53 protein-coding genes and 1 pseudogene are annotated in these 56,988 nt (G+C 55.9%); 16 read left to right on the top strand and 38 right to left on the bottom strand.

Translation table 11 applies throughout. The features are described from left to right. Window positions 1-369: hypothetical protein (locus VNX88_21410; protein ID HWY71238.1), on the bottom strand; the 369-nt coding region annotated here is incomplete at its 3' end. A gap of 197 nt (window positions 370-566) precedes the next feature. Here VNX88_21410 and VNX88_21405 point away from each other — a divergent pair. After that, window positions 567-2,105 carry a glycosyltransferase family 39 protein gene (locus VNX88_21405; protein ID HWY71237.1) on the top strand — a complete coding sequence of 513 codons (1,539 nt, stop codon included), beginning with the start codon at window positions 567-569 and terminating at the stop codon, window positions 2,103-2,105. A gap of 50 nt (window positions 2,106-2,155) precedes the next feature. On the opposite strand, the gene VNX88_21400 is transcribed toward VNX88_21405, so the two are convergent. The 4 genes from VNX88_21400 to VNX88_21385 all read right to left on the bottom strand — a co-directional run bounded on the left by VNX88_21400 (window position 2,156) and on the right by VNX88_21385 (window position 5,702). Continuing rightward, the gene (locus VNX88_21400; GenBank protein ID HWY71236.1) at window positions 2,156-2,788 is read right to left on the bottom strand and encodes a response regulator transcription factor; all 633 of its coding nucleotides are present in this window, start codon (window positions 2,786-2,788) and stop codon (window positions 2,156-2,158) included. A 268-nt stretch (window positions 2,789-3,056) separates the two neighbouring features. Next, window positions 3,057-4,412 carry a sensor histidine kinase gene (locus VNX88_21395; GenBank protein ID HWY71235.1) on the bottom strand — a complete coding sequence of 452 codons (1,356 nt, stop codon included), beginning with the start codon at window positions 4,410-4,412 and terminating at the stop codon, window positions 3,057-3,059. After that, complete coding sequence (locus VNX88_21390; GenBank protein ID HWY71234.1) at window positions 4,412-4,933, bottom strand: hypothetical protein; 522 nt, start codon at window positions 4,931-4,933, stop codon at window positions 4,412-4,414. Before VNX88_21390 ends, VNX88_21395 begins: the two co-directional genes overlap by 1 nt. Window positions 4,934-5,165: 232 nt before the next feature. Beyond that, window positions 5,166-5,702, bottom strand: a complete 537-nt coding sequence (locus VNX88_21385) for a TlpA disulfide reductase family protein (protein HWY71233.1) — start codon at window positions 5,700-5,702, stop codon at window positions 5,166-5,168. 122 nt (window positions 5,703-5,824) lie between these two features. Here VNX88_21385 and VNX88_21380 point away from each other — a divergent pair, with 122 nt between their 5' ends. Further along, window positions 5,825-6,922, top strand: coding sequence for a hypothetical protein (locus VNX88_21380; GenBank protein ID HWY71232.1), 1,098 nt, complete (start codon window positions 5,825-5,827; stop codon window positions 6,920-6,922). On the opposite strand, the gene VNX88_21375 is transcribed toward VNX88_21380, so the two are convergent. Further along, complete coding sequence (locus VNX88_21375) at window positions 6,894-7,481, bottom strand: helix-turn-helix domain-containing protein (GenBank protein HWY71231.1); 588 nt, start codon at window positions 7,479-7,481, stop codon at window positions 6,894-6,896. The genes VNX88_21380 and VNX88_21375 overlap by 29 nt on opposite strands. A 2,248-nt stretch (window positions 7,482-9,729) precedes the next feature. Here VNX88_21375 and VNX88_21370 point away from each other — a divergent pair. Beyond that, window positions 9,730-10,119, top strand: a complete 390-nt coding sequence (locus VNX88_21370; GenBank protein ID HWY71230.1) for a S4 domain-containing protein — start codon at window positions 9,730-9,732, stop codon at window positions 10,117-10,119. A gap of 322 nt (window positions 10,120-10,441) precedes the next feature. Next, window positions 10,442-10,999 carry an outer membrane beta-barrel protein gene (locus VNX88_21365; GenBank protein HWY71229.1) on the top strand — a complete coding sequence of 186 codons (558 nt, stop codon included), beginning with the start codon at window positions 10,442-10,444 and terminating at the stop codon, window positions 10,997-10,999. 157 nt (window positions 11,000-11,156) lie between these two features. Here VNX88_21365 and VNX88_21360 read toward each other — a convergent pair whose 3' ends face one another. From VNX88_21360 to ggt, 10 genes are all read right to left on the bottom strand, one after another. Further along, window positions 11,157-11,363: a hypothetical protein gene (locus VNX88_21360; protein ID HWY71228.1), complete on the bottom strand. Its 207-nt coding sequence runs from the start codon at window positions 11,361-11,363 to the stop codon at window positions 11,157-11,159. Between the two features lie 79 nt (window positions 11,364-11,442). Next, window positions 11,443-12,003 carry a polymer-forming cytoskeletal protein gene (locus tag VNX88_21355; GenBank protein ID HWY71227.1) on the bottom strand — a complete coding sequence of 187 codons (561 nt, stop codon included), beginning with the start codon at window positions 12,001-12,003 and terminating at the stop codon, window positions 11,443-11,445. Between the two features lie 418 nt (window positions 12,004-12,421). Then, on the bottom strand, window positions 12,422-13,174 hold the full coding sequence (locus tag VNX88_21350) for an SDR family oxidoreductase (GenBank protein ID HWY71226.1): 753 nt from the start codon (window positions 13,172-13,174) through the stop codon (window positions 12,422-12,424). 18 nt (window positions 13,175-13,192) lie between these two features. Further along, a complete protein-coding gene (locus tag VNX88_21345; GenBank protein ID HWY71225.1) occupies window positions 13,193-14,074 on the bottom strand; it encodes an NAD(P)-dependent oxidoreductase in 882 nt (293 codons plus the stop codon). 62 nt (window positions 14,075-14,136) lie between these two features. Further along, window positions 14,137-15,105 carry an amidohydrolase family protein gene (locus tag VNX88_21340; GenBank protein HWY71224.1) on the bottom strand — a complete coding sequence of 323 codons (969 nt, stop codon included), beginning with the start codon at window positions 15,103-15,105 and terminating at the stop codon, window positions 14,137-14,139. A 225-nt stretch (window positions 15,106-15,330) separates the two neighbouring features. Further along, on the bottom strand, window positions 15,331-16,302 hold the full coding sequence (gene rocF, locus VNX88_21335) for an arginase (protein ID HWY71223.1): 972 nt from the start codon (window positions 16,300-16,302) through the stop codon (window positions 15,331-15,333). A 49-nt stretch (window positions 16,303-16,351) separates the two neighbouring features. Beyond that, the gene (locus VNX88_21330) at window positions 16,352-16,735 is read right to left on the bottom strand and encodes a transposase (GenBank protein HWY71222.1); all 384 of its coding nucleotides are present in this window, start codon (window positions 16,733-16,735) and stop codon (window positions 16,352-16,354) included. Between the two features lie 38 nt (window positions 16,736-16,773). Continuing rightward, entirely contained in the window at window positions 16,774-18,129 is a 1,356-nt protein-coding gene (gene asnS / locus VNX88_21325; protein ID HWY71221.1) for an asparagine--tRNA ligase, read from the bottom strand. Between the two features lie 262 nt (window positions 18,130-18,391). Continuing rightward, window positions 18,392-19,225: a sugar phosphate isomerase/epimerase family protein gene (locus VNX88_21320; GenBank protein ID HWY71220.1), complete on the bottom strand. Its 834-nt coding sequence runs from the start codon at window positions 19,223-19,225 to the stop codon at window positions 18,392-18,394. An 11-nt stretch (window positions 19,226-19,236) separates the two neighbouring features. Continuing rightward, entirely contained in the window at window positions 19,237-21,006 is a 1,770-nt protein-coding gene (gene ggt / locus VNX88_21315) for a gamma-glutamyltransferase (GenBank protein ID HWY71219.1), read from the bottom strand. 304 nt (window positions 21,007-21,310) lie between these two features. On the opposite strand from ggt, the gene VNX88_21310 reads away from it, so the two are divergent. Further along, a complete protein-coding gene (locus tag VNX88_21310; protein ID HWY71218.1) occupies window positions 21,311-22,129 on the top strand; it encodes an MBL fold metallo-hydrolase in 819 nt (272 codons plus the stop codon). On the opposite strand, the gene VNX88_21305 is transcribed toward VNX88_21310, so the two are convergent. The 6 genes from VNX88_21305 to VNX88_21280 all read right to left on the bottom strand — a co-directional run bounded on the left by VNX88_21305 (window position 22,126) and on the right by VNX88_21280 (window position 28,235). Next, on the bottom strand, window positions 22,126-22,638 hold the full coding sequence (locus VNX88_21305; GenBank protein HWY71217.1) for a ribonuclease HI family protein: 513 nt from the start codon (window positions 22,636-22,638) through the stop codon (window positions 22,126-22,128). The genes VNX88_21310 and VNX88_21305 overlap by 4 nt on opposite strands. A 14-nt stretch (window positions 22,639-22,652) precedes the next feature. Continuing rightward, on the bottom strand, window positions 22,653-23,405 hold the full coding sequence (locus VNX88_21300) for a metallophosphoesterase family protein (protein ID HWY71216.1): 753 nt from the start codon (window positions 23,403-23,405) through the stop codon (window positions 22,653-22,655). A 52-nt stretch (window positions 23,406-23,457) separates the two neighbouring features. Next, window positions 23,458-24,018 carry a hypothetical protein gene (locus tag VNX88_21295; GenBank protein HWY71215.1) on the bottom strand — a complete coding sequence of 187 codons (561 nt, stop codon included), beginning with the start codon at window positions 24,016-24,018 and terminating at the stop codon, window positions 23,458-23,460. Between the two features lie 467 nt (window positions 24,019-24,485). Then, window positions 24,486-25,538, bottom strand: a complete 1,053-nt coding sequence (locus VNX88_21290) for a TonB family protein (GenBank protein HWY71214.1) — start codon at window positions 25,536-25,538, stop codon at window positions 24,486-24,488. A 559-nt stretch (window positions 25,539-26,097) separates the two neighbouring features. Continuing rightward, window positions 26,098-27,975: a TonB family protein gene (locus tag VNX88_21285; GenBank protein HWY71213.1), complete on the bottom strand. Its 1,878-nt coding sequence runs from the start codon at window positions 27,973-27,975 to the stop codon at window positions 26,098-26,100. A 17-nt stretch (window positions 27,976-27,992) separates the two neighbouring features. After that, entirely contained in the window at window positions 27,993-28,235 is a 243-nt protein-coding gene (locus VNX88_21280) for a hypothetical protein (protein HWY71212.1), read from the bottom strand. Between the two features lie 113 nt (window positions 28,236-28,348). Between VNX88_21280 and VNX88_21275 the strand changes: the two genes are divergently transcribed. Next, window positions 28,349-29,650 carry an amidohydrolase family protein gene (locus VNX88_21275; GenBank protein HWY71211.1) on the top strand — a complete coding sequence of 434 codons (1,302 nt, stop codon included), beginning with the start codon at window positions 28,349-28,351 and terminating at the stop codon, window positions 29,648-29,650. A 14-nt stretch (window positions 29,651-29,664) separates the two neighbouring features. Here the strand turns inward: VNX88_21275 and VNX88_21270 are convergent, their stop codons facing one another. From VNX88_21270 to VNX88_21250, 5 genes are all read right to left on the bottom strand, one after another. Continuing rightward, complete coding sequence (locus VNX88_21270) at window positions 29,665-30,108, bottom strand: hypothetical protein (GenBank protein ID HWY71210.1); 444 nt, start codon at window positions 30,106-30,108, stop codon at window positions 29,665-29,667. Further along, on the bottom strand, window positions 30,098-30,802 hold the full coding sequence (locus VNX88_21265) for a DUF433 domain-containing protein (GenBank protein HWY71209.1): 705 nt from the start codon (window positions 30,800-30,802) through the stop codon (window positions 30,098-30,100). Before VNX88_21265 ends, VNX88_21270 begins: the two co-directional genes overlap by 11 nt. A gap of 167 nt (window positions 30,803-30,969) precedes the next feature. After that, window positions 30,970-32,181, bottom strand: coding sequence for a glycine C-acetyltransferase (locus VNX88_21260; GenBank protein ID HWY71208.1), 1,212 nt, complete (start codon window positions 32,179-32,181; stop codon window positions 30,970-30,972). A gap of 240 nt (window positions 32,182-32,421) precedes the next feature. Continuing rightward, window positions 32,422-33,408: a selenide, water dikinase SelD gene (gene selD / locus VNX88_21255; GenBank protein ID HWY71207.1), complete on the bottom strand. Its 987-nt coding sequence runs from the start codon at window positions 33,406-33,408 to the stop codon at window positions 32,422-32,424. A 257-nt stretch (window positions 33,409-33,665) separates the two neighbouring features. Continuing rightward, window positions 33,666-34,121 (bottom strand): hypothetical protein, encoded by a 456-nt coding sequence (locus VNX88_21250; GenBank protein ID HWY71206.1) that lies wholly within the window; start codon window positions 34,119-34,121, stop codon window positions 33,666-33,668. Between the two features lie 411 nt (window positions 34,122-34,532). Between VNX88_21250 and VNX88_21245 the strand changes: the two genes are divergently transcribed. Together VNX88_21245 and clpB are read left to right on the top strand one after the other, a co-directional pair. After that, entirely contained in the window at window positions 34,533-35,027 is a 495-nt protein-coding gene (locus VNX88_21245; protein HWY71205.1) for an Hsp20/alpha crystallin family protein, read from the top strand. 268 nt (window positions 35,028-35,295) lie between these two features. Continuing rightward, window positions 35,296-37,956, top strand: coding sequence for an ATP-dependent chaperone ClpB (gene clpB / locus VNX88_21240; GenBank protein ID HWY71204.1), 2,661 nt, complete (start codon window positions 35,296-35,298; stop codon window positions 37,954-37,956). Window positions 37,957-38,022: 66 nt separating this feature from the next. Here the strand turns inward: clpB and VNX88_21235 are convergent, their stop codons facing one another. Then, window positions 38,023-38,370 (bottom strand): hypothetical protein, encoded by a 348-nt coding sequence (locus tag VNX88_21235; GenBank protein HWY71203.1) that lies wholly within the window; start codon window positions 38,368-38,370, stop codon window positions 38,023-38,025. Between the two features lie 54 nt (window positions 38,371-38,424). Next, on the bottom strand, window positions 38,425-38,910 hold the full coding sequence (gene folK, locus VNX88_21230; GenBank protein ID HWY71202.1) for a 2-amino-4-hydroxy-6-hydroxymethyldihydropteridine diphosphokinase: 486 nt from the start codon (window positions 38,908-38,910) through the stop codon (window positions 38,425-38,427). A 220-nt stretch (window positions 38,911-39,130) separates the two neighbouring features. Between folK and VNX88_21225 the strand changes: the two genes are divergently transcribed. Beyond that, window positions 39,131-39,826 carry a DUF2306 domain-containing protein gene (locus tag VNX88_21225; GenBank protein HWY71201.1) on the top strand — a complete coding sequence of 232 codons (696 nt, stop codon included), beginning with the start codon at window positions 39,131-39,133 and terminating at the stop codon, window positions 39,824-39,826. 54 nt (window positions 39,827-39,880) lie between these two features. Here VNX88_21225 and VNX88_21220 read toward each other — a convergent pair. Together VNX88_21220 and frr are read right to left on the bottom strand one after the other, a co-directional pair. Then, window positions 39,881-40,363: pseudogene (locus VNX88_21220) on the bottom strand (redoxin domain-containing protein). A gap of 180 nt (window positions 40,364-40,543) precedes the next feature. Further along, a complete protein-coding gene (gene frr / locus VNX88_21215; GenBank protein HWY71200.1) occupies window positions 40,544-41,131 on the bottom strand; it encodes a ribosome recycling factor in 588 nt (195 codons plus the stop codon). 121 nt (window positions 41,132-41,252) lie between these two features. On the opposite strand from frr, the gene murJ reads away from it, so the two are divergent. Continuing rightward, entirely contained in the window at window positions 41,253-42,857 is a 1,605-nt protein-coding gene (gene murJ, locus VNX88_21210; protein ID HWY71199.1) for a murein biosynthesis integral membrane protein MurJ, read from the top strand. A 464-nt stretch (window positions 42,858-43,321) separates the two neighbouring features. On the opposite strand, the gene VNX88_21205 is transcribed toward murJ, so the two are convergent. The 3 genes from VNX88_21205 to VNX88_21195 all read right to left on the bottom strand — a co-directional run bounded on the left by VNX88_21205 (window position 43,322) and on the right by VNX88_21195 (window position 48,307). Continuing rightward, on the bottom strand, window positions 43,322-43,522 hold the full coding sequence (locus VNX88_21205) for a hypothetical protein (protein ID HWY71198.1): 201 nt from the start codon (window positions 43,520-43,522) through the stop codon (window positions 43,322-43,324). A gap of 242 nt (window positions 43,523-43,764) precedes the next feature. Further along, window positions 43,765-46,206, bottom strand: a complete 2,442-nt coding sequence (locus VNX88_21200) for an ADOP family duplicated permease (protein HWY71197.1) — start codon at window positions 46,204-46,206, stop codon at window positions 43,765-43,767. Between the two features lie 307 nt (window positions 46,207-46,513). Further along, a complete protein-coding gene (locus tag VNX88_21195; protein ID HWY71196.1) occupies window positions 46,514-48,307 on the bottom strand; it encodes a glycoside hydrolase family 2 TIM barrel-domain containing protein in 1,794 nt (597 codons plus the stop codon). 244 nt (window positions 48,308-48,551) lie between these two features. Here VNX88_21195 and VNX88_21190 point away from each other — a divergent pair, with 244 nt between their 5' ends. The 3 genes from VNX88_21190 to VNX88_21180 all read left to right on the top strand — a co-directional run bounded on the left by VNX88_21190 (window position 48,552) and on the right by VNX88_21180 (window position 50,286). After that, on the top strand, window positions 48,552-49,136 hold the full coding sequence (locus tag VNX88_21190; GenBank protein HWY71195.1) for a TetR/AcrR family transcriptional regulator: 585 nt from the start codon (window positions 48,552-48,554) through the stop codon (window positions 49,134-49,136). Window positions 49,137-49,267: 131 nt separating this feature from the next. Then, entirely contained in the window at window positions 49,268-49,681 is a 414-nt protein-coding gene (locus tag VNX88_21185; GenBank protein ID HWY71194.1) for a hypothetical protein, read from the top strand. A gap of 71 nt (window positions 49,682-49,752) precedes the next feature. Continuing rightward, a complete protein-coding gene (locus VNX88_21180; protein HWY71193.1) occupies window positions 49,753-50,286 on the top strand; it encodes a hypothetical protein in 534 nt (177 codons plus the stop codon). Window positions 50,287-50,434: 148 nt separating this feature from the next. Here VNX88_21180 and VNX88_21175 read toward each other — a convergent pair whose 3' ends face one another. The 3 genes from VNX88_21175 to VNX88_21165 form a co-directional block, all read right to left on the bottom strand. Continuing rightward, complete coding sequence (locus VNX88_21175; protein HWY71192.1) at window positions 50,435-50,815, bottom strand: VOC family protein; 381 nt, start codon at window positions 50,813-50,815, stop codon at window positions 50,435-50,437. 297 nt (window positions 50,816-51,112) lie between these two features. Next, window positions 51,113-51,634 (bottom strand): DUF6632 domain-containing protein, encoded by a 522-nt coding sequence (locus VNX88_21170; protein ID HWY71191.1) that lies wholly within the window; start codon window positions 51,632-51,634, stop codon window positions 51,113-51,115. Between the two features lie 84 nt (window positions 51,635-51,718). Next, the gene (locus VNX88_21165) at window positions 51,719-52,333 is read right to left on the bottom strand and encodes a hypothetical protein (protein ID HWY71190.1); all 615 of its coding nucleotides are present in this window, start codon (window positions 52,331-52,333) and stop codon (window positions 51,719-51,721) included. A 173-nt stretch (window positions 52,334-52,506) separates the two neighbouring features. Here VNX88_21165 and VNX88_21160 point away from each other — a divergent pair, with 173 nt between their 5' ends. The 3 genes from VNX88_21160 to VNX88_21150 all read left to right on the top strand — a co-directional run bounded on the left by VNX88_21160 (window position 52,507) and on the right by VNX88_21150 (window position 55,490). Continuing rightward, the gene (locus tag VNX88_21160) at window positions 52,507-53,148 is read left to right on the top strand and encodes a TetR/AcrR family transcriptional regulator (protein ID HWY71189.1); all 642 of its coding nucleotides are present in this window, start codon (window positions 52,507-52,509) and stop codon (window positions 53,146-53,148) included. A 285-nt stretch (window positions 53,149-53,433) separates the two neighbouring features. Then, a complete protein-coding gene (locus tag VNX88_21155) occupies window positions 53,434-54,138 on the top strand; it encodes a hypothetical protein (protein ID HWY71188.1) in 705 nt (234 codons plus the stop codon). 887 nt (window positions 54,139-55,025) lie between these two features. Further along, window positions 55,026-55,490 carry a response regulator transcription factor gene (locus VNX88_21150; protein HWY71187.1) on the top strand — a complete coding sequence of 155 codons (465 nt, stop codon included), beginning with the start codon at window positions 55,026-55,028 and terminating at the stop codon, window positions 55,488-55,490. Between the two features lie 246 nt (window positions 55,491-55,736). Here the strand turns inward: VNX88_21150 and VNX88_21145 are convergent, their stop codons facing one another. Continuing rightward, complete coding sequence (locus VNX88_21145) at window positions 55,737-56,873, bottom strand: hypothetical protein (protein ID HWY71186.1); 1,137 nt, start codon at window positions 56,871-56,873, stop codon at window positions 55,737-55,739. Window positions 56,874-56,988: the final 115 nt, after the last annotated feature.

Genomic DNA, 56,988 nt, shown 5'->3' with positions numbered 1-56,988 from the left:
GCGCATCTTCTCGCAGATCGCGTCGATCTCTCGATCGCGCTCCGGGCTCTTACCGGTCATCACGTTCCGAATCTCTGACTTCGCAACATAGCTGGGATGAATCAGCCGCAACGCATCGGCCTTTATCCCATAGGACTCGATGTACTCGCGCTTTCGCGTCAGCGCCTCAACCGACCAGTCGCCACCCTTCTCCAATTCGGGCGGAAGAGCACAGATGTGATTCACGCCAAAGCCCGCCATTACCTTCAGGATGTCATCGCTGTCACCATGTTGCGTGCCTAGCTTGAGATTTGCTTTTTGGGGACTTGAATTCTGAGAATTCCTGGTATCAGCGTCATTCGATTCGGCAGCGGCGAACGAGGGTGTCATCGCTGTTGACAGAGCGCACACGGCCGAGTTAACGACGAAGCTCCTGCGGTTCATGCGCGACTAGTGTACCCAAGAGACCCGACAGAATATGGAGGAAAGCCGTTATTTATGAGTACGAGATGTAGACGGGCGAATCCCCCGTGAAAATTCCGCGATTTTCCCGAGTACCGCCCGAAGAGATCGGGTTATGCTCGAATATGTCCTCAAACCTGGAACCGCTCGGCACAGGGAATGTCGGCGTCCGAGTTGAAGAGTTCCGCCCTTCTGCAGCTAACCATCGGCCGACCTGGTACTTCCATCCCGCAGTTTCGCTGGCAGCGCTCGCCGCCGTCTCGTTCATCTACATCGCACTGCGATTGCGGCACCTTGGTACTTATTCGCTCTGGTGCGACGAAGCGTTTAGCGTATTCGTCGCGAAGTCGCGGTGGAGTAATCTCTTGCGCCAGTTAATTGTTGACCGGGTTCATCCGCCTCTCTACTACATGTTGCTCAAGTTCTGGATCTCAGTAGTTGGGGCGTCTGTCGCCGGGTTGCGATTGTTCTCAGTGTTGTTTTCCGCGCTCACGTTGTTACCGCTCTGGAGTTGCATGAAGCGAACAAGGCTCTCACGCGGGCTGAAGCTTGCGCTGCTGTTCGCAATCGCATGCAATCCTTTCCTGATTTTGTATAGCCAGGAAGTACGCATGTACTCGCTTCTCTGTTTCCTGTCTGTGTGGTCCTTGGATTTGTATTTGAAGCAAGGCGCTGAGCGTTCGTCCTTGCGCTTCTTGTGGGCCTTCGTAAATGTGGCTTTGGTGATGGTGCACGTTGCCGGCCTGGCCGTCGTTGGATGCGAACTTGCACACGCTGCCCTGACACGACGAGGCTTCCGGAATCGATTCTTCGGTTGCCTGCCTGCGTTGCTATCACTCTTTGCCTGGGTTCTCGCGGTAAAGCTGCTTTCTCCCGCTCCCGCAAGAGTTCTTCACAACATTTCGTGGATTTCCAAACTGACACCGGCACTCGAATGGAAAACGCTCACACATCTTCTTGGAAGCAGTCTGGGAGCGGTGGTGCTAAACGTGCCGGTAGCAATCGCGATTTGGACTCGTCGCAAAGTTGAGCGGCGCTTCGCGAGTCTGTTCCTGCTGCTCTCAGTCGCCATCATAGCTTTTGTTTTTGGCTTCAGCATGCTCGTCAAGCCTATTTGGCAAGAGCGCTACTTGATCATCGCCGTAATTCCTTATTACCTGCTTGCCGGACACTCGATTCTTCGAATAAGCCCAAAATGGGCATTGCGATGTACGCTTGCGATTGCTGCAGTTGGAGTATTGTCTCTCGAATACGACCTCACACACCGCCCTGACCGACCAGTGTTCACTACATTTGCAATTCCCGCCGGAGAACCGGTTTTTGCCTCCGACGACCTGGCAGGCGCTCCTCTGGCGATCCGCCAGTCCTCTGGAGAGATTCCCATTCGCATCATAAAGGCGTCGTCATTATCGAACTCGGCAGGTCTGAGGCTCACGGTCCGGGACGTCTCTTATTCAATTGGCGAACGCGAGGACCTGATCGAGGGCGGACACGATATCTACGAACGCGAGTTCCTATACGCGTATGACACCACTCCCGATCCGCTAAGTCCCCCTGGACTGCTACCCTCCAGACTGCCCTCCTACGGTTGCTCCGAGAAAGAGTTGGCCGAGACGCACGGGCAAGGCCGTGAGTTCGTCTTGTTCGAAGTAAAGTGCACCTAGAGAGTGTGAGGGTTTGAGAAACTGTTTCTGGCATGCCCCAAGCTGTCGATTCACGGAAGGTTCACCAGACCATTGCGGATCGCGTACACCACGAGTTCCGCCGTCTTGTGTAGCCCGAGCGCATTCATGATGTTGGCTCGATGGACTGAGACCGTGTTCACGCTGAGATCGAGGTCGCTGGCAATTTCCTTGTTCGACTTCCCGATCGCGATGAGCTGAAGTATTTCGAGCTCGCGAGCAGTGAGTCCTGCCGTGCGTTCTCCTCTGAGCGTTTCCGCACGCTTCACCTGCGGATCGAGAACTACGTTTCCATCGAGAACGCGACGAATCGCTGCAGCCAGATCAAGGTCGGCTGCGCTCTTTAAGATATATCCGCGGGCGCCGGCTTCGAGCGATTGCCGGACCAGCGTCTCTTCTGAATGCATGCTTAACATGAGAACTGCGGTTTCGGGCAGCATCGCGACGATGTTTCGTGTAGCCGTAATGCCGCTCTCGCCCTGCAGGGCGCAGTCCATCAGGATCACCTGCGGCTTGAGCTTGCGCGCAAGTTCCACAGCTTCGCTGCCGCTGCTGGCTTCACCAACCACCTGCAGGTCGCTCTCGTCCTCAAGTATTCGGCGAAATCCCCGACGCACGAGGCTGTGATCGTCAACCAGCAGGACGGAGATTTTGTGTTTCGTCACTCAGCAGTTTCCTGATAGTTCCCTGTTATTTTTTTGCATCCCCCGCAAAAGAGCAGCAAGTGCTTTGCTAATGGTCGCTTGGAGAGAAATCCACAGAACTCCCTGTTAATTCCCTGGTCTTGAGCGAAATTTTGCATATTTTGGGCAGAATTCAATGGTTTCGAGATCGCATTCGCAAAATCCCCTGTTGTTTTTCCTTGTTATGCGCTTTGGCTGGATTTCCGGCTGAGCGCCGGTCACCCTTCCCAAGCACGTTCATAACCGGAATCTAGCCAACAGGCTCTGGCTCCTTAGGGGCCTCCGCGGTGCTTCGTGGTACTCGTAGCCTTACCACCGTACCCCCTTCCGCCGGTTGTGCAAAGCTGAGCTCCGCTCCAATTAGCTGCGCCCGCTCCCGCATTCCTACGAGTCCGATACCGCGCGAGCCATTGGATGTTGCGAGCCCGCGACCATGATCTTCAATCTCAACCTCCAACGCATCGGCGAGGAAGCGCAGACGCACCCAGGCGCGCTGCGCTCCCGAATGCCGTTTTACGTTGTTCAGCGCTTCCTGTACCACACGATAAATATGAACGCCGACGCTGCGTGGAACTTCAAAAGCGGTTCCGGACTTTTCATACGAGATGGCAATTCCCGTCTGACGTTCGACGGTTGGCAGGTACCAATCAAGGCTCTGTTCGAGTCCCGCCTCATCGAGCATCACCGGATGCAACGCCTGTGAAAGCGTACGCACCTTATCCAAAGCCGACTGCGCAACATCGCGAATTTCCCGTAGACTCTCATTTAGTTCCGTATCGGGATTGCGCTTGGCCGCCCGCGTGAGCATGGCTCCAAGCGCGGTGAGTATCTGTCCGAACTCATCATGCAACTCACGTGAAACGTAGCTCAGAGTCGACTCCTGCGTCGAGATCAGCTTCTGGGCCAGATCGCTGCGCTGCTCGGAAAGCGTGGCCAGCCGGCGAAAGAGTTCCCGGTTCGAGCGGATCAGCAGCACGCTGGTAAGCACGATTGCCGCAAGAGCTGCAATGAGAAAGGTGTATGCCCGGCTCTCCACGCGGCGATAAATATCGATCACCTGCTGTGCGGCTTGCTGCTCGCTCTCATTGTTCTCCACAAGCAGGCGGGCAACAGCTATGCTCAACGCTGCTTCCCGCGGTTGAAGCGAGAGACGGATCTGTGAGCGGGCTTCCTCTTCTTTACCATTGCGGGACAGATCGAAGACGCGATCCAGCGCATTCCAGAATTCTGCTACAGAACTCTCGAGGTATTGACGCTGCTCGGGAGTACGAGTGGCAACGGAAACGGCTTGCTCGCGACGCATCCCGTCTTCAAGATCGGTGCGTAACCGCTGGAATTGGCCCTGGAAGGCGGTCACAGGATAGGACTCAACGTTATCGAGAACATCGCGCATTCCCAGTGCAATACTGTTCAGCGTGTTCTGGATTCGTAACAACTGAAGCGAGTCCATCCGGCTGCGCTCCGTGATGGACGTTTGCAATTCGCGCAAGCCGGAGATCTGCCGCGTGACATACCAGGAATAAGCGACGACGGCCGCCAGAGTTACCGCGAGACCTAACAACAATCCGGCGGTGGCAGAACGCGCACTGGCGAGCCGCTGTGCCACTACCGACCTGCAAGAGAAAGGTAGTACGGCCCAAGGTACAGCCGCGCTGATCCGTCGGCAGCGGCGATCACCTGAAGAGGCTTCAACGGCCGCAGGTTTTCCTGCTTCTCTGTGGGAAGCTCAGCCAATTGTTCTCCGCCGAGGTTGTACACGTACATGGTGACCGATTCGCCGTTTTTCTTCTGACCGATGGCGTAAGCTCCGGCAGCGAAGTTCTTCGAACCGATGGCGAATCCAGTTTGGGACAGCAGAACACCAGCGTACTTCTGCTGGTAGGCAGAGCTATAGCCAGCCGTGTCGACCAGGCTGGCAAGCAAGATCTTTCCATCGGGCAGTTGGACCAGAGCGGCATTGCGTTCCTGAGTGGGCACGTTCTCGCCGTCAATGAAGACGGTTGCAGGAAGTAGCTGTTTCAAACGCTGCTCTGATACCAGAATGACGCCTTTACTGCTTGCGGTCTGCGCTGCGGAACCGGCGAGCAGTACGGCGACGCACAAAATGATTCTCTTCAAACGCTTCATCCTCACCTCACGCGATTTGACTGGAGACAGATATCAAGGCCGGTCTGTGCCGATGAATACAGCCCAAACGTATGTAATCCTTTTAGATTAGGAGCACGATACTACAAAAACACTATGGTGCAGCCAGGAGCCGGCGGCTACATTGTGATCACCCTATCGAATCGATCCCGCCTCAGCAGGCGGGAATTTTTTTGTTCGGTACAGACGCGGAATGCTGCGTCTCTATGTGTTCTCAATACCGTTTCACGCGCTCCGTGGGCGCCTGCCCATTCTTTCCGTTTAAGAGCCAGTCTACGGCTTCCTTTACATCTTCTTCGCGGGCTTCGCCGTTGATAGCACGAACAATCTCACCTTTTTCATCGATGATCAGGGTGGCAGGAACTACATTGATGCCCGAGAGCTGTTCCAACAGATCAACCGTCGCCCCAACCCACACAGGCAAAGCGATCTTTTGCTGCGTCACGTAATCGTGGACAGCGGGCAAGTTCTTTTGCTCGTCGATCGAGGCCAGGACAAACGCCACGTTCTTCGAGGCATAGTCCTGCGCCATTATTCCGAGACGCGGAAGTTCTTCCTTGCATGGCCCACACCACGTGGCCCAGAAGTTAAGAACCACGATTCGCCCCTGGTAGTCCGACATTCGGACTTTGTCGCCCTCGAGATCACGCAGGCTGAGCTTGCGAACGTTTCTTGCAAAGGCAGAGCAGTTAGTCAGGAGCAAAACCGCGAGGACCGATAAGGCCAGCAGGCGACGTCGAGTCGATTCCATGGTCTTCAATGTACATGTCGTCCCAATAATGCATTTGCATTATTGTCTGCACCAGCTACATACGATGTACTGCCGCATCGCAGATTGGTGACTGAAACAAAAGTCTGCTGCCTGGAGTTTCCATGAACCGCACCTCCATTAGCAAGAATCTCTTGAAGGCACTTGTCTTGGCTACTGGCATGCTCTTTTTGTCCGCACTCTCCGTGCCTGCAGTCGGACAAGGCTGCGTAGCAGCCCATGTCGAACAGCCATTGGTTTCCGGCTTGGATCCGACCAATCAGGTGCAGCCTTTTCACGGCGGGAGTTGGATCGACAGGCTTCACAATCTGACGGTCACCGTGGGATTCCGCACTTATAGCTCTTACGCGCACTACGTTGGCACCGACTATCAGGTCCGCCGGGCTATCTTGCACAACCAAGTTCAGAACCACGTGAATCTGTACGATCTCTCGTTCAACTATCAGTTGACGCCGCGGTTCAGCATCGTTGGAGATATACCCGCGATGACGGCGACGCGCCGTCAGCAGGGCAACGTGAATGTCTCGCGCGTGGGTGGAATCGGTGACATTACCGCCGGGGTGCAGGCGTGGGTATTTCGTCCACCGACAGAGAGTCACGGCAATATCGCCTTTTCCATGGCGCTCAAGATGCCGACCGGCATCAACGACGCCCAAGGCACCACGATTCTGGCCAATGGCACCAGGCAGACACGCAACTTCGACCAATCCATCCAGCCCGGGGACGGAAGTTGGGGATTCACGCTGGCGACGCAGGCTTATCGCGAAGTGTATTTCCACACCATGCTCTACTTCACCGGCTCGTGGCTGTTTAATCCGCGTGATACCAACGGCGTAAAGACCTTCCGCAGCGCGCCGCATGAGGACGTAATGTCCGTGACGGATCAATACCTCTGGCGCGGTGGGTTTTCGCACAATGTGCCGAAGGTTCGCAATCTGGCGTTGAGCCTTGGCGGCAGAATGGAAGGGGTGCCGGTGCGAGATGCCTTCGGCGCCAGCAACGGGTTCCGGCGTCCGGGATATGTAATTTCAATCGAGCCGGGCCTGGCGTTCTCCTATGGCAAGAACACGCTGAACGTAACCGCTCCCTGGGCAATGGAGAGGAATCGAAAGATCAGCACCGCGGATATTCAAAACCACACCCACGGCGACGCTGCCTTCGCCGACTACACGATCATTGCGGCCTACTCACGACGCTTCTAGCGGCGTGACGGGCCGGCCCGCGGTGCTTCCGGGAATAGTTTCCGTATTGCCTCAGCTTGCGATACAGGGTTGTCTTACCAATCGAGAGCAGGCGCGCGGCTTCAATCTTGTCCCCTTCCGCCTGCGCCATCGCCTGCTCGATGGCCTGTCTTTCGAGTTGTTCCAAAGTAGGAATAGAAGGCTGGAAGCTCTGGTAAGACTTCAGGGCTTCCTCGATTGACCGCTCCAGTGTTTCCATGTCTAACGGCTTCTCAAGATAATCAGAAAAACCGGCCTTGATCGATCGGACCGCGGAAGGGGCGGTCGCGTTTTCCTCGATCAGGATTACTTCGATTCTGGCTGAGCTCGCCTTGATCTCCGACAGCAGTTGCAGCGAATCAGGAATCAATTTGGCGTCGAGAAGTACGGCGGAGAAGCTGCCACGCCGCACCATGCTCAGGACTGCATCGTGGTCGGATACGATCACAAGCTCGCAATTCAGCTCCTCGGCAACGTGGCGGCAGAGCGTTCGAGTTCGTTCATCAACGTCAGCAAGCAACAACTCGGGTTTGCGGTCCACGAATTTGGCTTCTTCCCTGGAAATCTCCGCGCCGTTTCGCGCGGAGAGATTTAGAAAAACGTTCTGCCATCATCGCGTGGATTGATGCGCTGACCGCTCTCAGGCGCAGTTTGTTCGGAAAACCGTACAAAACAACAAAGAACTTAGAAAAAGGGACCGACGCGCGCCCTCGCGCGGGTTGTCGTCTCTATGACCGTGCAGTCTCGGATTCCCCTACAACGAGTGGAATCCACGCGGAAACATCCGGCAGGTGCGCCAGGCGATTTCATAGTGCGACGTCGGGCCGAGGATATCCCGATCTATTCGCCCAGAGAATTGTCCGCTTGTGATCTCGCAGCTTGCTAGATCTCGCACAAGAATTTGTGCACCAACAGAAGGGCTAACACCTTTTCCACGAAACTCCACAAGAGGGACCACTTTTAAACAGGAAACCCACAAAATCGGCGCGTATTTCGCTTGCTCGTATTTCTGAAAAGAGTAAATTCCCTAACACGCGAGCGTGAGATGTCCTGAATCGCTCGAGCCTGAGTTTCAAAGCTGAGATTTCCGCAAGGGGACCTAAAGCTTGAAACAATCGGTTGGGCCCGCAGCTTCGTCGGAGAGGAACAGGCCGCAAGGCCGGTTCTGACGCGAGACGAGGTCGAGAGTTCAATCGAACAAGGGCCGGTCGCACACAACGAAAGTTGGAAAGTGATCGGTTGCTGAAATCGAAGATGCAGACGGGCAAGCAAACGGCGGCAGCGTAAGTTGTTGTCGGGTGTAAGGAATCAGGCGGCGAATAACCGCTTGAGACCGGAAGCCAACGGAATCGCACCGGAAGTGCAGTTCAAAAGACTGCGAAGATGGTGCTAGGAAAATCGGAGGCGCAAGTCTTCGACATCCGAAAGTTCCGGCAGGTTGAAAACGGGTTGAGGCTTCACGGCTTCATCCTGTGAGAACAAGGCGGCGTAAGTCGGCAAGTTCGCCAACCTGCAAGCATGAAGACCGGCGTAAGCTGCGCTTCATGCGGGAGCGCGCTAGAGGGCAACCGAAGCGCATTCTCGAAGCTTCTGCAGGCAGAAGAGATCAGCACTGTGGACGGAGGTTTTTGAGTTAGGCGCAAGCTTGATTCAAAACTCTGCATCACAGCCAAGTTGCCGCAGTTGCCGGCGCAAGTCGGCAGCAAGTTGCAGTCATGCTGGAAACAGTGATTGCAATGGATTCGATATTCCCGAAAAGGAATACGCGAGTAGCAGCCCGCAAGGGCGAGTTGCACGAGCAGATTGCGGAAGCGTTCTGCTGATCACGGCAATAAAATCGCAACCCAGCGCATGACGTAAGTCAAAGCGGGTTTTGCGGTTGTCAGTCGGTCGAAGGCGTCCCGAAGAGTCGGGACGAAGGCGGCGATTGATGATGGCAGCTTCGCCGAAACTGAGTCCGGGTTCGCTTGGAATCGGAAATTTAGGGACGAAGCTGTTCGGCAAGTCCAGGCATGACGAACCATTTGGCGCGAGTCGAGTGCGGAATCATGCAAGGCAAAAGCCCGGTTGACCTTAACAGCGTGGCGCAAGTCACGACGGACAATCGGCGAAAGACCAACTGTGATGCTGGGTGAGCGAAAGCTCATCTGCAATCCAGATGGCCTGCAAGACTGGCAGTTCTTCAGTGGCGAAAGCCGCTGAAATAGACGGGCCAGCCTAGAGACCACAGAAACACTGGAAGACGAAAGTTTTTCGGATCGTCTGTGGCCCTATCTCAGACCCGAGAGGGCGAGGGATAACAAAGAGCAGCGAATCGGTGGACGGCCTGTCGAAATCAGGCAACAGGCTTCGCTCCTCGGGCACTCGCAGGAAGACGTCGCAAGGCGTGTTTCAGCGTAAAACTTCCGGTAACGGAAGGGGGCACGATGAGTGACAAATTCACCGGATTGTGTGAGCAGCCGGTTTTGGCAACAGAGTCGGCCAGCTCGAAAGAGGACATCTCACCACATTCCACGGCCTGCATTCGCAAGGATGCAGGCCGTGATTGTTTTTGATAAGCAATAAGCGATTGGTACGACATCGGTACCGGCGGCGGCGGGCCGCTGGCTTAGTGGGAGCGCAGCGAACACAGCTCGGTCGTCCCTCGCTGACCCGGCGGCTACTGCCGCCGGTACTGCTGGAGCACGCTCGTGACAGATAGCTTAGCTGGGTCGTCCGATAGTGCCTCGCTCACGTTGGGCTCCCCCCCAAGTAACTCCTGCCTCAGTACAATCAACTCATCGCAAACCATGACTGGCGTACGAATCGATAAGTGGCTTTGGGCAGCGAGATTCTTCAAGACGCGTGCTTTAGCTGCGCGTGCCTGTGAGCTTGGCAGGATTCAGTCCAACTCTCAGCCTGCCAAACCTGCGCGCGCGGTTCGTGTAGGAGAGCTTCTGCAAATTCGAACTGATTCTGGGGAGTTTCAGGTTGAGGTGCTCCTTCTCAGTGAAATTCGCGGTCCGGCCGCGTTAGCTCAAACCCTCTATCGTGAGACCGACTCAAGTCGTGAAGCACGCATGAAGGCGATAGAAGAGCGCAAGGCTATGAAGGTTTTCACTCCTGCTCCCGAAAGGCGGCCTTCGAAGCGCGATCGCCGCAAGATCATCCAATTCCGTTCTCAGCACGGCTGTATATAGATCACCGTCAACCGTGCCTGAGATATTTGGCCCTTCCCAAAAGTGGAGCGATTTCAGCCTGTTAGAACTAACAACGACGATAGTAGTCCCAAGATGAGTGGCCTCTGAATGTCCTATGCCCAATCCATGCAATCTACTGAATATAAGCCGCTTATGGCATAATCCGTGCGTTATCTGAACTCTAACATTACCGAAGTCCGGGATTACGCAATGGTCTATAGGACTCTTTTCCACTGTTTCCACACAGCTTATCTTTGCCGCTAACACCCCGGGAAAATTTAGCTCGAACAAATCTTTGTTCGCCACTGGAGGAACCAGGTTTATGAGGAAAATCCTGTTCGCAAGTTTATTTGTGCTTGCCACGAGCTTCTCGCTCTTCGCGCAGAAGTCGTCGGACAAGTTAGACGTATTCGGCGGATATTCCTATACCCGCTTTAACCCCGGCCAGGGCGCCGATGCTATCAACCAGAATGGTTGGGAGAGCATGGCGACACTGAGGCTGACCCCGGCTTTCGGCATCTCGGGAGACATCAACGGCAGCTACAAGACCCAAAACGGAGCCAAGAACTCCATCTACACCTACATGTTTGGTCCGGAATTCAAGATGCCCAACGAAAAAGGCGCCGTTTTTGTTCACGGCCTCTTCGGCTTCGCGCATGACAACGTCAGTGCCGACGTTCTGGGCACGACCATTTCTGCTTCCGATAACGCATTCGCTACGGCTCTCGGCGGTGGTTATGACTGGAGGGCTTCGGATGTAGTTTCGATCCGCCTCTTCCAGTTCGACTACCTCATGACCCGTTTCGGCAGCCAGACACAAAACAACATCCGGCTGTCGTTCGGGGTGACCTTCCACCCGAAGTTCGGCCGCGGACTGTAAACCTGTGTGGGATGGGGTTCCCCTCCCCGTCCCGTTTCACAGAAAAATCGCGTGCCTCATCCTGGAATGCAAGCCAGGTGAAGCACGCGATACTTTTTGAAGATAACTAGGCTAAGCCTCTCGGTGAGTCCGTTTTCGGGTCATCCGAAAATTGCGATTAGCTGACCTTCCGCACTACCTGCATCGTGCGCCAGTCGTAATCGAACTTTTGGCCGCAATCGAGACAAACGACGTAGTGGCCGCCTTGGCCGATCGGCTCCCAGTCGGAGTTGCGTCCGACGGAGGCGCTGGCTGCCGCGAAGGGCTTCGAGGTGTGGCGATGACGACAGCTTAGCGACAAGACTTGCAGAAATTTTTCCAACATCTGACTTCGACCTTTTCTTCTGCGTGGCCTGTTCCCATCCGTCAAGCGGCAGGAACAGGCCCGTCAGATAGATCAAAAACTACGCGCGAGCCGCGGCCACGGCCGAAGACTCGATCGAGACAGGCTCCTTCGAATCGTTCTTCTGCTGCCCAGGCTTGCGAATGTCGATGCCGCCCTTGAAGAAGGCGCCATCTTCGATGCTGATGCGCTGCGCAACGACGTCGCCGGTGAGCGAGCCTTCGTTGCGGATATCCACGCGATCGCTGGCATTCAGGTTACCGCGGACTTTGCCGAGCACGACCACTTCGCGGGCATTGATGTTGGCCGAGACCTGACCATTGCGGCCGATGGTTACACGATTGCCGGGCAGTTGAATGGAGCCTTCAACCTTGCCGTCGATGTACAGCGACTCGGAACCGGTCACTTCACCCTTAATGACAAGGCTCTTGCCGATCGTCGCCTGTTCCTGGGTGTTGAGAACGGCGTTGCGATTGGCCGGGGCCGGAGTTGGTTCAACAGCAGCGGGCGTCGGACGCGTCTCCATAGACGGAGCAGGCGCCGGTTTGGTTTGAGTCGAGCCGACAGTCGGATTGTTATTGCCCGGCTGGTTCGACGTTGGGGGGTTGGCTGGCTTCCACATTGAGTTTTGTCTCCTTCAATTCTCTTTCGAGTTCAAGTGCCGCAAGCTCCAACTCTAACTTATCAGCTCCTTGACGCTGGCCAAGAGCAAACGGGGAAGGTGCTGGCGTCTTGCTTTGCTAGCTGAGTGTACCGCTCGCGCAGGACTGTGGAAACCACATGAGCACCTAAAGTTCCGAAGTTTTCCTCTTAAGCCGAACTAGGCCCAACCCCGCTCCAGTACGACATTTGAGCAACTCTCGTTTCACGCGATTCATGCGCGTACAAAGCCCTTGCGATGTAAAACTTGCGTGCCTACGGAGCACTTCTTTCGTCGGACAAAAGCCTTAGGTTTCTAGAGACGCAGCATGCTTGTATCGCTATTATGCGGCTCGGGATACACCACGCCGCGTCACCGCCTCCCCGGTTCCCTGACTCTCCTACATCCGCCAGCCGCCATCCACAATGATCGTCTGGCCCGTCACCAGGCTCATGCTGGCGATCAGGCTAACGGCGGCCTCCGCCACATCGTCCGGAGTCAGCACCTTGCCCAGCGCGGTATCTTTCTTCCACGATTCTCTGAATTCGTCTAGTCGCTTCATAGAGGCCACCCAGCGCGTCTCGATCAACCCCGGCGCCACTGCATTTACCGTGATCTCGGGTCCAAGTACCTTCGCGAACGAGCGAGTGAGCGAAAGGATGGCAGCTTTCGACGCGCAGTAAGCGATGGAGCTTCCTCCTCCAGTAAAGGCCGCGACCGAGGAGACGTTCACCACGCGACCCCAAGCCTTTGCCTTCATGCTCGGAACGACCGCGCGTGTGCAATACAAAGTGCCATTCACGTTGACGGCAAAGGTGCGATTCCAATCCTGCTGACTCAGAGCGTGGAGGTCGGAGAGATCGGTAAACCGCGTGAAGGCGGCATTGTTGACCAGGATTTCAACCGGACCAAGCCGCTGTGTCACCTGTTCAACCATGAGCTGGACCTGAGATTCGTCTGCGACATCAGCCTGAATCGCCAAAGCCCGCACGCCGTAACCTTGAGCTTCCTTGGCAGTTGCGTCAGCCTCGTCCTTCGACTTTGAGTAATTCACGGCAACGGCAGCGCCGAGCCGCGCTAATTGCAAGACGATTGCACGCCCCACGCCGGTACCACCGCCGGTTACGAGCGCTACTTTCCCGTTCAGGTCCAAGTGCCTCCTCTGTTGTACTTATTGCAGTCCAGCGTTCCAAAAAGAAATCTTCGCGATAGCCGACCAGTCCGACTCGCTTAGCCCTTGAGCAATAGCAGCGAGAAAGCGATCGTGCACCAGGCTCGCCATCGGCATCGGTACCGCGGCTTGTTCTGCTGCAGCGATTACGAGCCGATTGTCTTTGAGCCCGAGCGGCAGCTTGAAGCCTGCAGGCTCAAACTTCTCGGACGCAAGCAGTGCGCCATAAGTCTTGTAGACCGGCGCGGAGAACAACGAATTCGTCAGCACCTCCAGGAACTGATTGGCATCAACCCCCGATTTGCGGACTAGCGCGAACCCTTCCGCGAGCGCTTCGATCACTGTAGAAATCAGAAAATTTCCTGTGAGCTTGATCACGTGCGCTGCAGGCGCATCTTCACCGATAACAAATGTCTTTTGCCCAACGACATCGAATAGCGGCCGGCAGAGCTCGATCTGCCTCTGAGGTCCCGCTGCTACGATGAACAACTTGGCCGCCGCCGCGGCTTCAGGCCGGCCAAATACCGGAGCGGCGATGTAGTCTTGGCGCTTGTCGCGATGCGCTGCCGCCAACCTGCGCGAGAGCGCCACGCTGATCGTACTGCAGCATACGTGGACTTTGCCGGCAGGTAGCGAGCTAAGAAGCCCACGCTCGCTGAACACCACATCTTCCGTGGCGGCATCATCCGCCAACATGGTGAAGACGACCTCAACTCCCGCCGCAGCCTCCGCCGGTGTCTCCGCAACCTGCGCTCCGAGTGCACGAAACGCTTCTGCGCGATTCCGGGTGCGGTTGTAAACGATCAGCTCATGCCCAGCTTGGATCAGATTGCGAGCTATAGCCGAGCCCATGCTTCCCAGACCGACAAATCCTATTTTCATGACTAGGTTAGGTTACAGGGAACGAAGGGGGATAATTCCGGATACCCAGAGAATCCTTCTCATCAAAACCCATACAACTTCGCAGGATTATCCACCAGGATCACTTTGCGCCGAGCGATATTCGGAACCCACGCTGCAAGCAAGTTCAACAGGCGCCCGTCGTCAATCGGAAGCAGGGGAGATATCTCCGAAGGTTCGCGACCAGCGGCGGTATCCGGGTGCGGCCAATCTGTGCCCCATAGAACGCGTTCTGGATTGGCAGCGACAAAAACTTTCGCCAGCGCTGTCGCATCCTGATAATCCGGAGCAGCCGTGGATGCACGGTACGCGCCAGAGATCTTCACATATGCTTTCCCGTTTTGAAGCAGCCGCAGCAGGCTAGCCATCCCGGCCTGTTGGACTCCGAGGGCAGCCTTAGCGCCTCCGAAGTGGTCGAAGACGATCGGGACTGTGGCAGCAGTAAGCTGCTTCTCGATCGCCGCTACTACTGGGAGACCGACATACATCTGAATATGCCATGGTCGGCCCTCAACCTGCCGAAGGGCCTTTTGCAGACGTTCGCGCGCAAAGGCGGGATCATCTTGCCCGGCCGTGCCGAGGTTAATCCGAACGCCACGAATCCCGCTACGATGCATCCGATCAAGCTCGGCGGAAGAGGTCTTCTCGTCGATGACGGCGATGCCCCGAGCTCGCGGACCAAGCTGCTTGATCGCGTCTAGCGTGCAGGAATTGTCGGTGCCATAGACGCTCGCCTGAATGACGACCACCCGGTCGAGATGCAGCGCGCGATGCACGTTGCGTAGCTCGTCGACGGTTGCCGTCTCAGGTGTGTACGTCCGAGTTGCAGCGAATGGAAAACGCTGAGGATCTCCGAAGATGTGCACGTGGCAATCGCATGCGCCCGGAGGAACTTTGAAGTTCACCGGAGTAGTGGGTTGGGAAGCGGTGGCAAAAGCGTCCGTCATGGGCCGAAGCAGCTCTGCGGCTCCGGCTGCAGCTGCGGCAATGAGCAAGTCACGTCGAGTGATCACAGGCTCGAAATTGTATTGTGTAGCGCCCTCGAATGGGCGCCCATGAACAAACTTATTACACTGTCATCCCTCGCGCGATTTCGCGCGGGGATCTGTTTTCTTGAGGTACCGCCAAACAGCAGATTCCCCGCGCCAGCTACAGGCGCGAGGAATGACAGTATTGTTAAGTGATGCGGGTGCATTCAGAAATGAAAAGGGCGTAACCCTCATTACAGCGGCCGCAACCTACAGAATCTTCTTCCCAAATGCGGACATAGCCAGTTCCACAGCCAACATCGCCGTCTGGTTGTGCTCGTCGATCACCGGATTCACTTCGACAATCTCCAGGCTAGTCATACGCCCGTGATCAGCGATGATCTCCATCGCCAGGTGAGCTTCGCGATATGTAGCTCCGCCGCGCACAGGGGTGCCAACACCGGGGGCGTCTTCGGGATCGATCCAGTCCATGTCGAGCGAGACATGATAGCCCGCCGTGCCGCGTCCGGCGGTACGCAGGGCCTCTTCCATTACGGTGCGCATGCCACGTTCGTCGATGTCGCGCATCGTGTACACCTCGGTAATGCCGGCGTTCTTGATGTTTTCCTTCTCCGCCTGATCAATGTCGCGCACGCCGATGATCACGGTATTTTCCGGCAATACTTTGGGTGAAAAATCGTAGATACGAGAGAGTTCGTCCTGCCAGAGCCCAAGGATTGCTGCCAAAGGCATGCCATGCACGTTGCCGCTTGGTGATGTGGCCGGAGTATTGATGTCGCTGTGCGCATCGATCCAGATAAGGCCAATGCGCTGCTCCTGCCGTCGATAGAACTCAGCCACTCCACTCACGGTGCCCGCCGCGATGGAATGATCCCCGCCGAGGACGAGCGGAATCATGCCCTGCTCCAGGCTCTTCAGCACGAGATCAGCTTCTTTGGCACAAGTGGCAGCGATTTCCTTCAGATACTTGGCCTGCGGATTGCCCTCTTTCTTGGTCTCGGCTATGGCGACCGGAATGTTGCCGCCATCCTCGACGATCAGCCCAAGCGACTCGAGCTTTGCTTCGAGACCCGCAACGCGAACGGCAGATGGACCCATGTCGACGCCGCGCCGCGACTGTCCGAGATCAAGTGGGACACCAATAACGCGAATTTTCCGCGGCGCGACTTGCGTCGGCGCGCCGTGCGGTCGAGAAGCGAGCTCTTTGAGGCGATCTGTCATTCTTCGCTTGCCGCTGGTTTAGGGAAGGGCATCGGCTTCAGCCGTGCCGTTAAAAGCGGCCTCCTTCGTTCGCGGCTTTAGCCGCTGAGGTAAACAGCCGTGCAGGAGGAGGATCGAGTTCGAACTTTCCCGAGGCCGAACCATAAGCGTACTCTTCAGATCGCTTCACCAATCCTGCCTTGACAGGATTCTCATCGATATAGTTGCGCAAACCCTCGAACTCGCCAACGCGAACACGTCGGTCAGTAAAGCCACGCTGCCAGATGTCGAAGTTCCTGTTCAATTCGTTCTTTACTCGAAACGAATATCCACCCTTAATGAGTTGCAGCGCGCTTTCGATGGCGATCCCTTGCGGCGTAATCAAAAGATGAAAGTGCTCTGGCATCACGACGAATGCGTGGATTTGATATTTCCGTTCTTTTCGATAGTTTATCCGGCACGGCTAAAGCCGATGCCCTTCCCTAAGGCAGCTTACGGATAAATCCTGTGCAACATTCTCGGGAACGGAATCGTCTCGCGCACATGTTCGAGACCGCAAATCCACGCGACCGCGCGTTCGATTCCCATTCCGAAACCGGCGTGTGGAACTCCGCCGTACTTGCGCAAATCCAGATACCACTTGAATGCTGACTCCGGCAGGCCGTGCTCGTGGATCCGCTTCAGCAGAAGTTCGTACGAACTCATACGCTGTGAACCGCCGATGATCTCCCCATAGCCCTCAGGCGCGAGGACGTCAACGCAGAGCGCCAATTCAGGACGCTGGGGATCGGGTTCCATATAGAAGGCCTTCACCGCCGCTGGATAGCGATGCACCATCACTGGACGGTCGAACTGAGAAGATATATATGTCTCGTCGGGCGACCCGAAATCTCCGCCCCACTCGAACTTAGTCTCCAGCTTTCCTTCCTCAAAGCCCTTGTGCAGGAGCTGCACAGCTTCGTCGTAGGTAATCCGATGGAATGGAGCCTTAACGCCTTCAAGCTTCGAAACATCGCGACCTATGGTCTGAAGATCGGCACGACGCCGCTCCAGGCAGCGCACGACGATGAAGCTGATGAACTCTTCGGCGAGCTTCATGAGGTCATCGAGTGTCGCGTATGCGACTTCGGGTTCCACCATCCAGAACTCAGTGAGATGGCGGCGAGTCTTCGATTTCTCGGCGCGGAACGTTGGGCCGAAGGAATAGACCTTGCCCAGTGCCATCGCGGTGGCCTCGATGTAAAGCTGGCCCGACTGTGTGAGATACGCCTGCTCGTCGAAGTAGTCGACCGGGAAAAGCGTAGTCGTTCCCTCGCAAGCGGCCGGAGTCAGGATCGGTGGATCAGTGAGCGTAAAGCCGCGATCATCGAAGAAGTCCCGCGCCGCCTTGATGATCTCCGCACGCGTGCGCAGGATCGCCGCCTGTCGAGGCGTCCGTATCCAGAGATGGCGATGTTCCATCAGGAATTCAACGCCATGCTCTTTCAGTGAGATCGGGAATGGATCGTCTTCGGGCACGCGCTGGAGAACCTGCACGTCGCTGACGTCGAGCTCGTAGCCGCCCGGTGCGCGTTTGTCGGCGCGAACTTTGCCGGTGACGATCACCGCCGATTCCTGCGTTAGATGTTTGATGCTCTCAAACACTTCGGTTAGAACAGCGGCCTTCGGCACAACGCCCTGGATGATCCCGCTGCCGTCGCGAAAAATCGGGAATAGAAGTTTCCCGCTTTCGCGCAGGTTATAGAGCCAGCCGCGAATCGTGACGCTTTGTCCCTCTCGCGTTCCGATTTGGGAGATGGACGTGACTGGGGCGTCGGTGGTGCTGATCGGTTGTTCTTTGACTTCCATAGGATTAATGTCGAGACAACTTCAATAGGATAAATGCCGATTATCTCTAGAGGCTGTCATCCTGAGGCCCGATGGTGGCCGAAGGACCTCCCGCGATGAGTCGTACTTGATCGCCGCATCCTGGCTCTTCGGCCCAGATCCTCGGCCAAAAGCCAGGACACAGCAACGCAGGTCGAAGTATTCCGGGAGGTCCTTCGGCCACCATCGGGCCTCAGCATGACAGAATTAGAACAGTTCTCGCACGGCTGTAGTCATACCCTCGCTACGCCAACTGCTTCTCAGCCTCACTCAATGCCTTCTCCAAGCGGCCAAAACTCTCAGAAGCACCTTGCGCAATCTCTTTCTGCGAATCTCCAGTAATTTCCAGCAGCATTGCCGGAGTATAAGGCGCGGTGCGGAGCAGCGACATTGCCTCACTCCAATCAATCGCGCCCTCTCCGATCCAGAGGTGCTCGTCGCGTTCGCCGTGATTGTCGTGCAGATGCGTCGAGCGAATTTTGTCTTTCATGGTCTCGAAGCTCACACGCACACCTTGCCCAAAGTGGGCGTGGCCGACATCGAAGCAGAACCCTATGTCGTCGAAGTGGGCCGTGTTTACGATCTCCTGCAGGCGCTCTGGCTCAGTGATCTCGTTGGCGATGTTCTCAACCAGCACAGTAACGCCAAGTGGCTTGGCGAATGCGCGCAAATGCTCTAGAGCAGTGATAGCGAACTCCATCTTGCGCGGCTCCCACTTTTCCTTGGAGACCCCGAGGTGCTGCACTAGAAATCGGAATGGAGACTGCTCGGCAAACTCGATGGCGCGCTTGGCTTCGTCCATGGCGGCTACGCGCTGGCGCTTGTCGTTGTCCACCAGGTTTACCGGAGGAGCCATGTGGCGTCCGTAATCGGCTTCACTATAGATGGGCGAATGCATCGAGTGCAGCATCCCGGGATGCTCGCGAAACCAGACTGCCAGCTCGCGCACGCGAGCGCGATCGGTGTAGTCGAAGTGCTCCTTCTGACAAAACAGTTCGATCGCCTGAGCGCCGCCTCTTATCATGGCTTCCAGGTGATTGATCTGCAGACGTTCGCGCACGCGCACGTGCGTGGACATTGCCCTTAACATCAGAATCCCGCCGCCTTTCCGTAGCTGCCGCGGCGCTCGTCGTGGCCACCAAGGGGCTCTCCCGTTTTGGGATCGATCATGATGCACTCGGCATCGCCCCAATCCGGCTCTCGAGCAGTTCTTTCACTTGTCGGATCGCCTACCAGCAAAGTCTGCCCTTTCTGCTCCAGGATTCGGACGGTATCTGGTGAAAAACGTTTAGCTTCAATCGCTGTCCGATCCGGGAGCCATTGATTATGGAAGCGAGGGGCATCTACGGCTTGCTGAATGTCGAGCCCGTAGTCGATCACGCCCATCAGAACATTGGCAACCGTGGTGATGATCGTCGGTCCTCCAGGCGACCCGAGCACGAGAAATAGCTTGTCATCTTTGGTGACAATCGTCGGCGTCATCGCTGAGAGTGGGCGTTTGTTTGCGCCAACCGCATTTGCTGGTCCCTGGATTAACCCGTATGCGTTGGGCACTCCGACTTTTGCGGCAAAGTCGTCCATTTCGTTGTTCAAGAGAAAACCCAGACCGCCAGCCATGACTTTGGCGCCAAAGCCGGCATTCAGCGTGGTTGTGACCGAGACGGCGTTTCCATCCTGATCCACAACTGAGTAGTGCGTGGTCTCCGTGGATTCGGGAGCGACGGCTCTTGCGACCTTGTCGAGTTCGTTAAAGGTTCCTGCAGGCCGGCGCAGGTCCTTGCTGATGCTGGCGCGATCTGGATTGATGGACTCCCGCCAGGAGTTGGCATAGTTCTTGTCTATCAATTGCGCGACCGGCACCTTGGCAAAATCGGGATCGCCCATGAAGTCGGCGCGATCCATGAACGCGCGGCGGTAGGCTTCGATCGTGAGGTGCATCGCTTCGGCAGAATCGCCGCCCACAGAAGCCAAATCGAACTTCTCCAACATGTTTAATATTTCGATCAGGGCGACGCCGCCAGAAGATGGCGGCGGAGCGCTGTAAATGTCATATCCGCGATAGGTCCCATGCACGGGCTCGCGTTCCTTGACCTGGTAGTTGGCCAAGTCTTGTGCGGTGACGATGCCCCCGCCTTTTTGAATCGCGACGGCAATCTGTTTTGCGAGTCCGCCGTGATAGAAGTCATCCGGATTCGCGGCAATTCGTTCGAGCGTGCGCGCTAGCTCCGGCTGCTTAAAGATCTCGCCCACTTGATAGAAATTTCCATCGCGCTGGAAGATACGACGCGATTCCGGAAACTGCGTGAGGCGCTTATTCTTAAAATCCTTGACATACTCCCGAGGAAGCGGAAATCCATCACGCGCAAGACGAATCGCTGGCGCGATCACCTTTTGCAGGCCAAGCTTGCCCCACTTCTTTTCGGCGACCACCATTCCCGCCACGGAACCGGGAACGCTTACAGCTTTGTATCCCACTGTGCTCAGATCGGGTATGACGTTGCCTTGCTTGTCCCAATACATGTCAACGGTGGCTGCCGCAGGAGCCTTCTCGCGATAGTCGAGGAAGTGGTACTTTCCATCGGCCATGCGGATGAGCATGAATCCCCCACCGCCGATATTTCCCGCCTGAGGATGAACGACTGCGAGTGCAAAACCGGTGGCAACGGCAGCGTCAATGGCATTCCCACCCTGGCGCATGATGTCGACGCCTACGTCGCTCGCCAGCGAATGTACGCTGACAACCATCCCCTTTCCGGCGTGCGTCGGATGCATGCCCCCGCTTGCGCCGGTGACGATGGCCACCAAGAAAGCGAAGGTCAGCAGGTAACTACGACCACGATGTGAGCTAAGCGAAGCCATAATGCGATGGGCACGTCGAACAGCAGTCCTAAAAACCTGCAATTTCAGATGCTTGCAGCTGCCTGCAAACCAACTTCGAGGCTAGCCCACGCGCCACGGGACAGTCAAACGCGGCGTCCAAGCTGCTTTTCGTGAGTAACTGCCTGTATACTCCGCGTAACTCCGCAAATTGACTGTTTTTGTTTAGGCTAGCGTATACTCAGCGAAAATTTTCCGGCTTCGAGCGCTCAAAGCTTGGAAAACGCAAGACTTTCAGTCCCACAAATCACGGATCGAGCTGCCGGGCAGAAGCGGAGTCATGGGGATGCGAGTGAAATTCTGGGGTGTCCGGGGCTCAACGCCGACTCCCCAGGCAGAGAATCTGCGCTATGGCGGCAATACCTCGTGCGTCGAAATCCGCATTGCTGACCAACTGTACATGTTTGATTGCGGCACTGGCTTCCGCAATCTCGGCAAGCACCTGCTAAAAGAATTCGCCAATAAGCCTGTGTACGCCCATGTTTTTCTTTCCCACTTTCATTGGGACCACATTCAAGGAATTCCTTTTTTTGGCCCGCTATACAGCAGTCCCGATAACTACTTCTTTTTTCATTCATCGAGTCGCACGCGCGGGCTCCAGCGTGCCATCGAAGAGCAAATGTCGGACCCCTACTTCCCTGTAGATATGTCCGAGATGGCAGCGCATCGCAATTTTTACGACATCGACGAAGATCGGATCGCCTTCGACGAATGCGTTGTGCAATCAATGTGGCTCAATCACCCACAGGGATGCCTTGGTTTTCGCGTCGAAACCAACGATAAGGTCGTGGTTTATGCCACGGACAACGAGCCTGGACACCCCGTTTTCGACAAGAATGTGCGTCAACTGGCCGAAGGAGCTGACATTTTGATCTACGACGCCCAGTATTTGCCCGAGGAATACGAAGCTAAAAAGCGCGGCTGGGGCCACAGCCATTGGCGCGAAGCAGTAAATATCGTGATGGAAAGTGGCGCAAAAGAGCTGGTTTTGTTCCACCACGATCCCGATCATGACGACAAGATGATCGACAGTGTCGTGCAGAAAGCGCGGGAACACTATCCAAGAGTGCGGGCGGCTTCTGAAGGAATGGAGATCGAGCTTTAAATTCCTCGCGCCGTTTTCCCCATTCCGCGATCCATCGCCTCATTCGCGAGCCTGTCAGCATGCTGGTTTTTTGCTCGCACGACGTGCTCTATTGCGAACTTGTCGAGTTGGCGAACCAGACTCCGTGCTCTTTCGTACATCGGCTTCAGGTCTGGACTGTTCACTCGATACTGCCCTGTCATCTGCCTGACCATTAATTCCGAGTCGCTGATTACCTTTAATGCGCGATAGCCGTGCGCGATCGCGTACTCGAGCGCCCCAATAAGCGCGGAATACTCCGCAAAATTGTTGGTTTTGATCCCCAAATACTCGCTTAATTGCGCGATTGTCTTGCCGTCGGCTCCGCGAATGTAGGCGCCATAACCTGCAGGACCGGGATTCCCACGGGCACCCCCGTCCACATTTGCTGTAATCCATTCAACCTGTTGCGAAGGAGCGCGCCGCGCGGGAGCAGATTCAGAACTTTCGGGAAACAATGATGGCGTATCAGAACCTGGTTTGGACGACATGCAACGAGTGTACGTCAGCGTCCGTCGGCCAAACGCTCCGCAAGCCGTGGGGGCAAACCGGCCTCCAGAATCTTCTTTTGCGCACCGGCGATGTCGTAGGGCATGCGATAGAAGGTGACGAGAGACTCATCTGTATCGTAAAGAGCAAAGCCAGCTCGCGGATCGCCGTCGCGCGGCTGCCCGATAGATCCAGGATTGATGAGATAGGTGCCCTCCGGGCGTAGCTTTAACTCAACGCGCTGCGGCAATTTGGGATCGCGAAACGCCGGCCGAATCGCATGGACTTCTTCTTGTTTGAAGAAGCCGCCTTGTAGATGCGTGTGCCCGAAGAAGGTGCACTGCGCTGCGGGGTGCAGAAGCGGCGCGGTCGCCTCATGGACGTTGATGAGGTATTGATCTTCATCCAGCGGCGAGCCATGCACACACGCCACATTCAACTCGATGTCCGGAGTGATCGGCCCTTGGGGCAAGACTTTAAGCCACTCGAGATTCTCTGGAGTTAAGTTCTTCTTCGTCCAAATCGCGGCCATCGCGGCTACGGGATTGAATCCAGCGAGGTCGCTCACACCCGAACAGGCTTTGTCATGATTTCCACGAACGAAGATGTTTCCTAATTGCCGACAGCGCGCAATAGCTTCATTGGGATTCGCGCCGTATCCAACAACATCACCCAAGTTCCAAACTATGTCGTAGGCGGGAAATGCTTCGATGCAGGCATCGAGTGCCTGAATGTTTGCATGGACATCACTAATAATGAGAACGCGCATCGACGGGCGGAAACGGCATTGTACAGCCTGGCGGTTGTCCGCCCTGGCGGGGCTACATTTGAGTTGAGCCGGGCTGCCACTTGTAGCGATGTCCGTTCCAGTAGAGAAAAGAACCGAGGATGCCCGATTCCTCGAGGTCGATGTCGTCCATCACCTTCTTCTTTTTTTCGATGTGTCCGACGGATATGCGATCGAAACTCAAGTTGATCAGCACAAACCGCTCCTTCGGCTCCTTGACTCGCCACGCATCTTTGCCGACACCATGGATGATCAGTAAATACCGCGATCCTCCTGGATATTGCGAGGCAAACTGCGACGTGACCTTCGGATCGCCAATTCCGAAGTAATCGCTGGACGGATCAATGACGCGAAAACGGCTTGAATCGGTTTGCAGCCCACCTCGCGCCGTCACGACGAACGCTGCATCCTCAACGCCGTCGCCGTTGAAGTCTCCGGTAAGAACCGGGAAAGATTGCGAGAGAACGAACTGCGGTCCGAACTGAGCCGAGATAATCGCCTGCACTTCGTTGGTTGAAGAAGCCTCTGGGGCTGGAGACGCAAGAAGCGTCACGCAAAAACTCAGGACAGCAATGGACACCGCAATTCTCTTCATGCGCCTACTGTATCTCTGCGAACCGCCTTTTCCAGTGCTCAGTGTGAGTCACCAAAGCTGTGGTCCCGCCGGACGGATGATCGACTCATGTCTCACTTTGAGATTTCCTGAATTTTGTGGAAAACCTTGTGGGAAAGAGTGACTCTGCATCTCGACGTGTCCTTTTTTCAGCAATTTACACTCTTTGCATATTCTTCGCTGCACTATTAAGTAGCGTACAATCAGTCGCTTGCAAGACAAACACTAGCTGAGATCGCCCCTCGATTACCTTTGTTTATAAAACGTGAATCAAATTGGTTTTGCACACCGACACGGCTCCGTTTTGCAGATTTGGGAAAAACGGTAAGGCAGATACCTCACCTTGCCAACCACGGAATACGCCCCCAATAGCGCATAAGAATTAGTGCAAGAATCGCGACAGCCAACAAGATCAGGCCTTGGGCTTGCCTTCGCTCTGCACTCACGGGTTACCTCAGCTCACCTCGGTCGGGATTGTAGTAGAAGCGAAAACGCAGGGCGAGATAAGGTCCATTGAATTCCCTTGGCAACGGCGGAAAAGGATTGGAGGCAGTAATTCCGCCCCAGGCAGCGCGATCGAGGGCAACATCTCCTGAAGGAGAAATGAGCCGCATGCCTTCCACAGAACCGTTCTTGTTGATCACAAATTGAATTGAGAGCTTCCCCTGCTTAAACAATGGTGAGCGCGCTTCTTCCGGAATCAGGTTGTACCAATTCCTTCGGACCTCCTCGAGCACGCGCGAGAGGTACGGACCAAAATCGACTCCAAGCGTATCGCTGAGAATATCAACCGCGCCTTGCGCGTTGGTATTCGGAGTAAGCGGTCCGATGCCGTAGTCACCGCCTTGACCACGCCCGGCAGCCGCCGCACGAGTAGCCTGTTCAATCGCCGAACCGGCTGAACTCGCCGAACTGAAAACGTTGCGATTTGGAGCAGCCGGGGGAGATTCCAGTTTGGCCACGGTGTTGGAATTCTCAGGTGGCTTCGCGGCGTTCTGTGGTTGCTGTTGCTGTCCTTGCTGCGGAGGCGCGGCAGCGCTTTGTTGTGGCGCTGGAGCTTGCATTCCTTGCGGCCCCGGCGCTCCTCGCCGTCGAGCATTCTGAAGCTCTTCCAGAGTGTGGCGATCAATCGTGGGACGCCGGGCCTGCGCTACTCGATTTTTGTCGGAAAGGATATCCGACTTCGGTGGTGGAGTAGGTTTCTGCGAATCTTGCGGAAGAGCCAGATACTCAATGTCCCGATCTTTCATCTCCTGCGAAACGAGCACAACCTTGTCCTTCGACGAAAAGAGATCAGGAAAGAATTTTGGCTGAATGATGATCGCCATCACAATCAGCAAGTGGAGGATGACAGAGATCCATACCGACTCGCGCCATCGCGATCGTTCTCGGTCATCTTCGAGTTCTTCTATAAGAAGATGGAGTTCCGCAGGATCCTGAGGCAGGTCGCGGCGCAACGGACGTTCTGATGGCGGCTTTGGTGGTGCCTCAGTGACTGGCATTCGTACTCGACTTCCCCGACCCGGTTCTTCTGGCTGCAAGGGCGTAGGCTCTACGATTGTCGCATTACTGCTATGGGCATGCACTCGGGCTGCCGCCCTAACACTCACGGAAGTCAGTGATTAGACGTGGACCCATTGCGCAAAGTTACGCGTACTGCTGGGTTTAACAGGCTTGTAAACGCCTCACTGTAAAGAAATGTTAGGAGCAACGACCGCGGCTCGTTCGAAGTAGGCTGTCGAGCCCTTAAGCTACTACCTCGGCGACTAGAGGAAGATTCCAGAGGATGAATGAAGAAAATCGTAGAACAAGGAAAACAACAGGGGAGCTTTCGAAATCGACCTGAAAGTCATCGAATTCTGCCCAAAACTTGCAAATTTCGTTCAAAACCAGGGAACTAACAGGGACTTCTGTGGATTTCTCTGCAAGCCACCATCAACAAAGTGCTTAGTGATCTTTTCTGCGGGATTCAAGAAAATAACAGGGAAATACCTGGGAAGCAACTCCGGTCATGATCGCCATCTTCCGGCACTCGTGACGCCTTGGAAAGCAACTACCTTGTTATTGCCGCCCGAAGTCCATCACGATGCGCGCGTCGACTTCGATGGGCTGTCCATTCAGGCGGTAGGGCGCATACACCCATTGCCGTGCCGCACGAAACGCTTCCACAGCGAGAGCTCCGTTTCCGCTGATCAGCTTCATGTTTTTCAGACGGCCGTCCCTGCCGATAGTCGCGGCGATGACTACCGATCCACGAATTCCAGCGGCCTTCGCGAATGCCGGAAACACTGGATTCACGCGATGAAGCAATCTGCCTGTCGTGACCTGACTGGCCGGCAGCGACGCGTTCAACAGCCTCACCTGCGAAACCTTTGTTGGTAGGAAATAGGTAGTGTCCACCCGAAACGGCGCTTGATTGGACGCGGGTATAGATGGCGCATCGGGCGCGAGTTCTGATTGATGCCGATGTCCAGCTAATCCCGTTGTGAAATTGGACTCCACGGAGTCATCCGGAGTAGCCACCTTCCTCGCTGCGGCCCGATTCGGGATTGAGGCGACGACTTGCACCGCGCTCGATGGCTCCGACGTAGAAGTCTGAGGAGAAGTCGCTTCCGCAGGTTGAAGTTGGGACACAGATGAGACTGGAGCCGACGCTAACTGATAGGCAATTCGATTCGGTGGAGACGCTGAGGAATGAGGACGGCTCAGGCGCCAATTCACATAGTCGCCGACGCCAACTCCGCCTATGAGCAACAACGCACCCAACAGGATACGGCGCGTGTTCCAGTTCGGGCCGTGGGATTTATCCTCATCACGATCTTGTTCGAATGCATGTTCGGTTGCGCTCGACTTCGCTTGCTCCTGGTTCGAAGCGGTGAATTCACGCTCCGACTTCTGATCCGCAAGTTCGAAGCCGGCAGGCACAAACGGGGCTGGCGCTGTCTGTACTTGCGGCGCCGGCAAATCCGGCCGCCTTCCAGCGTCGTCGGAATCGGGTGACTTGGCCTGCTCCTTTGGCAGAACACTCGCGAGCGCCTCGACGGGCGAAGAACTCAATTGATTTTTGTCGTAAAGGTCGCCAATCAATTCGGCGATCGAACTCAACAACAGCACGTCGCCACCTTCGAAGTTTCCCGGCACGGATGAAAACACTTCAGCGACGCCGACGATGACGTCGTCTGCAGATGCCACCGGAACAATGAGCAGGGAACGAAAATCGAGCTGCCTGCACACCTCTGGGTCCACACGCGAATCGTGTTCCGAGTCGGCCATAGAAACGATATTGCCGGTGCGGTAGCACTCGCCGCTAAGACCTGTATCGATATTGAGCCTTACTCCAATCTCAGGCGCGTTTCCCGTGCTCGCGCGACAAATCACGTCGTTGCCTTCACGCCACGCGACCGCTGCTCCTGTAGCCCGAGTGTGGTAGGCCATTCGTTCCGCAATCAGCTTAAGTGCGGCTTCGTTGCTAAGGCTCCCCGAAGCCAACTCAGCCCGCAAGTCGGAAATTTCAAAATGGGCTCGCGAAACCAGAGTGGACAACGGTGGGATCGGAGATGTGGTTTCAGCTTCTTCGTCCCGAGCTGACGCCTGATCGCTCTTGAGCCAGCGCTTCAGGGCTGCGGTAGAGTCGGGCTTGATGCGAGTAAAGCGAACACCCACACGTCCGAAATTGTCGCACCAGGCGACAAGTCCGGCAGCCTCGATTACAGAGTTGGAATCGGGAAATTGGAAATCGAGAAAAGTGGGTGTCCCCGGCTCGAGACGTGAACTGCCGGAAACGGAGAGACCGCCCTCACCAAGGTCGTGGAGCCAAACCTCTTTTCCCGGCAAGAGTTCGATCGGCAGTGGAGTTTCGACCTTCTTGCGAAGAAAGAGGCGCTGTTCCACGAAGCCGAGTGGTTCAGGGACAGCGGGGGAGTCAGGGTGCGGACTCAATCAGCTCCTCGCGACGATTATGGAAACTGCTTCGCCGAAGCCCAAGCAGTCGGCGTAGCTGCCGGTGTTGTTGCACGTGGCGCCGGCGTGGCAGCGTATCCCTGGCTGTCGCGCGACGTCGGTTGCGCTGTCACCGTCGCGGTGCCAACTTCGGCGCTATCGTCGAGCAGCCTGACCGCGATGCGCAGAGCTTCCACTTCCTTCTGTACGCGTTCGAACTCGATTTCCTTCTGGCTAAGCAGTTCGTAGATATCCTTCACTTGCGTGTTGCTCCTGACGCAGAGAAATCTTTTTCGACTACTTCGCATAATCCATCAGATTTGCCTGAGAGTAAAGAGAGAAGTGAGCGGTACTTTATAATTCGCGTCCAAACATGACAAAAATCTTCGGCATTGTGGTTCTCGCTCTGTTCACTTCCGGCTCCTGCGTGGTTTCCCAGACTCAAATAGCTCCAGCTACCAATACGAAAGTCATCGTCATACGCGCGGCGCACATGCTCGACGTGAAGAGCGGCCGTACGATCGACAACCCAGTCATCGTGATCACCGGCGAACGGATCTCTGCCGTTTCGGGAGCGCCTCCCGCCGGAGCAACGATCATCGACTTGCCGGGAGCAACGCTCGTACCTGGCCTCATCGACGCGCACACGCATCTGATCGGGCAGGGAACGCGCTTTGGCTACGAAACGCTCGGCGTCTCTACGCCGATGGAAACGCTCTGGGGCGCGCGTAATGCGAAGGTCACGCTCGAAGCGGGATTCACCACTGTTCGCAACGTCGGAGCCAGCGGATACAGCGATGTAGCCCTGCGTGACGCGATCAACCAGGGGCTGGTGCCGGGACCGCGAATGCTTGTAAGCGGGCCTCCGCTGGGCATCACTGGGGGACACTGCGACGACAATCTCCTCCCATTCGAGCGCCACGACACTTCCGAGGGAGTGGCGGACGGAATTTCTGGAGTGCAACACAAGACGCGCGAGGTGATCAAGTACGGCGCCGACGTGGTGAAGATCTGCGCCACCGGCGGAGTGCTATCCAAAGGCGACGATCCGCAGGCCTCGCAGTTCACGCTGGAGGAGATGAAGGCCATCGTAGCCGACGCCCACCGCCTCGGACGCAAAGTCGCCGCGCACGCCCACGGCGCACAGGGGATCCTGTGGGCCACTGAAGCCGGGGTCGACTCCATCGAGCACGGCTCCTACATCGACGATGCCGCCATCGCCGCCATGAAGCAGCATGGCACGTATCTTGTACCCACGATGTATCTGCAAACCTGGATGCTGGAAAACGCACAATCAATCGGACTGCCCGCGATGTACTCGGGAAAGATGCGGCAGGTCACCGAGGTCGCCCGCAAGAATGTGTCGCACGCTTTCGCTAGCGGCGTGAAGGTCGCCTTTGGAACCGATGCAGCCGTCTATCCACATGGATTGAACGCTCATGAGTTCAACGTTTACGTGCAGATGGGCATGACACCGGTTCAGGCGATCCAGACCGCAACTGTGAACGCCGCCGACCTGCTGGGATGGTCAGACCGGATTGGAACTCTCGAAGTTGGCAAGTTTGCGGACATTGTCGCCCTGAGCGGCGATCCCACCAAAGACGTGGTGACACTGGAGCATCCGGTGTTCGTGATGAAGGGTGGAGTAGTGTATCGGAATGACGTCACTCGATGATCTCAAGTATTTGTTCAGCGCTGTCGCTTTGCCCGTCGTCTCTCATGCGTCGAGCCGTGTTTGTCCGCGACTATTGTTACGCTTCCGGAACGGGTAATGCTACCAACAAATGGTGGTTCTTCGGTCAGGCAGATTCGGCGCATCTCTGGTAAAGCCAAAGTCAGAGCATCAGCCATCTCCGCTGCGTTGAAATTGCCGGAACCGAAATAGAATTCGCGCACCCGGTGGATACGCACCGCCTCTTTTTCCCATTGGTTGTAGCGATTACGCTTGTCTTTGGTGAGGACGATCCAGGATCGTTCGCCAACGAACGTCAGCCACACATCATCATCTTCGCCACGAGTGAAGGTGTCAGCGTGGCGCCTGCATGTGATGCCGCTCTCCGCCAAGGCGTCCATTATCGGCTTGCAATTATCCAGGTTCTCATCAAGGAAAATGATGAAATCATCAAGCCGCAACTGCTCTGGTTTCCCAACGGATAGCCTCTTCGATTTGTTTCTCTTCGAGGCCATACTCTTTAGCCAGATCAGGTATCGACTCCCTTGCGTTGAAGCGCGAGGCTATGACCGCCGTCGAGATACCGGTGCCAGCGATGACCGGCTTGCCAAACCCTACCCGTGGATTGATAACGATAAACTTGGGCTCACTTGCGCTACGCTCGCGCACAAAGGGAAAGAACTTGAACAGTCCTTTGGGATCTCTCTCAATCCGCTCCAAATGAACACCGACAATCTCAGGCATAACAAATTGCCCACCACGCGAGATGTTCAGCATTGTGTCTAGTTCCCGAATCAGAATATCTACGCGGTTTGTGTAAAGCGGCTGCTCAATCAATGGGTGCCGGAATTCAGATGTCGCATTGAGATGGGCTACGGCTCGACGGATCTTTGCAATGCGGAGATCATACAGAGAGCGCATCGCAGCAAGCATGTGACACTCCAACAGGTTCATGAACGAAAGACTTCGTGGATGTTTGCCGGCAGCTTGAATTAGCGGCTTATTCTTTCCTGCTCCGATTGTCCAGTATTCAAGTGTTTTGATGGGAACGCGGAGGTAAAGTGCGGCCTCGGAGAGGCCATACATGGGTAGTTCTAGACTTTCATGTGTGGCTGTAAGCTTCAATTTGATCGCTCTTAATGTTGCGGCGCTCATACCTGTTCCATGTCGTCCGACTCTTGCAGTGCCGAGGCCCCGATTGAATCCATGAGAATAGAAGCTGAGCGGCATTCTTAACTCGGCGCCACCGGAATGTTGCTGTGCGCAGCCTCGAAAACGTATTTTAGAACGAAAGCGTCAAACTGGCTTCCGCAGGCGTCAACTCAGATAATACGCAGCTTCTTCCCCACCTGTTTTAGGATTTCCAGCGCCTGATCAAGCTGCTCGCGTGTGTGCTTGGCGGTCATGATAGTGCGAATCCGCGCCTTGCCTTCTGCCACGGTTGGGAAGGCGATGCCAGTTGCCATCACACCTTCGTTGAATAGCTCGCGCGAGAACTGCATTGCTAGGCTCCCTTCTCCGACGATCACCGCCGTGATCGGTGTTTCGCTCGCCGGAGTGTTCTTTCCGCCGATGTTGAAGCCGAGGCTGCCAAGTTCCTTTTTGAAGTAGCGGGTATTCTCCCAAAGCTTCTCCATCAATTGCGGCTCCTTCTCGAGCACGTCGAAGGCAGCGATGCAGGTGGCAGCCACTGACGGCGGGTGGGACGTCGAAAACAGGAACGGGCGCGCGCGGTGGTAGAGGAAGTCGATCAGGTCGCGGGTGCCACAGACGTATCCACCGAGCGCGCCGATTGCCTTCGAGAGAGTTCCGACCTGCACATCCACGCGCCCGTGGACTTTGAAGTGATCGATCGTACCGCGGCCGTTGCGACCGAGTACGCCAGACGAATGCGCGTCATCCACCATCATGATGGCGCCATACTTCTCGGCAAGGTCGCAAAGTCCGGGTAGAGGACCGATATCGCCGTCCATGGAAAAGACGCCATCGGTAATCAGCAGCTTCTTACCGGGTTGATCTTTTACTGAAGCGAGTTGTTCCTCGGCATGCGCAATGTCTTTGTGGCGGAAAACCAGGATCTTCGCTCGCGAGAGTCGCGCGCCGTCGATGATTGACGCATGATTCAGCTCGTCAGAGATGATGAAATCTTCTTTGCCCAGAATCGCCGAGACCGTTCCCGCGTTGGCGGCGAATCCCGACTGGAAGACCACGCAAGCCTCTACGTTCTTGAAGCGGGCAATCTTCTCTTCCAGCTCCATGTGAATACGCATAGTGCCGGCGATGGTGCGCACCGCGCCCGATCCGACTCCGTATTTCTTCGTCGCGGCCAACGCGGCCTCGCGCAGCTTCGGATGCGTAGTCAGTCCCAGGTAATTATTCGAGGCAAGGTTAATGACTCTCTTGCCGTCGAATGTGCACACCGGTTCCTGCTCGTCTTCGAGCACTCGCAGTTTGAAGTGGGTGCCTTTTTCTTTGAGCTGGTTGATCTGATCGGTGAGGTAAGAAAGCGGATCGACGCGGGTAGCGGTAGGCATGACGGGATAGTTTAAATCTTCGAAAGCGGGTTCACCACGGAGGCACGGAGTACACGGAGAAGACAGCCGGATGAAACCACAAAGGACACGAAGGAACACGAAGGGACACGAAGGAACACGAAGGAACACGAAGGAGGAGAAAACCCCTTTCCGAAATTTCCTTTGTGATACTTCGTATCTTTTGTGGTTAGTCGGCTGTCCTCCGTGTACTCCGTGCCTCCGTGGTGAAATCGGTTTTGCCTACAAGATCTCAATCAACTTATCGCCCTTAGGCAGCACTTCGCCGATGCGCACTGCGGGCACCCCTGCAACTTCCATGGCTGCGACAAGACCTTTGGCGATTTCATTCGGAACAGAGAGCAACAATCCGCCAGCAGTTTGCGGATCGTAGAGCAATGTCTTCAGATCTTCAGGAATGTCTTTTTTGTAGGTGACACAGCTTTCTGCGAACTCGCGATTCGTCTTTAGGCCGCCGGGAATGAATCCGCGCTGCACGCACTCCAAGGCGCCGCGCAACACTTCGATCAGCCTAGACTCGATGCGGATGCTGGTTTTGCTTCCGAGTGCCATCTCGCGCACGTGTCCGATGACACCGAAGCCGGTAACGTCGGTTGCCGCGTGAACCTCGAAATCGCCTTGATGGACGACTTCCACAGTACGCCGATTCAACTTGGTCATCGAAGCGACAGCACCGTCGATCCACTCTTTCTTGGCCTCTCCGCGCTTGATTGCGGTTGAGATCACGCCGGTGCCGATCGGCTTTGTGAATACCAGCGCATCGCCAACTCTCGCTTTTGAATTCGCCCAGAATTTCCTGGGATGAACACGGCCCGTCACGCTGTAGCCGAGTTTCATTTCGGGATCGCGAACGCTGTGGCCTCCAGCAACGATGCATCCGGCTTCCTGCATCTTCGACAAGCCGCCAGCCAGCATTTGCCCGAGCACCTCCAAATCGCCACCGTCGGGAAAACAGACAACCGCGAGCGCAGTCATCGGCTCGCCTCCCATGGCATACACGTCGCTGAGCGAATTCACGGCCGCGATCTGGCCGAACACAAACGGATCGTCAACGATCGGAGTGAAGAAATCGACTGTCTGTACCAGGGCGAGATCGTCGTTCAGGCGGTACACGGCCGCATCGTCGGCTGTATCGAAGCCGACCAGCAGGTTCTCGTCATATTGCCGGGCTAATTTCCCAAGCACCTTGTCCAGCGCCGCTGGACTCAGCTTCGACGCTCAACCCGCCGCTTTCACCTGCTCGGTCAGGCGTAGAGGACGACGATCTTCCATGGGTTCGATTCTACGCGGAACGGCCTATTCACCACGGAGACACGGAGTCAGGGAGAACAGCCGGATGAAACCACGAAGGACACGAAGGAGCACGAAGGACGAGAAAGGCCCTTTCCCAAATGTCCTTCGTGATACTTCGTGTCCTTTGTGGTTAAGTCTGAGGCCCTTCTCCGCGTCTACATGGTGAGAGGTGACTAGATCAACTGTCGCCGATGGAGCGCGCCCAGCGCCCAGGCGGCATTTTCCCGCGCGTGTGGCTCGGGAGAGGTAATGAGCGTCTTGATCAGTGCGTCCGTCGACGACTTGCCGATGTTGACCAATGCGGAAGCGACTTCTTCGCCCAGCGTTAGCTTGCGGGCGTCGAAGATGTCGGGTTTGCGATATTTGGAAACTTCGATCGGGGTGGCGTCTCCAAGGAGGTCGACCAATGCGGGAATTGCGCGCTCGGCTGCGGTGCCGCGGCTGCCCAGCCAGTAGGCTGCGGCTGCTCGCTGCTGCGCTTCCTTCGAGCGAAGCTGCGCAATGTGACGGGCAATGTTGTCGTCGATGGACCGAACGGCGACTGCCTGCTCGCGGCCTATGAATCCACAAAACAGGACCAGACAGCTTAGCAGTGTCGAGAACAGAATGGCTTCCCGGTGTTGCCTCATGCGCCCTCGCAACTTCCCTGAAGAAATTCTTCGAGGAATATTACGCAACTGAGCTGCCGACCGGTTCCTTAAGGTAAGTACAAGAAATTCAAAGCGAATACGCGGGACCAGATGGTTCGAGGCTCCGTAGCTCTCTCCACCGATGGGAAACTCTGTTCGAAACCGAACGCAGATGTTATCCCTTCACCCGACGAAGGACGTGCAGAGGAAGCAGGAGTTGTCTGAGGCGTGTTCTTCGGTTTTGTTAATCCTATATATTTGAAAAATAAGGATAACTTGTCATTTTCCAAGATATTGACAGTAATACGCTCATATTTTATGCTTCTATCATGCTTAGACAGCATCTAAGCTGGTGAGGCAATAAGGCCGCAAGTTCAGATTTCGCAACAACATTTAGGAGGCTTGAAACACATGGTTATCACTCGTTGGGATCCCTTCCGTGAGTTGTCATCTCTGCAGAATCGCGTCAATAGCCTGTTCCAGGACTATGGACGCAGCACGCAGGAAGAGCTCACTACTTCTGGGAGCTTCGTTCCTGCGGTAGACGTCTATGAAGACGAGCACAAGGTCACGCTGAAGCTCGAAGTTCCGGGCGTGAAGCAGGAAGACCTTGACGTTCAGGTCGAGAATCAGACACTCACGGTTCGCGGGCAGCGCACATTCGAAAAGGAAGAGAAAGAAGAGAACTTCCAGCGCATTGAACGCCGCTACGGCAGCTTCTCTCGCTCCTTCACGTTGCCACCCACGATCAGTACTGAAAGCGTGAAAGCGGACTACGAAAACGGCGTGCTGAAGATTGAATTGGCCAAGCGCGAAGAGGCGAAGCCAAAGCAGATCAAGGTGGGCGTTGGCAGCGGCAAGAAGACGCTCGATGGCGCGAAGTCCGAAGCCAAAAGCGCAGCCTAATCCTCAAAGGAGTACATTTATTTCTGAGACGGGAGATTGGGCCCAAGGCCCCGTCTCCCGCTTTTTCTTTCAAGTCCTTTTCACCACGGAGACGCGGAGTCACGGAGAAAACCCAAAACAAAAGCTAACCACAAAGGTTCACGAAGCACACTAAGGATGTGGAGGGTGATTCCTGAGACCTTCGTGATCGTTCGTGCCCTTGTGGTTTCGCTCGGGTTCCCACTTTCGGTGACGGACATGATGTATCAAGCATGAACAAGGAATGTTTATGGCAATTCGTTGGGACAAATTAACTCTCAAATCGCAGGAAGCCCTTCAAAGGGCCAGTGAGCTGGCCACCGAGAATGGCAATCCTGAACTTCTGCCCCTTCATCTTCTCGGCGCCTTGCTTGAAGACAACGAAGGCATCGTTGTGCCTGTGCTCCGCCGAATCGGCGTTCCCCCGGAAAAGCTGTTGACCGAAGTGAATGCCGAGATCGCCAGGCTCCCCAAGGTCTCCGGCGCCTCAGCGCAACCGAACATGTCGTCTGCTTTGCAGAAGGTGATGGATTCGGCGTTCAAGCAGGCCGATACGTTCAAGGACGAATACGTCTCCGCCGAGCACCTGCTGCTGGCCCTTTCGCAGATTTCAAACGATCCGGCGCAGCGCTTGCTCAAGGGTTCGGGAGCGACGCACGACAAGATTCTCCAGGCGCTCACGCAGGTCCGCGGATCGCAGAAGGTGACCGACCAGAATCCCGAGGCCAAATACCAGGCACTCGAGCGTTATGCCAAAGATCTGACGGAGCTGGCGCGCAAAGGCAAGCTCGATCCCGTAATCGGACGCGACGAGGAGATCCGCCGCGTAATCCAGGTTCTCTCACGCCGCACCAAGAACAATCCCGTGCTCATCGGGGAACCCGGCGTGGGTAAAACGGCGATCGCTGAAGGACTCGCCCGCCGCATTGTCTCCGGCGACGTTCCAGAGATTCTCAAGAACAAACGCGTAGTCTCGCTCGATCTCGGCTCCATGCTGGCCGGCGCAAAATATCGCGGCGAGTTCGAGGACCGTCTCAAGGCCGTGCTGAAGGAGATCGAAGACTCAGCGGGACAGATCATCCTCTTCATCGACGAACTGCACACGCTAGTTGGCGCTGGCGCGGCAGAGGGTGCAATCGACGCTTCGAACATGCTGAAGCCGGCGCTGGCGCGTGGAGAGCTGCGGGCTATCGGCGCCACCACGTTAACCGAGTATCGCAAGTACATCGAGAAGGACGCCGCGCTCGAACGCCGCTTCCAGCCTGTTTTTGTGGGAGAGCCCACGGTTGAAGACACGATCGCGATCCTTCGTGGATTGAAAGAACGCTATGAAGTCCATCACGGCGTGCGTATCAAAGATTCCGCGATCGTCGCGGCTGCAACCTTGTCGCACCGCTACATCACTGATCGTTTCCTGCCCGACAAAGCAATTGACCTGATCGACGAAGCTGCGGCCTCACTGCGCATTCAGATCGACTCCATGCCGACGGAGATCGATCAGCTCGAACGCAAAGCAACGTCGCTTGAGATCGAACGACAGGCATTGAAGCGCGAGAAAGATCCAAACTCAAAGGAACGTCTCGCCGAAGTGGAGAAAGAGCTTGCCGAACTTCGCGAGGAGATCAATGCTCTGAAGGCGCGCTGGAAGGAAGAAAAGCAGGCGATCACGCGAATTCAGGAGCTGAAAGAGCGCATCGAGAAGCTGAAGCTCGAGGAGCAGACCGAGGAGCGTCGCGGCAATCTGCAGCGCGTGGCGGAAATCCGCTACGGACTGTTGCGCCAAGCCGAAGAGGAGCTAAAGCGGCTCAGCGCGGAGAGCGATGGAGCCCGTCCGGTGAGCCGGATGCTCAAGGAAGAAGTCGACGAAGAGGACGTTGCTCGCATTGTTTCCAAGTGGACCGGGATTCCCGTTTCGAAGATGCTCGAAGGCGAAGTGAAGAAGCTGTTGAGCATGGAAGCGCGCCTGCGCGAACGTGTCATCGGACAGGATGCCGCGCTGGAGCGTGTCTCCAACGCGATTCGCCGGTCTCGCGCGGGACTGAGTGATCCTCGGCGTCCCATTGGTTCATTCATCTTCCTCGGCCCAACCGGTGTCGGTAAGACTGAGTTGGCCCGCGCACTGGCCGAGTTCCTGTTCGACGACGAGCACAACATGATCCGCATCGACATGTCGGAGTACATGGAGAAGCACGCGGTTGCACGCCTGATCGGCGCGCCTCCGGGATATGTCGGCTACGACGAGGGCGGACAGCTAACGGAAGCTGTGCGTCGGCGTCCGTATTCGGTGATCTTGTTCGACGAGATCGAGAAGGCGCACAGCGATGTCTTCAACCTGCTCCTTCAGATCCTCGATGATGGCCGCCTCACGGACAGCAAAGGCCGCACCGTGGATTTCAGGAACACAGTCATCATCATGACCTCGAACCTCGGCGCCATGTACCTCAACGCCGAGGCGCTCAGCACTCCGGAATCGTTCCAGCGTGCGAGCACGCAGGTGATGAATGTAGTGCAGGAACACTTCCGTCCGGAATTCCTGAACCGTGTCGATGACATCATCATCTTCAAGCCGCTGGGGGAGGCGGAACTGATCCGTATCGTCGATCTGCAGCTCGCGAATCTGCGCAAGTTGCTCGCCGATCGCAGAATCACCATTGAACTCACGGCGGCGGCGAAGGAGCTGATCTTCCGAGAGGGGTATGACCGAGCGTATGGAGCTCGTCCGTTGAAACGCGCGATCCAGCGCCTGGTGCAGGATCCGTTGGCATTAAAGATTCTAGACGGCGAGGTCCTGCATGGCGATCATGTGATCGTCGACGTTGATCCGCGGAAAGGTCAGCTCGTATTCCGCGCGGAGCGGCCGGGAGCACAGGAGCCCGTTACTCCGCTGGAAACTGTCGAGAGCCCGTCGTAAAAGGCAGGTGGTATCAAGGCAATAGCTGGAAGTCTGAAGAATCGTTGGCGGCTCTCGACCGGGCAGCTACGGCATCATCCGAGCCAGTGCACGCCGCATGCTTGCAACCTTCTTCGACAGCCCCGAGGCCGCATTAGCCAACGGCGCCAACATGGAATGCTGCCGACGAAATTCGGCCGGCGTCTCGATGGCGAACTCATGCAAATAGAATTCGTTCGAAAAGGGATGCAGATCGAGGGCCGGGCTCCCAGACTGGTACGGAAAATCTTCGAACGCCGACGGCTGCGAATCGAACTGAGATGCCAATTCGCGAACGTCAGTCGTGTAATGCCTGTCGGGAACGCTGGCGTTTCCAGATATCGCGAGCCCCACGGCCACGAATCCAGTTAGGAACACTGACAGGATTTGACGCACCTAGGCATTTTACCTAAGTCCAGAGCTGCACGTTCGTCTCACGGACCAAAAAAATCACTTAATTACGAGACGTCGCACGGTTCCACCTTCCGCACTTAAGTGTTTTCGCAGCTCGCGCGCCGTTCGCTTGAGAACCGGGTGCAAGGCCTCTGGAGCGATCTCAGTAAGCGGCTCAAGTACAAACCTTCTCTTGTGCATAGCTGGATGCGGGATCTGCAGGTGCGATTCTTCGACAACCACCGAGCCGAGAAGAAGGATGTCAATATCGATTGTGCGAGGGCCCTTAGGAACTTCGCGAGTACGCCCAAGTTCCGCCTCAATTCGTTGAATAGCGGAGAGCAGACCCTCCGGACTCAGTTGGGTTTCAAATTCCACAACACAATTTACGAACCAAGGCTGCTCCCGCAGTTCCATGGGCTCAGTTTCATAGAAGGAAGAGACTTTGCTCACTTGACCCACGGAGATGAGACGGGCAATGCACGCGCGAATATTGGCGACGCGATCGCCGATGTTGGAACCGAGAGAAAGATAAGCAGTCATTGCATCTTGTGGCACAGCCGCCCTCGGCTGCGGCCTTTGACGTCTGTCAGATTAGTGGAATGGTCGGTGATTTCTGAACTTAGTGGCAAGTTACGTGTATGTGTGATTCCCAGAAGACTGCCACAGGCGAGGGCGGCTGTTCCACAAGAGGATCTGTTCAGCGGGGGTCTTTTCCGTCGAATTAGAACGAAACCCGAAGGAGAATCCTGTAGATAACTCCATGCGGCTGCCCAATACAAAACTCGTCCGCCTTCTATGGACAGGCGTATGGGTTTTGGCCTTCATAGGACTCGCCGCAGCCATCCATCGCGTACTGGCTCTCGAATTCCCCGAAACGTTCTCCAGAAACAATTCACCCGCAGCCGTGATGGATATCGGCTTCAGTCGGCATAAGTTGCTGACACTCATTCATGTCGCACCCGGCATGTTGTTCATGGTGCTCGGACCACTCCAGCTCTCGCGCACGGTTCGCAATAAATATCTGCAATTCCACCGATGGTCAGGGCGGGTCTTTCTAGTTTGCTGCCTGATCATCGCAAGCTCCGCGTTAATGATGAGCTTCCGCATGGCGATTGGCGGCGCGAATGAGACTGCCGCAACCGTGCTCTTCGCTCTGTTGTTCCTGTTTTGCCTGACAAAAGCCTTCATTCACATTCGGCATAAAGAAGTGCTTCTTCATCGCGAGTGGATGATCCGGGGCTTCGCAATCGGATTGGGCGTCGCCACCGTTCGGCCTATCGTAGGAGCATTTTTCGCCTCGCGCCGACTCTCGCCTCATGAGCTTTTCGGAACGGCATTTTGGCTAGGCTTCACGATCAATTTGATCGCCGCAGAAGCCTGGATCAATTACGCGCGTGGGCGCCGAATTCCTGAGCAGGCTCGTGTCTTGCCCAAATTCTCGGCGACGGCAGAATGAGACTGCTTTTCACCACGGAGAAACGTGAAAAAGGTTCAGAGTGTGTGCTAGCTTCTAGCCGACTTTGGCAGATGCGGGCGCCAATCTTTCGAGTACGTCAAGCACCTCTTGATTGTCTGGAGATTCGCCGAGTTCGTAGAGTTGAGCGAAAACAATCTTCCCAGTCTTGTCGACAATGTAAATGGCGCGCTCATTGATTCCTGGAATGGGATCGCCTTCGCGGAAGACATCGTACCTACGCGCAATGTCACCGTGCGGATAGAAATCGCTGAGCAGCGGATAATTCAGCTTGCCGATTTCTTTTTCCTGCCACGCGATATGACTCCAAGTGGAGTCGACGCTAATACCCATGACCTGGGCATCGTTGGCGGCGAACTTGGCGAGTTCTCGACTGTACGCCGTCATCTGCTCCGTTCAAGTGGGTGTCCAGTCCAGTGGATAGAAGGCAAGAACAACGTTCTTCTTCCCTCGGAAGTCGCTCAGGCGCACCTTATGGCGCCGGTCGCCTGTAACCGCTGGAAGTTCGAAATCCGGAGCTGTGTTGCCTACCAAAAGCACTACTTTCCTCCGCTCTTGCGAGCCTTGCCTGACCTCGGCTGTTTTGGGAACCCGGCAGGTGGGATGAACTAATTTTAACGGGACGGAGTGGCGAGCATCAACTCAGATGGCTAAAATTCGGGGCCGAAATGTTAAAGGGCGTAGACACCTAGCCAAACCTCACACCTGCATAACTTCTTTTTCCTTGGCTTTGCTCATCTCTTCCATCTTCTTGATCTCATCGTCGGTCAGCTTCTGGATCTCTTCCAGCGCGCGCTTCTCATCATCCTCAGAGATTTTCTTGTCTTTGAGCGCCTTCTTAATCAATTCATTGCCGTCGCGACGGATATTGCGCACCGCCGTGCGATGGTCCTCAAGCACCTTGTGCAGATGCTTCACCAAATCCTTGCGCCGCTCCTCAGTGAGAGGTGGAATCGGAATACGGATGATCTTTCCATCGTTCTGGGGGTTGAAGCCCATATCGGAAGTACGCAACGCTTTCTCGATTTCAGCAAATGCACTCGGATCGAACGGCTGTACTGTAATCAACTGCGCTTCGGGAGCATGCACTTGCGCAATCTGATTGAGCGGCATCTCGGAGCCGTAGTAGGGCACACGAATGCTGTCCACCATGTGGACCGAGGCGCGTCCGGTCCGTGTCGAGAGCAGGCTGTTGCGGAAGTCTCCCACCGCCTTGTCCATGCGGGTCTTCAGTTGTGAGTAGGCATCCTTTAGCGCCGGATTTCCGGCCATGATCGAAACCGCCATCTCTTGCTCCCGAGCGTCGCTTCACTGTCGAAGCTGCGATATTGAAAGACCCGTAATTATAAAGGAAGCTCCGCCACGCTTCGTGAAGCTGAGCGAATGCTAGATTGGCTTTGGAAGCCTGATGCCACCGACTGAGAGTACGCCAAGCCAGAAAGCGCCGACTACGACAGGACGCTCGGCAACGCTGGTAGCCGCTGGAATCTTTCTCAGTCGCGTCGCGGGTTTGGTTCGTGAGCGCGTGTTCGCGCATTACTTCGGCAATTCCGATGCCGCTGATGTATTTCGCGCAGCCATCCGCATACCAAACTTTCTGCAAAACCTCTTTGGCGAGGGAGTCCTCTCAGCCTCTTTCATTCCCGTGTACGCGCGGCTCCGCGCTCTCGGCAAGGATGAAGAAGCGAGCGACGTGGCCGATGCAGTCGCGACGTTGCTCGCGCTCATCACCGCCGTGCTTGTCTTGGTTGGAGTGCTCGCTACTCCGTACATCATCGATGCCATCGCTCCGGGATTTCATGGCGCCAAGCGCGACCTCACCATTCGCTTGGTGCGAATCTTCTTCCCGGGCGCGGGCTTGTTGGTGATGTCGGCGTGGTGCCTGGGAATCCTCAACAGCCATCGCAAGTTTTTCCTCTCATACGCAGCGCCGATCGCATGGAACGCAGTCATGATTGAGACTCTGATCGGTTTCGGACGAAGTCACTCACAAGAATCTTTGGCGGTGATCACCGCGTGGGGATCAGTGGCAGGCAGCGCCATGCAGCTAGGTGTGCAGCTACCGGTCGCGCTGCGACTTGTCCACCGTCTGCGGCTTCAGTTGGGACTTCAACTCGCAGCCGTTCGCGAGGTAATTCGCAACTTCTTTCCCGTTCTTGTCAGCCGTGGCGTCGTACAACTCAGCGCATACATCGATTCGATCATCGCAAGCTACCTGCCGACCGGCGCAGTTGCCTCTTTGGGATACGCACAGATCTTGTACACGCTGCCCATCAGCCTGTTTGGCATGAGCGTGTCGGCCGCGGAACTGCCCGCGATGTCCGGAGCGCTCGGGAGTGAAAGCGAAATTGCAGCGGAACTGCGAGCGCGCCTGGGCAGAGCACTGCGCCAGATCGCGTTTCTTGTGGTTCCGTCGGCGATGGCGTTCCTTGCCCTGGGTGATGTCGTCTCGGCGGGAATCTACCAGTCAGGACGATTCGGGCACGCCGATGCTACTTACGTCTGGGGAATACTCGCGGGTTCAGCGGTTGGACTGCTTGCGTCCGCACTGGGACGGCTGTACTCCTCAACCTATTACGCCTTGCGCGATACACGCACGCCGCTGCGCTTCGCCCTTGTTCGGGTAGCGCTCACTACGCTTCTGGGATTGTTTTTTGCATTGCGCTTGCCGCAAATGCTGGGCATCGACCGGAGTTGGGGTGTTGCGGGACTCACTGCGTCAGCCGGCATTGCAGGCTGGGTCGAATTCCTGCTGTTGCGCTGGAAGTTGCACCAGCGCATCGGAGCCGTAGCGCCAGCCGGCGCATTTCTCACGAAGCTGTGGTCTTCGGCGCTGGTATCTGCGGCGGCTGCCTGGGGAATCAAGCTAGCTGTCGGACATCGTGATCCAATTCTGGTTGCTATTGCAGTGTTACTTCCCTACGGCGCCTTCTACTTAGCAACGACTTCTATGTGGCGGATCCCCGAAGCACAGACCGTATTGAGGAAATTCTTCTCGCTGTTGGCTCGATAACTGCTGGGTGGCGGTGGCACAAATTCACTGGTGTCCGCGGAACAGCGAATTTATCAGCGAATCTAACAGTGAATTTTTTCTGAAAACGCCGGCGAGCAACGGACAGTTCCGCGCAACCTCCTGCCGCGTCAGAGATTATCGAAATTTGCGATTCTTACTTGCCACAAAGAACAGTGAATAACAGTGAATAAGCAGTGAATTATGAATTTCGCAGTCCGTTGCTCGCACCAAAGTCCGATGATTGCGACGCCCAACCTCCTCGATGCCTGCGGGTTCCAAAATGAAATTTTCGTTGACTCGGAATCTTGACTCGTGGTACCACCGAACTATGTTCGGTGTTGGGGGATGGCCCCTCCGGAAACAACAATCAGGAACGCACTTCGTGACGCCAGGAACCGCCCAGGCGGAAATCACGTTGTACTTTTAGTTGCCTTATCGCCAGCATCGGCGCCCTGGGTTGAGCGCTAGTCAGTGCCGTTAATCGATTCTCGTGCTGACACGGTGGCAACGCTCAGACTTTCGCCCCAAATCTTGTGAACATGACGCACTTGCCGTCCCTGCTTGCGCTGCGAGCTTTCGAATATCAGCGAGACGATCAACATCATGATCGCGGCTCCAAAAATCGCGCCGCACCAAACTCCCTGCATGAAACCGGAACCGTCCATGATCGGTGCACGACGTTGCCGTCGCCTCCTCAACGCTGCCCAGCAAGTGCAAGTGAGCTGCCAATCGGATCTGCTTGGTAGCGGTTGGCGTTGCCATCCGTGCACGATGTCGAAACCCATGAAGATAAAGCGATCTCGGAAAGATTCGAACTTCCCCCTAGCACAGACCAGCGCAGGCGAGACGTTCAGCACGAACCGATCGGTTAACGAACACGCTCTTCGGTTAGTTTTGATCGATCACTCTATTCTTCGCGCAGAGTTGTTGCAGGGTCGATGTTGGCAACTCTCAAGGCAGGCACGGCCGTTGCGAGGAGAGTCACAACAAACAAGGTTAGTATCACGAGCAGGATAGTAGGCGCGTCATACACGCCTACACCATAAAGAACGCTGCGCATCACGCGGAGTGCGCCGATGCACAGTAGCAGTCCGAGGACTAATCCTAATGTCGATGCGCTCACTCCCGAACTTCCGACGTGCACCATGGCCCTTTCGATCGTCGAGCCCAACGCGATGCGAATCCCGATCTCGCGCCTTCTCTGCGCTACCAGGTTTGCCACCAGGGCAAAGATTCCCACCGCACTTAGCAGCAGGGCAAGTGAGGCCATTGCAGTGAGCAGAGCGACTTCGATTCTTTGGGTCGCAAGCGTGTCGGCCATGAGGTCATTCATCGAGTAGAAACCGGAAAACGGCAACGTGGGATCTGCGGTTGCGAGTGCACGCTGCATCTGGGGAATCACGCGTTCCGCCGACTGGGGGCTGCGAACGATCCAACTTGGCTGAAACCAAGCATGCGTGATGGAGAGCATCTTGGAGTCGCTGATTTGTGCCGCAGGCACATAAATCGCCTCTTCGTCGGTTAATGGCGCCGAACCTTCGTTCAATTTACCTGCAGAAGACAGCACCGTATCCGCTACCACGCCAACGATCGACATTTTGTCGAGATGCCGTCCTACAGGGTTCTCTCCGTGGAAGAACTTGCGCGCGAACGTCTGGTTGATCACAACCACCTGCTCTGTATCCGGTCCATCCGCCTCAGTGAAGCTGCGGCCTGCGAGCACTGGAATCTGCAACGTATCGAAGTAGCCGGGAGTGACATACGCTTTGTTTGTCATCACCTGCTGCCCTGCCTCTTTGCCGTCACTCAGAGTGATTCCCGTGAGCAGTGCACGCTCATACGGCAGAGTCAAACCAACCGCTGCATTCTGCACGCCGGGAATCTCGCGCATCGTGGAAAGGCTCTCATTAAGCAGTTTTCGGAACGCCGCCGGATCGCCGTAGCGGACATCATCGAGAGACGCCTTCGCCGTGATCACTCCAGCTGGATTGAAACCCGGAGGCATGGTCTCGAGGTGAACCAGCGTACGGATCAGCAGGCCGGCAGCCGCCAGCAACACCACCGTCAGCGCAACTTCGCCCGCGATCAAACCTTGCCGGATATAAACGCTGCCAGTTCCTATTACGGCACGGCTGGCGATCGCAGACCGAAGATCGATTCGCGTGCTGCTAAGCGCAGGCAACATACCGAACAGCACACTCGTGAGTAAGGACAGCAGAAGAGTGAATCCCAAAACGCGACCGTCGAGACGAATCGTCGCCACCGGCAAAAAGTGCTCCGGCAGCATCAGCAGCAACCCGCGCAATGCCAGGAAGCCTACTCCGATGCCCACCACACCACCCAGGAGCGCCAACACCAGATTTTCGATCCACAGCTGCGTTTGAATCTGCCACGCAGAAGCGCCCAGCGCGAGCCGCGTCGCGATCTCGCTTGTGCGGCGCAACATGCGCACGAGAGTAAGCCCAGCGAGGTTCGCACAAGCGATGAGCAGGATGAATCCGGCCGCCAGCATCAGCGCCAGCACCTGCGGCCGAAGCGTATTTGCTTGCCCCGCTTGCAGTGGAACCGAATGGTACGTTATCTGCGCCCCAGGATTTCTCCTGACAAAATTTTGGACCCGCGCAGTTCGGGCCCATGCGACGTTGATTTCTGCATCAGCTTGTGGCCAGGTTGCGCCATTCCGTAATCGCATGATGGGAGCAAAGTTTGTGCCCTGACCCTCGCCTTCGCGGCTCGGCTGCAGGGGCGTATAGAGATCGGCATTTAACGGAGTAGTTGCATGTTCAGGCAGGATCCCAATGATCGTGTATGGCTCGCCTTTCAGCAGAACGCCTTGTCCCAGAACGTTAGGATCTTGTGCAAAAACGGTGCGCCACAAACCGTAGCTGAGGATGGCTGCCTTGGGGCCGTGCGGACGGTCTTCATCCTCTGAAAGAGTGCGTCCCATGATGGGACGGATAGCCAGCACGTCGAAATAGCGCGCCGAAACGCGTCCCGCGTGAAGATACTGCGCGCGGGAACCGGCCTGCAGGTTTACACCGGAAGCGCGCAGGCCCGAAACAGCCGAGATGAGAGAGGGCACGTTGTCGCGCAGCAGCTCCCATTGCTCTCCATCGACATTCTTTCGGTCGTCCCCAGACTGAGCCCCCGTAGTCTTCGCGAACACGATTCCAATGCGCTCCGGACGATCGTAGGGCAGCTCTTTCAGAAGAAGCGCGTTCACGATCGAGAAAATTGCCGTGTTTGCTCCGATAGAAAGAGCAAGCGTGAAAGCCACAGCGAATGTGAATCCGGGATTACGCCGCAACTGACGCACAGCCAGCCTGAGATTTTGGCCCAGTGTTTCCATCCACCGCCTCCTCGCCACGTGCTCCGGACTTTATGGAATACGCAAGCGCGTCCCCGAAGTTGCAGGGCGCTCTATTTACACATTTGACCAACGGAAACGAAGAGGGTTAGGAGACTCCGGAGAAAAAGCGACTGTCAAGGCGACATTGCAGGCATTCGCTTAGCCCGCCCTGCGAACAACGGGGCACCCGAATTTTGTAAGTCTTTAGCAAAAAGAGGAAGGCCGGGGCACCATCGCACGCATTTCCAACAGCAGCTTCCATTCCGTACACGGACCGCCGCCAAGACTTGAGAGCAGCCCAATCGCACTACTCTGGCCTGCCGACTGTCTTCTCCGTGTATGCTTTTTGCAGGACAAAAAATGCCTTCTTCTTCTGTCCTTGTTCCGAAATGAGACCTTTTCGATTGAAGTAGTCCTGTATTCCAGGTAGTGGACGGCGTGGTGAGCGAAAGTCCATGAGGATCCACGGCGTCATTCCCCGCAGCTTCGAAATGCGATTGAGCATGACGAGCTGATGCTGGTAGATGTTGGCCTGATATTCCTCCGTCCAGCGTTCGTCCTTAGAGCCATGCAAGCCGTACTTGGCGTCTCCCCCGAACTCGCTCACGATCGTTGGCTTTTCGTAGTGGATATCCCACTCCGTGCGGTCAGCGTCTTCGGGCTTGTGTTCGTACCATCCGATATATTCGTTCACTCCGATTACGTCGAGTGCGGTGCCCAGGGGATCATCGACGATCTTCTTCATTCCTTCGGTGCGGACGAGCAACGCCGCCGTAACCAGACGCGTTGGATCTTCGACGTGCGCGCGTGCGGCCAGCGTTTGCAGAAACTGTGTACGGGTTGGATTGTTGGGAGTCTCATTGGCCATTGACCAGAGGATCACGGAAGCCTTATTGCGATCGCGGCGTATCATCTCCATCAACTGCTGTTGAGCTTTGGCAAGAACCGCTGGATTGTCGAACTCAACCGCCCAATAGACCGGAATCTCGGACCAGATCAGGATTCCCATCCGGTCAGCCAGACGCGTCATTCGCTCATCGTGAGGATAGTGAGCCAGCCGCGCATAATTTGCGCCCAGCTCCTTTACCCAGCCGAGCAGCGTCTTTGCATCCTCGTCGGAATAGGCACGGCCCGTGCGCTGAGGCGCCTCCGCATGAATGCACACTCCTCGAAGAAAAATGGGAGTGCCGTTCAGGAGAATCTGCGTGCCGCGGACCTCAATAGTGCGAAAGCCCACTTCGTCTTCCAGTGAGTCCTGCCCAGAACGAATCTGAACGCGATAAAGCTTCGGATGCTCCGGAGACCACAGCTCCAAATTGCCGGCGTGGAATTCAAAGCGGGCCCGTCCATCGTCTTGTATCGTAGATGTCTGCGTGAGCTTCTGCTCAGGAATCGCCAACGTGACCGTTGCACCCGGACTCGCCGAGTCGATGTGCACCCATCCTTCCAGTTCCGTCTTGGTGCCGCGCTTGAGCTGCAGACTGTAATCGTCGATAAACGTGCCCGGCACCTCGACCAGAGATACGTCTCGCGTGAGACCACCGTAGTTCCACCAGTCGGTCTGCAGCGTAGGCACGCCGTCCGCGTGCCGCGTGTTGTCGACGGCGATCACAGCAAAATTGTTGCCGTCGTGGACGTCATTGGTGATCTCGCAATCGAATGGAGTGAAGCCACCTTCGTGCTCGCACGCCTTCTGCCCGTTTACCCAGACATAGGAAAGGTAATTTGCGGATCCGACGTGAAAGAAAAGGCGTCGTCCAGAAACTCGATGGTAGGTAAACTCACGCTCGTACCAAAGTGGGCCTTCGTAAAAAAACAACGATTCGCGCTGCGTGTTCCAATCACCCGGCACGCGCAAAGTGGACGATTTTGCGAAGTCGTACTCTACTAGTCCGTTACTTGCTTGCTTTTCGTTTTTGAAATAGCCGTTGTTTCGCAGCTTGCCATGAAAGTCGTACAAACCGGAGCCATACGGATCGACAATGGCATGCCAATCGCCATCGAGGCTGATCTGCTGGCGATGGTCCACATCGACCAGGAGAGTCGGCTTGTTCGATCCATCATCAGGCTGAGCAAGCGCGATACCTAGGGAGAGAAGCAAAGAAAGAAGAAGTGCGCAAGCGCGTCTGGAGCAAGCCTGGCTGGCACTCGGCGCGATTTTGATGGGGACTTGGTGGGTTAGGCTTTCGATCTTGGGTTCACGAGGTGGCATGAAGTCACCAATACTACTATCGCGCCCTCATGTACTTGGGGAGCCGGGTGCCTAAATAACATTCACAAGCGGGAGCGCGCGCCGGGGCACCTGTGCCCTTGACATTGTTAGAGTACGATCGTACTCTCATCTCATGCGCTACTCGCCGGAACATAAGGCCGAGAACCACGAGAAGATTCTTTCCGTAGCTGCTCGCTCGTTTCGCGAGCACGGTGGGGACAGCAGCGGCATCGGGACGGTGATGAAGAAGGTGGGCCTCACGAAAGGGGGCTTCTACCGGCACTTTAAGAGCAAGGATGACCTCTTCGTCGAAGCGGTGGCACGGGCGTTCGACGAGATGGGAAGTGGCATGCTCGAGGTTGCAAAGTCGGCGCCCGAAGGTCAGGCTCTGCGGGCGATCATTGAACGCTATCTGAGCGCCGGCCACGCGAATTCGCCGGGAATGGGATGTGCGTTCGCTGCCCTCGGGCCGGAGCTTTCACGAAAGCCGTTGTCCGTGCGAAAGCGGATTGAGGCGGCGCGAGAAGCGTATCGCGAGCGGCTATTGCCATTTGTTCCAGGTCAGACGCGCGAAGAAAAACTGGCGAAGTTTGAGTTGTTGTTTCCCAGTATGGCTGGGGTAGTGACTGCGGCCAGATTGAAGTTGTCCCCCCAAGGGCGTGAGCGGGTGCTGGCGGAGGCGAGGAAGTTCTTTGTAAAAAACTTTACCGAAAGGTGACGCATTTTTTTTTGCATCCAATAGAGTACGCTCGTACTCTTTAAGCGAGTAGACGATGGAACAGATTTTCAATCGAAGGAACCACATCAACGACCAACCAAGAACCTAACCAAACTGAATCGAGGATAACTATGAGATACATGATCCCTCTTCTTATGGCAGCGCTACCGGCAGTGTCCGTAGCGCAATCACAGTCCGGGGCCGCCTCAGGCGTGCCCAGCGTGGCGATACCTAAAACCACCGAAGTGCTGGTCATTCAGACTGTCAAGCAGGGTGTAACCGCTTCGCAAGTCATGGATGTCATCCCCGCAGAGATTCGGGCCACTGTGAGGCTCTACCTCGACGGGAAAATCCGCCAGTGGTATTCGCGCGGCGATGGCAAAGGCGTCGTCTTCCTGGTCGAGGCGAAGACCGAAGACGAGGCGCGAGCCATTATGGAAACGCTGCCGCTCGCGAAGGAACAGTTGATGGATCACCAGTACGTTCCCGTCGGACCCTTGATGCCGCTGAGGGCATTGATAGGCCCCGCAACGCAGAACAATTAAACCGCAGAACAATTAACAGCGAACCATCATGATCAGGCCATCGGCACGCGCCGATGGCAAGGAGGTCGGGCATGCCGGCAAAAGACATCTTCAATATCGACATGGCGCTGGGCTATCTCGCCTGGGCGCTCTGCATCGCGACTTACGTCTGGCCGCGGCTGAGGGCGATGGATCGGGTCGAGGCGCACCGCGCGATTGCAACGTTCAACAGTTTCCGCTTCTTCGGGTTGGCCTTCTTACTGCCCGGGTTTGTTGGGCCGAACCTGCCGCAGGGCTTCGCTACGCAGGTGGCTTACGGCGACCTCGCCACCGCACTGCTCGCAATCCTCGCGCTGCTGACGGTGCGCGTGCGCTTCCTCTTCTGGCCGCTGGTCTGGGCTTTCAATCTGGTCGGTCTCGCCGACCTGGTCATCGACACGGCGCGTGCGGTCAGCGTGGATCTGCCGTCAGTTGCCGGGCAGCTCGGAGCCGGTTACGCGATCCCAATGCTTTATGTACCAGCGCTTTTCTGGACGCACCTTCTCGCGTTCTGGCTGCTGCTGCGACCTGGGGGCGCGCCCGTCCGGTCGGCGGACGCGCCGATGTCGCTCGCCGCGACTGAATGACCAAGACGGAGACTGCGATTCTGCTGGGGTGCTCACTTCAAGAGACACTGCTGGTTCCGATATGGAACGGCTGGACGGCTTCCAGTCATCGATGATCACGATGAACTGGAGCGGATGTTCTTAGGTGCCGAATGCCGATTGCCGCTTTTCAGAGCGCGCTGATCGTCACGTAGTATCCGTCTGGATCGCGGAGTGAGAACTCCATGGTTTGCGTGTTCGGATTCATGTGGGGCTCCTCTTCGAGCCGGGCGACGAGAGCGCGCGCCCGCTTCAGCGCCACCTCGTAGTCGTCAACGCGAAAGAACAAGAGAAGCCCATTCCCAGGTGAAGCCCACTCCGGACCCATCAACGAGGGATGCTCGTGCGCGCCCCACTGGTGGACGCAAAGCAGGACGGTTCCATCCGTATCTACTATCTGACCAAAGTGGTCATGGGCCGGAGCTGTCTCGGGCTGGCCGAACAGCGACTGGTACCACTTGAAGCTGCCGGCAACGTCGCGTACACCGATGATCGTCCATGTGCGCTTCATCGCATCTCCGCTCTTGGCAACCCGCCGCCAATCATAATCGTGGCCTCGAGTTTCTCGTTGCTACCAATGAAACAGGCGAGGGTAGAGACAGGGGAAGCGATCATCCGATCTGACCGCCGGCACTTTTCATTTTTATTACCAGACAGTAATCCTTCGGTTCATCGAGCGCCGACGAATCTTTCGGCACGGCTAGCCACCCAGCCAATGAACGGCAATTGCATAGCGGAATTGAGGGCCCGCCTTACGCTTTCCGATTCAGAGGATAATCGCAGGCCCTCGCAGTCCAACTGCCACGTCTCATCTAATTGCGGTTGCAGTTGCGGTCTTCACCCTCACAGCGGACTCGGCTGCGGCCGTTCGAGGCGTGAGAAGCGCAAGCACAGCGGCAACAACGAGAAGCGCCGGGACGTCACCCCAAAGGTGTGCGATTTGCTCCGGATTCGCCAAAGCTTGCGCCGCCATGATTGCGGCGTGCACAACGCTGGACCACACCGTGAACCAGATCAGGCTCAGGTGTTGAAGGGGATTGCGGCTCGCGATTAAAAGGAAAACACCCAACGTTGCATAGACCCCAAGGATCATCTGCAGGTAATGCGGCAGGTGGTGCGACTGTCCCGAGTGCCACGACCAGCCAGACGGCCAGACAAGGACGAATGTGTATATTCCGAAAATGAACGTCACGCCCACTAGCCGCAATGCGATGCGTAAGTGCTTAATGCGATCCTGTTCGGCAGTGCTTTTTCCTTGCAGGTCTCCGTGCTGGAGCTGCGCCTCACGGTTAGAGTTTTCCTCACTCGGTTTCGATTGGTTCAATGGCATATTTCCTCTCCTTAGTTACTTGCTCGGAACGGACTAGCGCCCGAGAAATTTGTATTCATTCGGTTTTCCACGATTCAGAATTGGTCATGCGACTTCAGAGCCATCGTGCCGTGCGCTGGAACTCGCGCGATCCTCTACGATCAGAGTCAATGTTTCGGTGTCGATGTTGAACAGATAGCCGTAGATGTTTACGTGCTTCGGTGTTCCCTTTGACTCGCGCAATAGTCGTGTGTCGCGCTTGAGGGATGACTCATAGTCGGCAATCGCGATGTTGGCTGAGTCGTAGAGTGCCGAGATATCTACGCCTTGCTCGCTATGAAAGGCTTTGATTAGCCCTTCGGGAGTGAACGACGTGGCTCCGCAGTACGTGTGGTGCACCACGACGATGTTCTCGATTCCAAACAAGTGCTGAGCGACCGTTATAGATCGGAGCGCATCCACCGCGCGCCCACCCGCAACTACAACCGGGAAGACCGTAGTAGTCGACGCTACCTTGTTGCCTTGCTCGTCCCGAACTATCTCGCCTGGGTACACTTCGCCGGACAGTGCTTTCGCCACAGCATGGGGAATGCTCACTGCCCGTGGGTCATAACAATAGATAACGACGGTCCGCAACGGGACGGCTTGCTTAAACGCTTTCCGCACCTTGGTTTCAACGAACCCAGGCTGCTTTGAAAATACATAAGTATCCGAATCCATCTACCAACTCCTCCTCGTCATTCAGTTGGAGCACCGCGAGTGGCCTGCTCCCGTTTCGCCTGTTTTGATGAGAGTGCGCAAGTAGAACGATTCATCTACTTGAGGTTCGTCCCAGGCAAGTTCAACTACAAGCAACAACGTATTTACGGTAGATCGATTGGTATACTTTTGGAATGGCCGTCAGAAAACGCGAGCACCTTCTCGCTGTCGCGCAACGAATGTTCTGCGAGACCGGGTTTCACGCGGTAAGCGTCGATGCGATTCTCGAGGAGGCTGGCGTCGCTCGCATGACGCTTTACAAGAACTTCGGTTCAAAAGACGATCTAATCGTCGCGACGCTCAAGCGCGAAGACAAAATGTTCCGGCAGTGGCTCGTGAGTTCCATCGAAGCTCGTGCAACACGTCCGCAGGATCGAATTCTGGAACTCTTTCGCGCCTTACATGATCGATTCGTCTCTGAAGGCTACTATGGGTGCGCATTCATTCGGGCCAGCATCGAATATCCTTCTCCGGATCATCCTGTTCATCGTGCGGCTCGCGAACACAAAGAGATGATTCGCTCGTATCTCCGTGGCCTGGCTGCAGAAGTCAAAGGAGCGGATCCCGGCACGCTTTCCGAGCAGCTTTACCTCTTGATGGAAGGCGCCATCACCGCCTCACAGCTGCATGGCGAACCGTGGCCTGCGGAATACGCACGACAAGCCGCGGAGAAACTGCTCGCTGATCTCTCTATGAAGCCTCTCCTGTCTGGCAAGACGGTCCATCGCGAGACCCAAATGGATCGATTACGAAAGTCGGCGATCCGAAAATCCTGACGGTAGGGAAGGGCACGGATTCATCCGTGCCGTCAATGCGACCCAGTTATGATTTGGCTCTAGCCGACGGGTTCAATGCATTTTCCAGTGGTCATATCGAATCCGAGTTAACTGGATATTGTCGGCGACCACGCATTCCGATGAGTATTCACTGGCAAACCGCGTGAGGTCGCGAAAGCAATGAACAATCACTTCTCGAGACTTCGTAAAGCTCACGGCAAGCGGCTTGCCTCGTCTATGTGGATATCAACAAGTATTGCCGGGTTCCTGTCAGGAGCAAAGAGCATGCAAGCAATAAAGTTTGGCGCAATCGTGGCGAAATGTCTCCCGCTCGTGGTTGTGCTTTGCACGGCGTGGCAGGCGATAGCACAGAATGCCAAAACATCGTATCCAAGCATGGCCCCTGTTGAGCAATATCTGATGGAGGATCGGAATTCCGAAATAGCTTTGGCGCGGAGTGCAGCACCGGAGTCCATTTCGCGCGATGCCGAAGCCCTGGTTCTCGGACGTCACGGATACGAAACTGCGGTTCAGGGAAAGAATGGGTTCGTGTGCGTCGTGCAACGCTCCTGGATTGCTGAAGTCAATGACCCGGACTTTTGGAATCCTAAGCTGCGCGCGCCGATCTGCCTGAATGCGGCTGGCGCGCGGTCCTACCTTCCGCGCATCATCAAGAGGACAGACTTAGTACTAGCTGGACGCACAAAGGATCAGATGATTCAGGCGATCAGGGCCGCGATAGACAAAAAGGAGTTGCCGGCGATGGAACCCGGCGCCATGTCCTACATGATGTCGAAGCAGGGCTATTTGAGCGATCGCGACGGACACTGGCATCCGCACCTCATGTTTTTCACCTCACCCACCGAGCCGGCAGCATGGGGAGCTGATCTGCCGGGCTCTCCAGTCATAGCGTTTAAGGACAGCTGGGAGCGCCTGACCGTGTTCCTGATTCCCGTGCGACAGTGGTCGGATGGAACCGCTGATCGCTAAGCAGACCTAGCAGGGAGAATCGCGTCGGTGATTCGCAATAAGCCTCAATCAGTTCACGCAACCCAGCAAGAAAGAGCCAGAATCAATGAATTACGCCGGCCACACCCCTGAGGACGTGGGTTCAGCTACACATTTGTGTCTCCGGATACATATCGCAGGAAAACCTCGGCACGAAACCAGGGACAGTAACGATTCTTTCAAAGCCGAGTGTCCTAGCCTCCGGATTTTTCGGAGGGTGGGCAGAGAGGCTGTTTGCAGCGGCGGCGTGAGGCATCGTTCGGGTGTGGTCAATTTTGAACAGACAGGCGTTCTGTGGTTGCGTAGGTTAGCCGAAGGAGAGCCTCGCTATGAATTGCGCATCATGCGGATCGGGCAATCAATCAGAATTTGCCGCTGAGGTACTTATCCATTTTCGCGGCCTCGAGAATATTGACAATCCCGGCGTCCTGGCATTCCCAACGGTTTTGATCTGCTTGGATTGCGGCTTCTCGCAGTTTACCGCCTCGACAACTGAATTGGTTGAGCTTGCACGAGATACCAGAACAAGGGAAGCGTCAACCCGGAATAATCATGTTCCTCGCGGCGGATTGCTCCTGAAGGCTGAGAAAGATTGAATCTGCAGTTCGCCTGCCTAACACCAAACTGCATTCGATGAGGACGGTTTCAACAGCATGGCTTGGTGTCGGCATATGAACGTAGGCCGGTGTTGTCTTGGAATCTGATGCAAAAAACCGTAACGGGAAAAGGTCGGCAGCCCAGCTAACGCGTGGTAACAACCGTTGCGGTTTTTCAATAGTTTGTCGAAGAGGAGTATTCTAAGAGTGTCTCCTCTTGTAACCCTCCCCTGCGCCCGAACGGGCGACGGTTCCTTGCGAAATGAACCGCCCATGACGAAACCACCTACGACTCAGACTACAGCGATCTCCTCAAACCGGAGAAACCCGTCCACTGTTGTCCGCATTCTTGTGGTCGATGATTTCGAACCTTTTAGGCGCTTCGTGTGCACGACAGTGGAAGCGAGACCGGAATTGCAGGTGATTGGCGAGGCAGCGGACGGATTAGAGGCGGTTCAGAAGGCTGAAGAATTGCAACCCGATTTGATTTTTCTCGACATCGGGCTGCCGACACTAAACGGCATCGAGGTCGCCCACCGAATAGGGCAACTCGCTCCAGCCGCAAAAATCCTGTTCATCAGTCAAGACAACGATCCCGATGTGGTAGCGACAGCTCTAAGCAACGGAGCAAAAGGGTTCGTTCACAAGCAGAATGCCATCACAGAACTTCTGCCTGCGGTTGAAGCCATTTTGCGCGGAGATCGCTGGTCGGCAAACGGTTTAATCAGCCAGTCCTAACCTTATCCCCTTCTTGGGGAACCTAGGGACCGGAAGCTGTGAAGAAATTGACGACGGGTAGTCGATAGAGCTATTGAGAACGATGTCAGTAATTCCGGTCTTTGACTCGTTCCCGAAGACCGTCTGAAGAGAGACAATCAAAATCTAACGCTCTAACCACTCGCGAGAAGAAACGATAACCGAAGCAACGGACATTTATCTCTCCCGTCCTGGCAGAACACCGTGCGAGAACGGGGTGCCGTGCTCCTATTTCAAAGTCGTGGCGCAATAGGTTGAGTCAGGTCCGAAGGGGCCCCCACATTGCGTCGTTGTAGTGAACTGGTCAGCCTGTCCGAAGTCTTTGCGTGTATCCGGGTAGTCGATCCCATAATGGAACCCGGTCGCTCCGAGTGTGTACCAGGGATAGATGCAGAGCGGGCCACCATACGCGGAGCACGCATTCGGGGCGAGTACTTCAGCCTTTCCGCCCTGGTCGCTCACGGCAGCGAAGCTTTTTGGTACAGATCCGTCGCCAAAGACTACCGATTTGATCTGTATCGGGGAAATTCCCGCCCACGATGCGGCGTTGTAAGACAGGCAGCCAGCCTCACCGGGTAAACAGAAAGCGGCTCCCCCGGTGAAGACCGACTTGTGTCCGATCTCCCAGACGAAGGAGAGGGGCGTATCCGAAACAATGCCCCAAGCCAGCGAGTTGCCGAGCTCTTGCGTGTCATAAACCGGCATCAGCGGGCCATCGGAAGAGGAGTTCAGAATGATGGTTCCGGTGCCAGGCGTGGTCAGGTCGGTAACCGTGATGTGGAAGCCGTCCTGGACAGGGGTGGTGTAGTAGTGCACCTGGATCATATCTCCGGCATGCATAATCAGCGGATGGTTGTTTCCTGTTCCGTCGGTCAGCATGGCATTGAATGCTGCTGGTTCCCGGAACTTGCCGTTGGATTCCGCAACCAGCTTGAACACCGGAGAGCAGGCCGTATAGGTATTCGGCGCGAAGCTCACGCTGAAGGCGCCGTTGGGGAAACAGTTCTTCACGATGGAGTCAGGATAGATCTGCAACTCGACAAATGCCTGTCCTCCAAAGCTCTTGGGATCTGTAACCGTTCCTCCAAACCAAAACGTTGGTCCCAAATCGGAAACGAGGGTCGATGGACCATCGCTTGGCAGCACAGCTGTCCAGGTGAGGTCTCGGGCCGATCCGGGAGCGCTGGAGACAGGGTCCAACTCGGGCTCATCGTGTCCGGTGCAGCCCGGTTCATAGCGAACTTCAAATAGTCCTTCGACGTAAGCGAAATGATGTGCGAGGCAGGCAGTCTTCGTCTGAGCGTGAGAGTAAGCAGCAGTAAACACGCAGAACATCAACGCTGCGCAAAAGCTTGTAAGTTTCATTTCGGTAACTCCTGATAGCGGGCGATTGTGGGAAGGCTCGAAAAAAGCGGTCAGAAGTGTAGCACGCTCCGCTCAGGAACACCTGAGTTGACACGGGATGAGGCGGCCCGGATTG

It is taken from the genome of Terriglobales bacterium, assembly GCA_035567895.1.
Taxonomy (GTDB): Bacteria; Acidobacteriota; Terriglobia; order Terriglobales; family Acidobacteriaceae; genus Gp1-AA112.
Note: the sequence above shows the minus strand (reverse complement) of the source record. Positions and strands in the feature narration are given on the sequence as shown.

Excerpts from the sequence above, each read along its gene's own strand:
- folK (HWY71202.1), bottom strand. The coding sequence starts at position 38,910 with ATGACTGCTTATCTTTCTCTCGGTTCCAACATCGGCGATCGCGTCGCC.
- clpB (HWY71204.1), top strand. The coding sequence starts at position 35,296 with ATGGCAATTCGTTGGGACAAATTAACTCTCAAATCGCAGGAAGCCCTT.
- VNX88_21380 (HWY71232.1), top strand. The coding sequence starts at position 5,825 with ATGAACCGCACCTCCATTAGCAAGAATCTCTTGAAGGCACTTGTCTTG.
- VNX88_21190 (HWY71195.1), top strand. The coding sequence starts at position 48,552 with ATGCGCTACTCGCCGGAACATAAGGCCGAGAACCACGAGAAGATTCTT.
- VNX88_21295 (HWY71215.1), bottom strand. The coding sequence starts at position 24,018 with ATGAAGAGAATTGCGGTGTCCATTGCTGTCCTGAGTTTTTGCGTGACG.
- VNX88_21305 (HWY71217.1), bottom strand. The coding sequence starts at position 22,638 with ATGTCGTCCAAACCAGGTTCTGATACGCCATCATTGTTTCCCGAAAGT.
- frr (HWY71200.1), bottom strand. The coding sequence starts at position 41,131 with ATGGCGGTTTCGATCATGGCCGGAAATCCGGCGCTAAAGGATGCCTAC.
- VNX88_21390 (HWY71234.1), bottom strand. The coding sequence starts at position 4,933 with ATGAAGCGTTTGAAGAGAATCATTTTGTGCGTCGCCGTACTGCTCGCC.
- VNX88_21300 (HWY71216.1), bottom strand. The coding sequence starts at position 23,405 with ATGCGCGTTCTCATTATTAGTGATGTCCATGCAAACATTCAGGCACTC.
- VNX88_21320 (HWY71220.1), bottom strand. The coding sequence starts at position 19,225 with ATGTCCACGCACGTGCGCGTGCGCGAACGTCTGCAGATCAATCACCTG.
- VNX88_21250 (HWY71206.1), bottom strand. The coding sequence starts at position 34,121 with ATGAGGCAACACCGGGAAGCCATTCTGTTCTCGACACTGCTAAGCTGT.
- VNX88_21365 (HWY71229.1), top strand. The coding sequence starts at position 10,442 with ATGAGGAAAATCCTGTTCGCAAGTTTATTTGTGCTTGCCACGAGCTTC.
- VNX88_21165 (HWY71190.1), bottom strand. The coding sequence starts at position 52,333 with ATGGATTCGGATACTTATGTATTTTCAAAGCAGCCTGGGTTCGTTGAA.
- VNX88_21155 (HWY71188.1), top strand. The coding sequence starts at position 53,434 with ATGCAAGCAATAAAGTTTGGCGCAATCGTGGCGAAATGTCTCCCGCTC.
- VNX88_21180 (HWY71193.1), top strand. The coding sequence starts at position 49,753 with ATGCCGGCAAAAGACATCTTCAATATCGACATGGCGCTGGGCTATCTC.
- VNX88_21160 (HWY71189.1), top strand. The coding sequence starts at position 52,507 with ATGGCCGTCAGAAAACGCGAGCACCTTCTCGCTGTCGCGCAACGAATG.
- VNX88_21260 (HWY71208.1), bottom strand. The coding sequence starts at position 32,181 with ATGCCTACCGCTACCCGCGTCGATCCGCTTTCTTACCTCACCGATCAG.
- VNX88_21265 (HWY71209.1), bottom strand. The coding sequence starts at position 30,802 with ATGAGCGCCGCAACATTAAGAGCGATCAAATTGAAGCTTACAGCCACA.
- VNX88_21175 (HWY71192.1), bottom strand. The coding sequence starts at position 50,815 with ATGAAGCGCACATGGACGATCATCGGTGTACGCGACGTTGCCGGCAGC.
- VNX88_21275 (HWY71211.1), top strand. The coding sequence starts at position 28,349 with ATGACAAAAATCTTCGGCATTGTGGTTCTCGCTCTGTTCACTTCCGGC.
- VNX88_21150 (HWY71187.1), top strand. The coding sequence starts at position 55,026 with ATGACGAAACCACCTACGACTCAGACTACAGCGATCTCCTCAAACCGG.
- VNX88_21245 (HWY71205.1), top strand. The coding sequence starts at position 34,533 with ATGGTTATCACTCGTTGGGATCCCTTCCGTGAGTTGTCATCTCTGCAG.
- rocF (HWY71223.1), bottom strand. The coding sequence starts at position 16,302 with ATGACAGATCGCCTCAAAGAGCTCGCTTCTCGACCGCACGGCGCGCCG.
- VNX88_21145 (HWY71186.1), bottom strand. The coding sequence starts at position 56,873 with ATGAAACTTACAAGCTTTTGCGCAGCGTTGATGTTCTGCGTGTTTACT.
- VNX88_21205 (HWY71198.1), bottom strand. The coding sequence starts at position 43,522 with ATGGACGGTTCCGGTTTCATGCAGGGAGTTTGGTGCGGCGCGATTTTT.
- VNX88_21310 (HWY71218.1), top strand. The coding sequence starts at position 21,311 with ATGCGAGTGAAATTCTGGGGTGTCCGGGGCTCAACGCCGACTCCCCAG.
- ggt (HWY71219.1), bottom strand. The coding sequence starts at position 21,006 with ATGGCTTCGCTTAGCTCACATCGTGGTCGTAGTTACCTGCTGACCTTC.
- VNX88_21290 (HWY71214.1), bottom strand. The coding sequence starts at position 25,538 with ATGCCAGTCACTGAGGCACCACCAAAGCCGCCATCAGAACGTCCGTTG.
- asnS (HWY71221.1), bottom strand. The coding sequence starts at position 18,129 with ATGGAAGTCAAAGAACAACCGATCAGCACCACCGACGCCCCAGTCACG.
- VNX88_21370 (HWY71230.1), top strand. The coding sequence starts at position 9,730 with ATGACTGGCGTACGAATCGATAAGTGGCTTTGGGCAGCGAGATTCTTC.
- VNX88_21355 (HWY71227.1), bottom strand. The coding sequence starts at position 12,003 with ATGTGGAAGCCAGCCAACCCCCCAACGTCGAACCAGCCGGGCAATAAC.
- VNX88_21405 (HWY71237.1), top strand. The coding sequence starts at position 567 with ATGTCCTCAAACCTGGAACCGCTCGGCACAGGGAATGTCGGCGTCCGA.
- murJ (HWY71199.1), top strand. The coding sequence starts at position 41,253 with ATGCCACCGACTGAGAGTACGCCAAGCCAGAAAGCGCCGACTACGACA.
- VNX88_21345 (HWY71225.1), bottom strand. The coding sequence starts at position 14,074 with ATGAAAATAGGATTTGTCGGTCTGGGAAGCATGGGCTCGGCTATAGCT.
- VNX88_21385 (HWY71233.1), bottom strand. The coding sequence starts at position 5,702 with ATGGAATCGACTCGACGTCGCCTGCTGGCCTTATCGGTCCTCGCGGTT.
- VNX88_21200 (HWY71197.1), bottom strand. The coding sequence starts at position 46,206 with ATGGAAACACTGGGCCAAAATCTCAGGCTGGCTGTGCGTCAGTTGCGG.
- VNX88_21225 (HWY71201.1), top strand. The coding sequence starts at position 39,131 with ATGCGGCTGCCCAATACAAAACTCGTCCGCCTTCTATGGACAGGCGTA.
- VNX88_21170 (HWY71191.1), bottom strand. The coding sequence starts at position 51,634 with ATGCCATTGAACCAATCGAAACCGAGTGAGGAAAACTCTAACCGTGAG.
- VNX88_21360 (HWY71228.1), bottom strand. The coding sequence starts at position 11,363 with ATGTTGGAAAAATTTCTGCAAGTCTTGTCGCTAAGCTGTCGTCATCGC.
- VNX88_21185 (HWY71194.1), top strand. The coding sequence starts at position 49,268 with ATGAGATACATGATCCCTCTTCTTATGGCAGCGCTACCGGCAGTGTCC.